At 72.7% G+C, this 57671-nt stretch carries 48 protein-coding genes and 1 pseudogene (1 of these 49 cut by a window edge); 35 read left to right on the forward strand and 14 right to left on the reverse strand.

Features of this window, described 5'->3' with window-relative positions; translation table 11 throughout:
- The 10 genes from hisH to ACIQM0_RS07915 form a co-directional block, all read left to right on the forward strand.
- Window positions 1-197: the end of an imidazole glycerol phosphate synthase subunit HisH gene (gene hisH / locus ACIQM0_RS07870; protein ID WP_401284464.1), read on the forward strand. The gene continues 445 nt to the left of window position 1, outside the view; only the last 197 of its 642 coding nucleotides appear in the window; the start codon falls outside the window, past its left edge; it ends in the stop codon at window positions 195-197.
- Window positions 197-922 carry a bifunctional 1-(5-phosphoribosyl)-5-((5-phosphoribosylamino)methylideneamino)imidazole-4-carboxamide isomerase/phosphoribosylanthranilate isomerase PriA gene (gene priA, locus ACIQM0_RS07875; protein ID WP_401284466.1) on the forward strand — a complete coding sequence of 242 codons (726 nt, stop codon included), beginning with the start codon at window positions 197-199 and terminating at the stop codon, window positions 920-922. Before hisH ends, priA begins: the two co-directional genes overlap by 1 nt.
- The gene (locus tag ACIQM0_RS07880; protein WP_401284468.1) at window positions 919-1317 is read left to right on the forward strand and encodes a RidA family protein; all 399 of its coding nucleotides are present in this window, start codon (window positions 919-921) and stop codon (window positions 1315-1317) included. The genes priA and ACIQM0_RS07880 overlap by 4 nt, the downstream gene beginning before the upstream one ends.
- Window positions 1314-2069 (forward strand): imidazole glycerol phosphate synthase subunit HisF, encoded by a 756-nt coding sequence (hisF, locus tag ACIQM0_RS07885; RefSeq protein ID WP_401284470.1) that lies wholly within the window; start codon window positions 1314-1316, stop codon window positions 2067-2069. The genes ACIQM0_RS07880 and hisF overlap by 4 nt, the downstream gene beginning before the upstream one ends.
- A 192-nt stretch (window positions 2070-2261) precedes the next feature.
- A complete protein-coding gene (locus tag ACIQM0_RS07890; RefSeq protein ID WP_401285083.1) occupies window positions 2262-3191 on the forward strand; it encodes a dienelactone hydrolase family protein in 930 nt (309 codons plus the stop codon).
- Between the two features lie 189 nt (window positions 3192-3380).
- Window positions 3381-6221, forward strand: a complete 2841-nt coding sequence (locus tag ACIQM0_RS07895) for a LuxR C-terminal-related transcriptional regulator (RefSeq protein ID WP_401285086.1) — start codon at window positions 3381-3383, stop codon at window positions 6219-6221.
- A 202-nt stretch (window positions 6222-6423) separates the two neighbouring features.
- A complete protein-coding gene (locus tag ACIQM0_RS07900) occupies window positions 6424-7794 on the forward strand; it encodes a PucR family transcriptional regulator (protein WP_401284472.1) in 1371 nt (456 codons plus the stop codon).
- 201 nt (window positions 7795-7995) lie between these two features.
- Window positions 7996-9585, forward strand: coding sequence for a cation acetate symporter (locus ACIQM0_RS07905; protein ID WP_401284474.1), 1590 nt, complete (start codon window positions 7996-7998; stop codon window positions 9583-9585).
- A 38-nt stretch (window positions 9586-9623) separates the two neighbouring features.
- Window positions 9624-10211 carry a helix-turn-helix domain-containing protein gene (locus tag ACIQM0_RS07910; RefSeq protein ID WP_401284476.1) on the forward strand — a complete coding sequence of 196 codons (588 nt, stop codon included), beginning with the start codon at window positions 9624-9626 and terminating at the stop codon, window positions 10209-10211.
- 26 nt (window positions 10212-10237) lie between these two features.
- Window positions 10238-11485, forward strand: a complete 1248-nt coding sequence (locus ACIQM0_RS07915; protein ID WP_401284478.1) for an MFS transporter — start codon at window positions 10238-10240, stop codon at window positions 11483-11485.
- A 34-nt stretch (window positions 11486-11519) separates the two neighbouring features.
- On the opposite strand, the gene ACIQM0_RS07920 is transcribed toward ACIQM0_RS07915, so the two are convergent.
- Entirely contained in the window at window positions 11520-12152 is a 633-nt protein-coding gene (locus ACIQM0_RS07920; RefSeq protein WP_401284480.1) for a TIGR03085 family metal-binding protein, read from the reverse strand.
- 84 nt (window positions 12153-12236) lie between these two features.
- Between ACIQM0_RS07920 and hisI the strand changes: the two are divergent.
- From hisI to lgt, 11 genes and pseudogenes are all read left to right on the forward strand, one after another.
- Window positions 12237-12587, forward strand: a pseudogene (hisI, locus tag ACIQM0_RS07925) (phosphoribosyl-AMP cyclohydrolase); the annotation flags it as partial.
- 210 nt (window positions 12588-12797) lie between these two features.
- The gene (locus ACIQM0_RS07930; protein WP_401285089.1) at window positions 12798-14285 is read left to right on the forward strand and encodes an anthranilate synthase component I; all 1488 of its coding nucleotides are present in this window, start codon (window positions 12798-12800) and stop codon (window positions 14283-14285) included.
- An 84-nt stretch (window positions 14286-14369) separates the two neighbouring features.
- Window positions 14370-15029 carry a TIGR02234 family membrane protein gene (locus tag ACIQM0_RS07935; RefSeq protein WP_401284482.1) on the forward strand — a complete coding sequence of 220 codons (660 nt, stop codon included), beginning with the start codon at window positions 14370-14372 and terminating at the stop codon, window positions 15027-15029.
- 139 nt (window positions 15030-15168) lie between these two features.
- Complete coding sequence (locus ACIQM0_RS07940; protein ID WP_401284484.1) at window positions 15169-15417, forward strand: HGxxPAAW family protein; 249 nt, start codon at window positions 15169-15171, stop codon at window positions 15415-15417.
- Between the two features lie 80 nt (window positions 15418-15497).
- A complete protein-coding gene (locus ACIQM0_RS07945; protein ID WP_401284486.1) occupies window positions 15498-16073 on the forward strand; it encodes a DUF2752 domain-containing protein in 576 nt (191 codons plus the stop codon).
- A gap of 115 nt (window positions 16074-16188) precedes the next feature.
- Window positions 16189-16998: an indole-3-glycerol phosphate synthase TrpC gene (gene trpC / locus ACIQM0_RS07950; protein WP_363021419.1), complete on the forward strand. Its 810-nt coding sequence runs from the start codon at window positions 16189-16191 to the stop codon at window positions 16996-16998.
- A gap of 8 nt (window positions 16999-17006) precedes the next feature.
- A complete protein-coding gene (gene trpM, locus ACIQM0_RS07955) occupies window positions 17007-17222 on the forward strand; it encodes a tryptophan biosynthesis modulator TrpM (RefSeq protein WP_385353210.1) in 216 nt (71 codons plus the stop codon).
- Window positions 17223-17367: 145 nt separating this feature from the next.
- Complete coding sequence (trpB, locus tag ACIQM0_RS07960; protein WP_401284489.1) at window positions 17368-18651, forward strand: tryptophan synthase subunit beta; 1284 nt, start codon at window positions 17368-17370, stop codon at window positions 18649-18651.
- A complete protein-coding gene (gene trpA, locus ACIQM0_RS07965; RefSeq protein WP_401284491.1) occupies window positions 18648-19460 on the forward strand; it encodes a tryptophan synthase subunit alpha in 813 nt (270 codons plus the stop codon). The genes trpB and trpA overlap by 4 nt, the downstream gene beginning before the upstream one ends.
- Before the next feature lie 75 nt (window positions 19461-19535).
- Window positions 19536-20363: a thioredoxin domain-containing protein gene (locus tag ACIQM0_RS07970; RefSeq protein ID WP_401284493.1), complete on the forward strand. Its 828-nt coding sequence runs from the start codon at window positions 19536-19538 to the stop codon at window positions 20361-20363.
- A gap of 98 nt (window positions 20364-20461) precedes the next feature.
- On the forward strand, window positions 20462-21451 hold the full coding sequence (gene lgt, locus ACIQM0_RS07975; RefSeq protein WP_401284495.1) for a prolipoprotein diacylglyceryl transferase: 990 nt from the start codon (window positions 20462-20464) through the stop codon (window positions 21449-21451).
- A gap of 150 nt (window positions 21452-21601) precedes the next feature.
- On the opposite strand, the gene ACIQM0_RS07980 is transcribed toward lgt, so the two are convergent.
- From ACIQM0_RS07980 to ACIQM0_RS08010, 7 genes are read right to left on the reverse strand one after another with little or no spacing between them, the layout of a single operon-like run.
- The gene (locus ACIQM0_RS07980) at window positions 21602-22462 is read right to left on the reverse strand and encodes an HpcH/HpaI aldolase/citrate lyase family protein (protein ID WP_401284497.1); all 861 of its coding nucleotides are present in this window, start codon (window positions 22460-22462) and stop codon (window positions 21602-21604) included.
- The gene (locus ACIQM0_RS07985; RefSeq protein ID WP_401284499.1) at window positions 22459-23658 is read right to left on the reverse strand and encodes a CaiB/BaiF CoA transferase family protein; all 1200 of its coding nucleotides are present in this window, start codon (window positions 23656-23658) and stop codon (window positions 22459-22461) included. The genes ACIQM0_RS07980 and ACIQM0_RS07985 overlap by 4 nt, the downstream gene beginning before the upstream one ends.
- On the reverse strand, window positions 23655-24539 hold the full coding sequence (rbsK, locus tag ACIQM0_RS07990) for a ribokinase (RefSeq protein WP_401284501.1): 885 nt from the start codon (window positions 24537-24539) through the stop codon (window positions 23655-23657). Before rbsK ends, ACIQM0_RS07985 begins: the two co-directional genes overlap by 4 nt.
- Window positions 24536-25918 carry an ADP-ribosylglycohydrolase family protein gene (locus ACIQM0_RS07995; protein WP_401284502.1) on the reverse strand — a complete coding sequence of 461 codons (1383 nt, stop codon included), beginning with the start codon at window positions 25916-25918 and terminating at the stop codon, window positions 24536-24538. Before ACIQM0_RS07995 ends, rbsK begins: the two co-directional genes overlap by 4 nt.
- Entirely contained in the window at window positions 25915-27117 is a 1203-nt protein-coding gene (locus ACIQM0_RS08000; protein ID WP_401284504.1) for an ADP-ribosylglycohydrolase family protein, read from the reverse strand. Before ACIQM0_RS08000 ends, ACIQM0_RS07995 begins: the two co-directional genes overlap by 4 nt.
- Entirely contained in the window at window positions 27047-28264 is a 1218-nt protein-coding gene (locus tag ACIQM0_RS08005; RefSeq protein ID WP_401284506.1) for an ADP-ribosylglycohydrolase family protein, read from the reverse strand. The genes ACIQM0_RS08000 and ACIQM0_RS08005 overlap by 71 nt, the downstream gene beginning before the upstream one ends.
- Window positions 28261-29436, reverse strand: coding sequence for an ADP-ribosylglycohydrolase family protein (locus tag ACIQM0_RS08010; RefSeq protein WP_401285092.1), 1176 nt, complete (start codon window positions 29434-29436; stop codon window positions 28261-28263). Before ACIQM0_RS08010 ends, ACIQM0_RS08005 begins: the two co-directional genes overlap by 4 nt.
- Before the next feature lie 265 nt (window positions 29437-29701).
- Here ACIQM0_RS08010 and ACIQM0_RS08015 point away from each other — a divergent pair, with 265 nt between their 5' ends.
- The 3 genes from ACIQM0_RS08015 (at window position 29702) to ACIQM0_RS08025 (ending at window position 36872) form a co-directional block, all read left to right on the forward strand.
- On the forward strand, window positions 29702-30436 hold the full coding sequence (locus ACIQM0_RS08015; RefSeq protein WP_401284508.1) for a VIT1/CCC1 transporter family protein: 735 nt from the start codon (window positions 29702-29704) through the stop codon (window positions 30434-30436).
- A gap of 423 nt (window positions 30437-30859) precedes the next feature.
- The gene (gltB, locus tag ACIQM0_RS08020) at window positions 30860-35419 is read left to right on the forward strand and encodes a glutamate synthase large subunit (RefSeq protein ID WP_401284509.1); all 4560 of its coding nucleotides are present in this window, start codon (window positions 30860-30862) and stop codon (window positions 35417-35419) included.
- Window positions 35412-36872 (forward strand): glutamate synthase subunit beta, encoded by a 1461-nt coding sequence (locus tag ACIQM0_RS08025; RefSeq protein ID WP_401284511.1) that lies wholly within the window; start codon window positions 35412-35414, stop codon window positions 36870-36872. Before gltB ends, ACIQM0_RS08025 begins: the two co-directional genes overlap by 8 nt.
- Before the next feature lie 116 nt (window positions 36873-36988).
- On the opposite strand, the gene ACIQM0_RS08030 is transcribed toward ACIQM0_RS08025, so the two are convergent.
- On the reverse strand, window positions 36989-37912 hold the full coding sequence (locus ACIQM0_RS08030; protein WP_401284513.1) for a rhomboid family intramembrane serine protease: 924 nt from the start codon (window positions 37910-37912) through the stop codon (window positions 36989-36991).
- 137 nt (window positions 37913-38049) lie between these two features.
- Here ACIQM0_RS08030 and ACIQM0_RS08035 point away from each other — a divergent pair, with 137 nt between their 5' ends.
- The 5 genes from ACIQM0_RS08035 (at window position 38050) to ACIQM0_RS08055 (ending at window position 42248) form a co-directional block, all read left to right on the forward strand.
- Complete coding sequence (locus ACIQM0_RS08035) at window positions 38050-38631, forward strand: HutD family protein (RefSeq protein ID WP_401284515.1); 582 nt, start codon at window positions 38050-38052, stop codon at window positions 38629-38631.
- A 93-nt stretch (window positions 38632-38724) separates the two neighbouring features.
- Window positions 38725-39231: a pyridoxamine 5'-phosphate oxidase family protein gene (locus ACIQM0_RS08040; RefSeq protein ID WP_401284517.1), complete on the forward strand. Its 507-nt coding sequence runs from the start codon at window positions 38725-38727 to the stop codon at window positions 39229-39231.
- Window positions 39232-39299: 68 nt separating this feature from the next.
- Window positions 39300-39911 carry a TetR/AcrR family transcriptional regulator gene (locus ACIQM0_RS08045; protein WP_363021436.1) on the forward strand — a complete coding sequence of 204 codons (612 nt, stop codon included), beginning with the start codon at window positions 39300-39302 and terminating at the stop codon, window positions 39909-39911.
- 298 nt (window positions 39912-40209) lie between these two features.
- Window positions 40210-40413 carry a cold-shock protein gene (locus ACIQM0_RS08050; protein ID WP_015607926.1) on the forward strand — a complete coding sequence of 68 codons (204 nt, stop codon included), beginning with the start codon at window positions 40210-40212 and terminating at the stop codon, window positions 40411-40413.
- Between the two features lie 242 nt (window positions 40414-40655).
- Complete coding sequence (locus tag ACIQM0_RS08055; RefSeq protein ID WP_401284519.1) at window positions 40656-42248, forward strand: DEAD/DEAH box helicase; 1593 nt, start codon at window positions 40656-40658, stop codon at window positions 42246-42248.
- Between the two features lie 135 nt (window positions 42249-42383).
- On the opposite strand, the gene ACIQM0_RS08060 is transcribed toward ACIQM0_RS08055, so the two are convergent.
- The 3 genes from ACIQM0_RS08060 to ACIQM0_RS08070 form a co-directional block, all read right to left on the reverse strand.
- Window positions 42384-43361 carry an ankyrin repeat domain-containing protein gene (locus tag ACIQM0_RS08060; RefSeq protein WP_401284521.1) on the reverse strand — a complete coding sequence of 326 codons (978 nt, stop codon included), beginning with the start codon at window positions 43359-43361 and terminating at the stop codon, window positions 42384-42386.
- A gap of 51 nt (window positions 43362-43412) precedes the next feature.
- Window positions 43413-44321 (reverse strand): hypothetical protein, encoded by a 909-nt coding sequence (locus ACIQM0_RS08065; protein ID WP_401284523.1) that lies wholly within the window; start codon window positions 44319-44321, stop codon window positions 43413-43415.
- Window positions 44322-44398: 77 nt separating this feature from the next.
- Window positions 44399-46213, reverse strand: coding sequence for a beta-galactosidase (locus tag ACIQM0_RS08070; protein ID WP_401284525.1), 1815 nt, complete (start codon window positions 46211-46213; stop codon window positions 44399-44401).
- A gap of 220 nt (window positions 46214-46433) precedes the next feature.
- Between ACIQM0_RS08070 and ACIQM0_RS08075 the strand changes: the two genes are divergently transcribed.
- The 3 genes from ACIQM0_RS08075 to pepN all read left to right on the forward strand — a co-directional run bounded on the left by ACIQM0_RS08075 (window position 46434) and on the right by pepN (window position 50525).
- Entirely contained in the window at window positions 46434-47312 is an 879-nt protein-coding gene (locus ACIQM0_RS08075) for a helix-turn-helix domain-containing protein (RefSeq protein ID WP_385041094.1), read from the forward strand.
- A 34-nt stretch (window positions 47313-47346) separates the two neighbouring features.
- Window positions 47347-47682, forward strand: a complete 336-nt coding sequence (locus ACIQM0_RS08080) for a chorismate mutase (protein ID WP_363021442.1) — start codon at window positions 47347-47349, stop codon at window positions 47680-47682.
- 299 nt (window positions 47683-47981) lie between these two features.
- Entirely contained in the window at window positions 47982-50525 is a 2544-nt protein-coding gene (gene pepN, locus ACIQM0_RS08085; protein WP_401284528.1) for an aminopeptidase N, read from the forward strand.
- Between the two features lie 94 nt (window positions 50526-50619).
- Here pepN and ACIQM0_RS08090 read toward each other — a convergent pair whose 3' ends face one another.
- Complete coding sequence (locus tag ACIQM0_RS08090) at window positions 50620-51279, reverse strand: TetR/AcrR family transcriptional regulator (protein ID WP_401284530.1); 660 nt, start codon at window positions 51277-51279, stop codon at window positions 50620-50622.
- A gap of 187 nt (window positions 51280-51466) precedes the next feature.
- Between ACIQM0_RS08090 and ACIQM0_RS08095 the strand changes: the two genes are divergently transcribed.
- From ACIQM0_RS08095 to ACIQM0_RS08105, 3 genes are all read left to right on the forward strand, one after another.
- Entirely contained in the window at window positions 51467-52585 is a 1119-nt protein-coding gene (locus ACIQM0_RS08095) for a serine hydrolase domain-containing protein (protein ID WP_401284532.1), read from the forward strand.
- 279 nt (window positions 52586-52864) lie between these two features.
- Window positions 52865-54262, forward strand: a complete 1398-nt coding sequence (locus ACIQM0_RS08100) for a pyridoxal phosphate-dependent decarboxylase family protein (protein ID WP_401284534.1) — start codon at window positions 52865-52867, stop codon at window positions 54260-54262.
- Entirely contained in the window at window positions 54259-55695 is a 1437-nt protein-coding gene (locus ACIQM0_RS08105) for a lysine N(6)-hydroxylase/L-ornithine N(5)-oxygenase family protein (RefSeq protein ID WP_401284536.1), read from the forward strand. The genes ACIQM0_RS08100 and ACIQM0_RS08105 overlap by 4 nt, the downstream gene beginning before the upstream one ends.
- A 78-nt stretch (window positions 55696-55773) precedes the next feature.
- Here ACIQM0_RS08105 and ACIQM0_RS08110 read toward each other — a convergent pair whose 3' ends face one another.
- Window positions 55774-57591 (reverse strand): bifunctional metallophosphatase/5'-nucleotidase, encoded by a 1818-nt coding sequence (locus ACIQM0_RS08110; protein ID WP_401285094.1) that lies wholly within the window; start codon window positions 57589-57591, stop codon window positions 55774-55776.
- Between the last annotated feature and the right edge of the window lie 80 nt (window positions 57592-57671).

Genomic DNA, 57671 nt, shown 5'->3' on the forward strand with positions numbered 1-57671 from the left:
ACTCGTACGCGGCGCACGACTGGTCCCTCGAAGTCACCAACGCGAAGATCCGTGCCCCCGGGGTCACCTGGGCCACGCACGGCGAGCGGTTCGTGGCGGCCGTGGAGAACGGCGCGCTGTGGGCCACCCAGTTCCACCCCGAGAAGTCCGGCGACGCCGGCGCCCAGCTGCTGACCAACTGGATCGAGACGCTGTAATGCCGAAGCTTGAACTGCTCCCCGCCGTAGACGTCCGCGACGGCCAGGCGGTCCGCCTGGTGCACGGCGAGTCCGGCTCCGAGACCTCCTACGGCTCCCCGCTGGAGGCCGCACTCGCCTGGCAGCGCTCCGGCGCCGAGTGGCTGCACCTCGTCGACCTGGACGCAGCCTTCGGCACCGGCGACAACCGCGCGCTCATCGCCGAGGTGGCCGGCGCCATGGACATCAAGGTCGAGCTCTCCGGCGGCATCCGCGACGACGCCTCGCTCGCCGCCGCCCTCGCCACCGGCTGCCGCCGGGTCAACCTCGGCACCGCCGCCCTGGAGACCCCCGAGTGGGTCGCCAAGGTCATCGCCGAGCACGGCGACCAGATCGCGGTCGGCCTCGACGTACGCGGCACCACGCTGCGCGGCCGCGGCTGGACCCGCGACGGCGGCGACCTCTACGAGACGCTCGCCCGCCTCGACTCCGAGGGCTGCGCCCGCTACGTCGTCACCGACATCGCCAAGGACGGCACGCTGCAGGGCCCCAACCTGGGCCTGCTGAGGGACGTCTGCGCGGCCACCGACCGTCCCGTCGTCGCCTCGGGCGGAGTCTCCTCCCTCGACGATCTGCGGGCGATCTCCCTGCTCGTCCCCGAAGGCGTCGAGGGTGCGATCGTCGGAAAGGCGCTGTACGCGGAGGCGTTCATGCTGGAAGAGGCCCTGAAGGCGGTCGCCGCATGACCGACTCCGTCAGCCGGATCTCCTCCGGCGCCCCCTGGGAGGAGAAGTTCGGCTACTCCCGCGCGGTCGAGCTGCCCAACGGCCTGGTGCTGGTGGCCGGGTGCACCTCGGTGGCGGGCGGGGAGATCTCCGCCGGAGGCCCTTACGAGCAGGCCATCACCTCCTTCGAGGTCGCCTTCGCGGCGCTCGGGCAGGTGGGCCTGGGCCGCGAGGACGTCGTCCGTACCCGGATGTACCTCACGCACGCCCGGGACGTCGACGACGTCGGCCGTGCCCACAAGGAGCTGTTCGACGACGTGCGCCCCGCCGCCTCCATGGTCATCGTGTCCGGCCTCGTCGACCCGAGCCTGGTCGTCGAGGTCGAGGTCGAGGCCTTCCGGGCAGGTGCCCGGTGACGCTCGCCGTACGTGTCATCCCCTGCCTCGACGTGGACAACGGCCGTGTCGTCAAGGGCGTCAACTTCCAGAACCTGCGCGACGCCGGTGACCCCGTGGAGATGGCGAAGCTGTACGACGCCGAGGGCGCCGACGAGCTGACCTTCCTCGACATCACCGCGTCCAGCGGCGACCGCGAGACGACCTACGACGTGGTGCGCCGCACCGCCGAGCAGGTCTTCATCCCGCTCACCGTCGGCGGCGGCGTCCGCACCACCGACGACGTCGACAAGCTGCTGCGGGCCGGCGCGGACAAGGTCGGCGTCAACACCGCGGCCATCGCCCGCCCGGAGCTGATCCGGGAGATCGCCGAACGCTTCGGTCGCCAGGTCCTGGTGCTCTCCGTGGACGCCCGGCGCACTCCCGCAGGCACCTTCGAGGTCACCACGCACGGCGGCCGCAAGGGCACCGGCATCGACGCCGTCGAATGGGCACACCGGGCCGCCGCCCTCGGCGCGGGCGAGATCCTGCTCAACTCGATGGACGCCGACGGCACGAAGGACGGCTACGACACCGAGATGATCGAGGCCGTCCGCAAGCACGTGACCGTCCCCGTCATCGCCTCCGGCGGCGCGGGGCGGCTCGCGGACTTCGCACCGGCTGTCGGCGCGGGAGCCGACGCGGTCCTCGCCGCGTCCGTCTTCCACTTCGGCGACCTGCGGATCTCCGAGGTCAAGGGCGCTCTCCGGGAGGCCGGCCACCCGGTCCGCTGAGCGCGGGCAGGCACCACCGGCCGCGAAGACCGGTGAAGTTGCCGATGTGTGCGACCGGGGTGCACCGCGAAAGTGGAGACCGCCAGAGAAACACGGCGGTCTCCACGCGGTGCACCCCGAAGGCCCCAGGTGACGACGGGCCCTCGGACGCTGCCCGGCGTGGCTCCCGCCACGACCGAGAGGACCCCCCTCGTGCAGCAGCACCTCCCCTCCGGCGACATCGCCCCGCGCCACCGGATCTCCAGGAGCCGCTCCCGCCTCGTCAAGGGCCTGCTGGCCGCCGCCGTCGCCACCGCGGGTCTGTGCACCGCGCTGGTGCCGGGCGCCCAGGCCGCCGACAACCCCTACGAGCGCGGCCCGGCGCCGAGCGATTCGAGTATCGAGGCGAGCCGCGGTTCGTACGCGGTCTCGCAGACCAGCGTCTCCTCGCTGAGCGTCAGCGGCTTCGGCGGCGGCACGGTCTACTACCCGACGTCGACCGCGGACGGCACCTTCGGCGCGGTCGCCATCGCGCCCGGCTACACCGCCTACCAGTCCAGCATCGCCTGGCTCGGACCGCGGCTCGCCTCACAGGGCTTCGTCGTCTTCACCATCGACACCAACACCACACTGGACCAGCCCGACAGCCGGGGACGCCAGCTCCTGGCCGCACTCGACTACCTGACGAAGACCAGCTCGGTGCGCAGCCGGATCGACATCACCCGGCTCGGCGTGATGGGCCACTCCATGGGCGGCGGCGGCACCCTGGAGGCCGCGAAGAGCCGCACCTCACTCAAGGCGGCGATCCCGCTGACCGGCTGGAACCTCGACACCACCTGGCCCGAGGTCCGCACCCCCACCCTGATCTTCGGCGCCGACGGCGACACGATCGCCCCCGTCGCCACCCACTCCGAGCCGTTCTACCAGTCGCTGCCGAGCAACCTGGACAAGGCGTACGTGGAGCTGCGCGGGGCCACGCACTTCACCCCGAACTCCTCCAACACCACGATCGCGAAGTACAGCATCTCGTGGCTGAAGCGCTTCATCGACAATGACACCCGGTACGAGCAGTTCCTGTGCCCGCTGCCGGCGGTGAGCCTGACGGTCGCCGAGTCCCGGGGCAACTGCCCGCACACCTCCTGAACCTGACGGTGTGTGAGGGGCCGGACCGCGAACCGCGGTCCGGCCCCTTCCCGCGCCCCGGCTGTGTGCGCGCACAGCCGATCGCGGTCCGCCTTGGGACGGTGCCCCGCAACCGGCCGGGGGCGGACGCACACCTTCCGGGCTTGTTTACGCGGAAGTAACGTGCCGGTGGTGACCCCCATGACGACCGTGCACAGTCCCCTCCGGCTGTACGGCCGCAGCGGTGAACTCGCCCTCCTGGAAACGCTGTCGGCCCGGCTGCGCGACGGCGACGGCGGTGCGCTGGTGCTGACCGCACTGCCCGGCATCGGCCGCACCGCCCTCCTGGACAGCGCCGTCGCCGCGCACCGCGAGCGCCATACCGGCCCCGTCCTGACCGCCACCGCGGCCCCCGCCGAACAGCGGCTGCCCCACAGCGGGCTGCACGCCCTGCTCTGCTCCGCGCCCGGCCCGCTCCCGCCCGACCAGGTGCTGCGCGACGGCATCGGGCCGGCGGCCCTGCTCGCCCTGCTGCGGCAACTCGGCCAGGAACGGCCGGTGCTGGTGTGCGTGGACGACGCGCACCTCTGGGACGCCGACTCACGCGCCGCCCTCGGCTTCGCGGCCCGCAGGCTCGGCGCGGGCAGCCGGGCCGCGGTGCTGCTCGGCGCCGGGGACGGCGCGGGATTCGCGGGGCTGCCCGCGCTCCGGCTCGGCCCGCTCGACGACGACGCGTCGGCCGCGCTCCTGGACCGGCTCACCGACGCCACGGGCGCCGCCGACCGGGTCGACCCGGTGGTCCGCGGCGAACTGCTGCGGGAAGCGGCCGGCAACCCGCGACTGCTCACCGGACTCGCCGGCCGGCTCACCCCCGACCAGCTCGCCGGACGGACCGCACTGCCCTCCCCGCTGCCCGGCGGCGAGGACGTCCTGGACGCCCACGCCGCACGCCTCGACGGGCTTCCCCCTGACACCCGCACCCTCCTGCTGCTCGCGGCCGCCGCGGAGGAGCACGAGCCGGAGGGCGCGGGCGCCGACGCCGCCCTGCTGCTGCGCGCCGCCGCCTCGGCCGGTCTCGGCCCCGCCGCGCTCGACCTCGCGCTGCATACCCCCGCCGGGACCGCGGGCGCGCTCCAACGGGCGGGAAACCGGGTCCACTTCAGCCACCCGCTGCTGCGCCGTGCGGTCCTGCACCGCGCCACCCCGCACCGCCGCCGCGCGGTGCACGGACTGCTCGCCACCCTCCTGACGACGGGCACCACCGGTCCGCGCGGCCGGGTCCGGTCCGGCGGAGCCCCCACGGCGCCCGGACCGCCCGCGCTCGCGGCGCTCGTCCAGCGGGCCGGTGCGGCCGACGGTCCCGATGCCGCGCTCGCCGACGCGCTGGAGGCCGCGGCCGTGCCACCGCGACCGCACGCCGAGCGGGCCGCCGCCCTCGCCCGCGCCGCGATGCTCTCCACCGACGAGGCGGCGCGGGCCGACCGGTTCGCCGCGGCCGCCGAGCACACCCGGCTCGCGGGCGACGCCGGGCGGGCCCGCGCACTGCTGGCCAGGGTCGGCGGACGGCCCCCGCACGGCCCCGCGCACCGCGTGCGCGGGCTGCTCGCCCTGCGGGACGGGCCGGCCGCCGACGCCCGCGAGGAACTGCTCACCGCCGCGTCGCTGCTCGCCCCGCACGCTCCGCGCCGCGCCCTCGACGCGCTCCTCGGCGCCGCGGAGGCCGCCTGGGCGACGGGCGACGCCCTCGGCTACCTCGACGCGATGACCCGGATCGCCGTCCCCGTGCCCGACCGGGCCCTCGCGCAGTACCGCGACGGCATGTGCGCGATGCTGAGCGGCCGGACCACCGAGGGCCACGCCCTGCTGCGCCACTGCGTCGACTCCGCAGGCCGGGCCCGGGACCCCGCCGGGATGCTGCGCGGCGCAGTGGCGGCGCTGGTGCTCGGCGACATCGACGCCGCGTGCCGGTCCGGGGCCAGGGCGCTGGCCGCCGTACGCGCGACCGGTCCGGAGTCCCTGCTGCCCCAGGCCCTGGAGCACCTGGCGTACGCCGAACTCCGCGCCGGGCGCCATGCGCGGGCCCGCGCCCACGCCCTGGACGGCCTGCACGCCGCCCGCCGTACCGGACAGCCCAACACCGCCGCCCATCTGCACGCCGTGCTCGCGCTTACCGCCTCCGTGGAAGGCGGTACGCGGTCCTGCGCCGCGCACGCGGACGCCGCCCTGGCGGGTGCCGGACCGCACGGCCTCGTTCAGGCCGCGACCCTCGCCACCTGGGCGCTCGCCCGTGCGGACCTGGCCGCCGGACGCTCCGGCGAGGCGGCGGCGCGGCTGGGCCCCCTGGTCGGGCCCGGTCCGCGGCACGGGCACTTCGCGGCCCGGATGCTCGCCGTGCCGTGCTTCGTCGAGGCGTCGGTCCTGGCCGGTCGGGCGGACCGGGGAGAGCGCGGACCGGCCGGGCGCGCGGTTCACCGTGCCGGCGGGGGAGCGGACCCGGTCGCGGACGCCGTCGAGGAGTTCGCCGTCTGGGTCACGTACACCACCGACCCCGCCGCCCCCGCCCAACTGGCCCGCTGCCGGGCCCTGCTGGCGCCGCCCGCGGAGGCGGCGGGACGGTACGAGGAAGCGCTCGTCCACCACGACCGCACGGGCGGCGACTTCGAACGCGCCCGCACCCAGCTGCTGTACGGGGCGTGGCTGCGCCGGCGCCGCCGTACCCGGGAGGCCAGGGGCCCGCTGCGGGACGCCCTGGTCGGCTTCGAACGGTGCGGCGCGCGGGTCTGGGCGGACCGGGCGGGCGGCGAACTGCGGGCCGCGGGCGAGGCGGTGGAGTGCTCCGCCGCCGGGGGAGCCGACCCGCTCTCCGCGCTGACCCCGCAGCAGCAGCGGATCGCCCGCTGCGTCGCCGAGGGCGCCACCAACCGCGAGGTGGCGCTGCGGCTCTCGGTGAGCACGCGGACCGTCGACCACCATCTGCGCAATGTGTTCGCCGCGCTGGGCGTGCGCTCCAGGACCGAGCTGGCCGGGATGCTCGGCCGCCGGAGGGGGTGACGGGGAGGGCCGGGCCGGGGGCCCCGGAGCCGGGAGGTTGCAGGACCGTGATGAGAAGTACGGCGCAGACCCCTAGGTACCGACTGGGCGGTATGCCATTCTGCGGGCGTCAGGATCATTCGGTGTGCTCATGCCCAACGCCGGGCTGGGCGACCCGAGCCGGCCGAATCCCGGAGCCGGCCGAATCCCGGTGGAGGCCGCCATGCCGCAGGTCGTACGTTCACGGGTCAGGGCGCTGCACGGGCCGCCACCCGTCGCGCCGGTACCGCGCCGCTTCCGGTCGCTGGCCGACCGCGAAGCCGTCGCCGTACTGCACCGGGCCGCCCGGGTGCTGATCGAGGCGCTGCCGGAGCTGACGGACCGGCTCGTCGAGGCGCTGCGGGAGCAGGAACCCGCCTACCGCTCGGCGATCGAGGCGGACGCGGCGGAGATCTGGCAGGAGGTGCACCACTCGCTGCGGCACAACGTCGGATCGCTCATCCAGCCGCGGGAGTTCCGGGACGCCGCCCACCGCACCTCCCGGCGGATCGGGGAGATCCGGGCCGAACAGGCCCTGCCGCTCGACGCGGTCCTGCACGCCTTCCGGATGGGCGGCGCGATGGTCTGGCAGGGCCTCGTGGACGAGACCGCGCGCCGGCACCCCGACGACGTCCGGCTGCTGGTCCATGTCGCGGCGGACGTCTGGAACTTTGTGGACGAGCACTGCGGCGTCGTCGCCGACGCCTACCGGCAGACGGAACGCCGGCTGGCATGGCGCAGGGAGAACCGCCAGCGCCTGATGACGGCGGCCCTGCTGGACGGCACCGCCCGGATCGCCGAACTGCCGGACGCCGCGGCGATGCTGGGGCTGCCGGAGCACGGCAGGTACGCGGTGCTCGCGGTCGCCACCGCCCGCCGCGCTCCGCACGGCGCCGCGCACCCGCCGATGGCGCTGCCCACGGGCACGGAGGCGCTCTGGCACCCGGGCCCGGACGCGGAGTTCGCGATCCTGCCGCTGAACCCGGGCGCGGCCGGTCCGGAGCCCCGCGCACCGCTCACCGACGCCTCCGGACCGGCCGAGGCCGCAACGCAGCCCGGCGCACCGGCCGGCCCGGTCGACGGCGACGCCGAACTCGCCGCCCTGGCAGCCGGGTTGTCCGTCCCGCCCGGTGCCCGGGTCGGTATCAGTTCTGTCGTCGGCGGGCTGGCGGCCGTCGGGGACGCCCGGCGGCTCGCCGAGACCGCCCTGCGGGCGTGCCCGGCCGGCGGCGGGGTCGTCCTGCTCGACGAACAGCTGCCCGCCGCCCTGGTCGTCTCGTCCCCCGGGCTCGGCGCGGCGCTCGCCGCCCGGGTGCTGGGACCGCTGGACCGGCTGGACCCCGCCGACCGCGACGTACTCATCGAGACCCTCACCGCATGGCTCGACTCCGACGGCTCCGCCCAGCGCGCGGGGGCCCGGCTCTACTGCCACCGCAACACCGTCCTGAACCGGCTGCGCCGCTTCGAGCAGCTGACCGGCCGCTGCCTGACCCGCCCGTCCGACGCGGTCGAGGTCTCGCTCGCCCTCGCCGCGCGCCGCCTGCTGGCAGGCTGACGGGAGCGCCCCTGGCTGTGCCCGCGCACAGTTCCGCGCGGCGCGGCCTGTACCCGCACACCGCACCCGCCCCACCCGGTGTACGCGGGCCCGGCCGGCTGATGCCGTGTCTGACATGCCTCCAGTGCCCCTGAGAACCCGTGCCCGCGCGCGTGCCCGCACGGCCGCCGCGACCTGTCTCCCGGCCGCCGGACCGCGCCGGTGAGCGGCGCCTTCGACGCCCGGTCGCTCGCCGTGGTCGTCTTCCTCGGATTCGTCGCCGTGTCCCTGCTGCTGTGCGGGCTGGCCGCGGCGGACCAGGACGACCCGGAACACTTCTACGCGGGCGGCAGCTCGGCCCTCGGCCCGGCCGGCGCCGGTCTGGCCATCGCGGGCGACTACATCTCGGCGGCCACCCTCCTCTCCACCACCGGTGCCGTCGCGCTCGCCGGTCTCGATGGGGTCCTGTTCGCCGCCGCCACCGTCGCCTCACTGGTGCTGGTCATGCGCGTCCTGGCCGAACCACTGCGCGGAAAGGGCGTGTTCACCCTCGGGGACTTCCTCGCGGACCGGCTGGGCGACCCGTCCGTACGCCGTGCCCTGGGCATCACCACCCTGGTCGTCCTGGCCCCGCTGCTGCTGGTGCAACTCGCCACCGCGGGACGGGTCATGGCCTCCGTGTTCGGCCTCCCGGACGGCGCGCTGACCGGCTGCACCGTCGCCAGCGGCGCGCTGATGGTCTGCTACTCCGCGGTCGGCGGGATGCGCGGCACGGGCTACATCCAGATCCTGAAGGTCGCGGTGGTGCTGGCCGCCGTGACCCTGCTCGCCGGACTGGTGCTCGCCCGCTACGGCTGGAACCCGTTCGCCCTGTTCGACGCGGCCCGGCACGGCAGCGGGGCGGGCGGCGCCTACGCGCGCCCCGGCTTGCAGTTCGGCCACTCCGTCGTCGGCACCCTGGATCTGCTCGGCTTCCAGCTCACCCTGGTGCTCGGGGCCGCCTGCATGCCGCACATCATGATGCGGCTGCACCCGATGCGGGACAGCTGGACCGTGCGCCGCGCCACCCTCTGGGCGTCGGCCCCGGTGGCCGTCCTGTGCCTCGGGGTCGTCGTGGTCGGACTCGGCGCGTCCGCCCTGCTGGGCCGCAAGGTCCTCCAGGCCGCGGACCCGGCGGGCGGTACGGCGCTGCTGCTGGTGACGGGCGCCCTGGACCCGGGCGCCGACGGGCCGCGCGAGAGCCTGCTGTTCGCGTTCGTGGCCTGCGCGGTGTTCGCCACGACGCTGGCCGCGGTGGCCGGCATCACCCTGGCCGCCGCCTCCTCGCTCGCCCGCGACTTCGCGGCGAGGGCCCGCCCGCGTACGGCCGCCCGGTCCGCCGGGCGCGAGATCCTCCGCGCCCGGCTGGCCGTCGTCCTGACCGGCGCGCTCGCCGCCTGGGTGACGGCCTTCACCCACGACCGCAATCCGCAGGTGCTCCTCTCGCTCTCGTTCGCGGCCTCCGCCTCCGTGCTGCCGCCGGTCCTGCTGTACGCGTTGTTCAGGCCGGGCTTCAACGCGCGGGGCGTGCGCTGGACGGTGTACGGCACGCTGCCGCTGATCGCCGCCCTGATGGTGTGCTCGCCCGCGGTCTCCGGCACGCCGGTCGCGCTCTTCCCGGACCGCGACTTCCACTGCTTCCCGCTCCAGACCCCGGGGCTCATCACGGTCCCGGCCGGATTCCTCCTGGGGTACCTGGGTTCCCGTACCGGCCGGGTGCGGCGGGCGCGGGAACCCGGTCGCGAGAACCGCGCAGCTTTTATTGCGCAATAGATATTGCGCAAGTTTCCTTTCCTATCTACCGTGGGGGCATGGCAAGCAACGACTCACGCCGGGTGTCCGACCTCGACACGCTCAAGGCGTTCGGGCACCCCCTGCGGATGAGGCTCTACCGGGCGCTCTACATCGCCCGGCGGGCCACCGCCTCCCAGCTCGCGGAGCAGGTGGACGAGCAGGTCTCACTGGTCAGCTACCACCTGCGCAAGCTCGCCGACCACGGCCTGATCGAGGCGGCCGAGGGGCAGGGCACGGACGGCCGCGAGCGCTGGTGGCAGCCCGCCTCGAAGGGGCTGAACTTCCACGACGAGGACTTCAGCGACGCCCCCGAGAAGGTCGCCACCCACGCCGCCGTCGGCCGGCTCTCGTTCGACCAGCACATCGAGCTGTACCGGCGCTTCCTCGACGCGCACCAGGCATGGCAGCCCGAGTGGCGCAGCGCCTCCTTCGCCTCCGAGTACCTGGCCCGGCTCACCGCGGAGGAACTCGCCGGGCTCGGCCGCGAGATGCACGAGCTGATCGACCGTTACGAGGCCGCGGGGCGCGCCCGCGAGGAGGCGGGCGACACGGAAGGCCGGGAGAACGTCGCGCTGCACCTGTACGGATTCCCGTTCCGTACCTGACCCGGCCACCCGAGAGGACACGCGCCGTGACCGTCACCCTCACCACCGAACAGGCTCCCGAACGCCCCGCCCACCGCGACGGCAACGTCCTGCGCTGGCTCAGCGCCTACACCGCGTCGACGATCGGCGACAGCGTCTACTACATGGCCCTCGCCTGGGCCGCCGCCCGCACCGGAAGCGCCTCCCAGACCGGCCTCGTGCTCGCGGCCGGCTCCATACCCAGGGCCCTGCTGCTGCTCGGCGGGGGAGTGCTCGCCGACCGGTTCGGGCCGCGCCGCGTCGTGGTCGTGAGCGACACCGTCCGCTGCCTCGTCATCCTGGGCCTGGCCGGGGCGCTGCTCATCACCTCGCCCACGGTGTGGATGCTGATCGCCGTCGCCCTGGTCTTCGGCGCGGCCGACGCCCTCTTCCTGCCCGCCGTCGGCGCGCTGCCGCCCCGGATCACCGCGGCCGGACAGCTCGCCCGGGTCCAGGGCCTGCGCGGCCTCGCCACCCGCACCGCCAACGTCGTCGGCGCCCCGCTCGGCGGCGTCGCCGTCGCCCTCGGCGGCCCGGTCCTCGCCTTCGCCGCGGCCGGTGTGCTCTTCGCCGTCTCGCTGCCGCTCCTGCTGGCCGTACGGATGAGCCCGCTGCCGGCACCGGAGCAGTCGGCCGGACCCACCGGCACGGCCTGGCGCGAACTCGTCGACGGGCTGCGCCACATCCGCCGCCACCCGCTGCTGGGCCCGCTGATGCTCGTCGTCGCCGTCAGCGAACTGGGCTTCGTGGGACCGCTCAACCTCGGCCTGATCCTGCTCAGCGGGGAACGCGGCTGGGGCGCCTCCGGAATGGGCTGGATCATCGCCGCCTTCGGCACCGGCGCGGGCGGCTCCGCCCTGCTGCTCGCGGTCCGGGGACGGCTGCCCAGGGCCGGGCTCGTCATGTGCGTCACCGTACTGACCGGAGCGTTCGCCGTCGCCGCCCTCGCGTACACGCCCTCCGTGCCGCTCGCCGCCGGTGTCGCGGCCCTCATCGGGCTCTTCGCCGGACTCGGCGGCGCCCTGTGCGGCGCGCTCGTCCAGACCGCCGCCGACCCGGTCTACCTGGGCCGGGTCACCTCGGTCTCGACGCTCTTCACCCACGCGCTCGCGCCGCTCAGCTACCCGGTCACCGGCGCGGCCGTCGCCCTCTGGGGCACCGGCCCGGTCTTCGTCGCCAGCGCCTCGCTGTGCGCGTCGGGGGCGGTGGCGGGCCTGCTGGTCTCCCCGCTGCGCCGCGCGGAACTCCCGCGCTGAGCACCGGTGCGGCGGCCCGCCACCGCCCCCGGACCTACATACCGAGCTTCGCCGTCGTCACCCGGGAGATCGCCTCCTGGTCGCCCTCCAGCTCCACCCGCGCCGCGTCCTGCCGCCCGAACGCGAACAGCAGCAGCTCGCCCGGCTCACCGGTCACCGTCACCACCGGGGTGCCCTTGTGCGCGACGGCGGTCTGCCCGTCGGGGCGGCGCAGCACCAGCCCCACCGGGGCCTTCCGCCCCAGCATCCGGGCCGCCTTCTCCGTACGCGACCACAGGACATCGGCGAAGACCGGGTCCAGCTCCCGCGCCGACCAGTCGGGCTGGGCCCGGCGCACGTCCTCCGCGTGGACGTAGAACTCGACGGTGTTGGCGGCCTCGTCCAGCTGCTTCACCCCGAACGGGGACATCCTCGGCGGCCCCGTACGGATGAGCTGGACCAGTTCCTCGTAAGGCTTCGAGGTGAATTCGTTCGTGATCCGTTCGCTCCGGTTCTTCAGCGGGCCGATCAGCAGTCCGGCAGCCGCGTCGGGCCTGCGCTCCCGCACCACCACATGGGCCGCCAGGTCCCGGGCCGTCCAGCCGTGGCAGAGGGTCGGGGCCTCCGGGCCCGCCGCCTCCAACAGATCGGCGAGCAGAAGTCGTTCGCGCTTCGCATGGGTCGACATGTGCGCCAGCGTACGACCGCTGTCCAGCGTCCGCCCAGTGGACGCACGCCCGGACGGCCCTCTCCGCCACGGCACAATGGGCACATGACCAGCACGCCCACGCCCGGCACCCCACCGCCCGCCAGCGGCCTCGACCCCGCCATCGCCGCCCGCCTCAAGCGCGGCGCCGACGGACTGGTCCCGGCCATCGCCCAGCAGTACGACACCGGCGAGGTGCTGATGCTCGGCTGGATGGACGACGAGGCCCTGCACCGCACCCTGACCACCGGCCGCTGCACCTACTGGTCGCGCAGCCGCCAGGAGTACTGGGTCAAGGGCGACACCTCCGGCCACGTCCAGCAGGTCAAGTCCGTCGCGCTGGACTGCGACGCCGACACCGTCCTCGTCCGGGTCGACCAGACGGGTGCCGCCTGCCACACCGGCGACCGCACCTGTTTCGACGCCGACGTCCTTCCTGCGGGGGGTGTCTCGCCGACCAGGGCCGGGTCCGCGGAGTCTGGCACGGCACCTCGCGGCGTTGCCGAAACGCCCAAATCGCTCCGCGATGAGGACGCCCCGGCGCCTTGCGATGCACCGCACCAGACTCCGCGGCCTGATCCGGCCCTGGTCGACGAGACACCCCCTCGGACAGTAGGGGCTGCCGCCATGGATCTCGACACCTTCCGCAAGCTGGCCGTCGACCGGCGCGTCATCCCCGTCACCCGCCGGCTCCTCGCGGACGGCGACACCCCGGTCGGGCTCTACCGCAAGCTCGCGGGCGAACGCAGCGGCACCTTCCTCCTCGAATCCGCGGAGAACGGCCGCACCTGGGCGCGCTACTCCTTCATCGGGGTACGCAGCGCCGCCACGCTCACCTCGAAGGACGGCCAGGCCCACTGGACCGGCACCCCGCCGGTCGGCGTCCCCGTCGACGGCGACCCGCTCCAGGCCCTGCGCGCCACCATCGAGACCCTGCACACCCCGCACGAACCGGACTCCGGACTGCCGCCCTTCACCGGCGGCATGGTCGGCTACCTCGGCTACGACATCGTGCGGCGGCTGGAGCGGATCGGCGAGAGCGGCGGCGACGACCTGAAGCTCCCCGAGCTGACCATGCTGCTCACCTCCGACCTCGCCGTCCTCGACCACTGGGCCGGCAGCGTCCTGCTCATCGCCAACGCGATCAACCACAACGACCTGTCCACCGGCGTCGACGAGGCGTACGCCGACGCCGTGGCCCGCCTCGACGCCATGGAGCAGGACCTGCGCCGCCCCGTCGAGAACACCCCCGCCGTCCTGCCGCCCTCCGAACTCCCGCCGTACACCGCGCTGTGGGGCGGCAAGGCCTACCAGGACGCCGTCGAGGACGTGAAGGAGCGCATCAGGGCCGGCGAGGCCTTCCAGGTCGTCCCCTCCCAGCGCTTCGAGACCCCGTGCACCGCGAGCGCGCTGGACGTCTACCGGGTGCTGCGCGCCACCAACCCCTCGCCGTACATGTACCTCTTCCGGTTCGACGGCTTCGACGTCGCCGGCTCCAGCCCCGAGGCACTCGTCAAGGTCGAGGACGGCCGCGCGATGGTCCACCCGATCGCCGGGACCCGGCACCGCGGCGCCACCCCGCAGGAGGACCAGGCCCTCGCCGAGGAACTCCTCGCCGACCCGAAGGAACGCGCCGAGCACCTGATGCTCGTCGACCTCGGCCGCAACGACCTGGGGCGGGTCTGCGAACCCGGCAGCGTCGAGGTCGTCGACTTCATGTCGGTCGAGCGGTACTCCCACGTGATGCACATCGTGTCCACCGTCACCGGCCGCGTCGCCGAGGGCCGCACCGCCTTCGACGTCCTCACCGCCTGCTTCCCGGCGGGCACCCTCTCCGGCGCGCCGAAGCCCCGCGCCATGCAGATCATCGAGGAACTCGAACCCACCCGCCGCGGCCTGTACGGCGGCTGCGTCGGCTACCTCGACTTCGCCGGGGACTCCGACACCGCCATCGCCATCCGCACCGCCCTGCTGCGCGACGGAACGGCATACGTCCAGGCCGGGGCGGGCGTCGTCGCCGACTCCGACCCGGTCGCCGAGGACACCGAGTGCCGCAACAAGGCCGCGGCGGTGCTGCGCGCCGTGCACACGGCCAACCGCCTCGGCGGCGCCTGAGCGCCCGCCGGTCGACCGGGGGTGCGACCGGGGCTCCAATCTCACACCCCCCGTGTGCCGGTCACCCCGGGGCGGTAGGGGATAGTGGGACACGTGAGCGCTGTCCCCGTACCCCAGCCCCGTGCCGAAGCCGTCCCCGCGCCCGACAGCGCGGGAAGCCGCCGAAGCCTGGCCGCCGGCCTGCTCCTCGGGGCGGCCGGTGCCACCGTCGTTCTGCTCGCCTCCGGGCAGACGTGGGCCGAGGGCCGGGCCGCCGTCGGCGGCGGCACCCTGCCGCTGAGCGCCGACGGACAGGACGTCACCGGTCTTCCGGCCGCCCTCGCCATCGTCGGCCTTGCCGCCCTCGTCGCTGTCTTCGCCGTCCGCAGCAGCGGCCGGCTGCTCGTCGCGGGACTGCTGGCCCTCAGCGGCCTCGGCGCCGCGCTGAGTGCCTTCCTCGGCGCCTCCGACAGCTCCGCCCTCGACGAGCAGGCCGCCCGGACCACCGGCGACAGCTCCGCCACCATCGGCGCCCTCAGCCACACCGCCTGGCCCTACGTGACCGCGGCCGGCGGCCTGCTCATCCTGCTCGCCGGGCTGCTCGCCCTGCGCTACGGCAAGTGCTGGCCCACGATGTCCGGCCGGTACGAGCGCGACGGCACCCCGCGCCCCCGCAAGGCCCCTCGCAAGGCCATGGATCCCGACCGGCCGGAGGACCTGTGGAAGGCTCTGGACCGCGGCGAGGACCCGACGCGCGAGGCATGACCCCCCAGCTCATGTCCTGTCCGCACGTACGGGACAATGGCTCGGAGCTCACAGCACAGCGGCACCCACAGCGGCACCGGCTCTGCGCACAGTGACACCGAGCAACACCAACAGCGCAACACCAACGAGGAGCAAACTCATGGCGGGCAGCAGCCACGGACACACCCCGGCCGCCTGGACCGGTGTCATCATCTCCTTCATCGGCTTCTGCATCGCAGGCGTCTTCATGGTCGCGGCCAACCCGCTCGGCTTCTGGGCCGGTATCGCCGTCACCCTCATCGGCGGGATCGTCGGCCTCGCGATGAAGGCCGCCGGTCTCGGAATGCCCAAGGAGTCCGCGGAGCTGGCCCAGGCCAGGGCCCGCGCCGGGCAGGCGCAGACCTCCTGACCCCGTCCGCGGGACGTACGCACGCGAGGCGCAGCCCGGACCGGGCTGCGCCTTTCCGCGTCAGAGGCGACAATCACCGGGTGGACGCTTCGCCCTCACCCTCCGCCGCCCCGCCGACACCGGGCCGTCCGGCCGCGCCCGGCGCCTCCGCGGCCCCCGGCCCGCAGCCCGCCCCCGACGGCCACCCGCCCGCGCCGGGCCCGCCCGCCGGGCACCCGGGGCCGTTCCCGCCGGTCTTCCCCCCGGCCCCCGTCCCCGCCTCACGGCTGCGGCGGATCGCCGTCCCGGCCGGTGTCATGGCCGCCGTCATCGGGGCCTTCGCCTTCGTCGGCTCCGTCGACCCCAACGAGCCGGGCCACTACCCGGCCTGCCCGCTCCTCCGCTTCACCGGCATCTACTGCCCCGGCTGCGGCGGGCTGCGCAGCGCCCACGCCGTCGCCCACGGCGACCTCGCGGTGGCCCTCGGCTCCAACGCCCTGGCCGTCGCCGGCTACGGGATCTTCGCCGTCCTCTGGGTCCTGTGGATGCTCCGCGCCGCCGCCGGGAAACCGGTACGGATCGCGCTGAGGCCCGTCCACTGGTGGGGCGTCGGAGCCGTTCTCATGCTCTTCACCCTCGTCCGGAATCTGCCGTTCGGATCGGCGCTGGTGCCGTGAATGCCCAGGTAGTGGGACATCTGTCGGCCGGATGCGGGCCCATCGGCCTCCTGCGGATACCATCGGTATGGCTGATCCTGTTCCCTTGTCACCGTCCCGGAAGGGGGCCGCTCGCGTGAGTGTGCTCGACGAGATCATCAACGGCGTACGCGCCGACCTCGCAGAGCGGCAGGCGCGCGTCAGCCTCGATGAGCTGAAGGAACGCGCGGCGCGCGCTCCCCAGGCGAAGGACGGAGTCGCCGCCCTGCGCGGCGAGGGCGTCACCGTCATCTGCGAGGTAAAGCGCTCCAGCCCCTCCAAGGGGGCCCTTGCCGCCATCGCCGACCCCGCCGCACTCGCCGCGGACTACGAGGCCGGCGGCGCGTCCGTCATCTCGGTCCTCACCGAGGAGCGCCGCTTCGGCGGTTCGCTGGCCGACCTGGAGGCCGTCCGCGCCAAGGTCGACATCCCGGTCCTGCGCAAGGACTTCATCGTCACCTCGTACCAGCTGTGGGAGGCACGGGCGTACGGCGCCGACCTCGCGCTGCTGATCGTCGCCGCCCTCGACCAGGAGGCCCTCGTCTCCCTGATCGAGCGCGCCGAGTCCATCGGCCTGACGCCGCTGGTCGAGGCGCACGACGAGGAGGAGGCGGAGCGGGCGGTGGACGCCGGCGCGCGGATCATCGGCGTCAACGCCCGCAACCTGAAGGACCTCAAGGTCGACCGCTCCACCTTCGAGCGCGTCGCCCCCGAGATCCCCGACCACATCGTCAAGGTCGCCGAGTCCGGCGTCCGCGGCCCGCACGACCTCATCGCCTACGCCAACGCCGGCGCGGACGCCGTGCTGGTCGGCGAGTCCCTGGTCACCGGCCGCGACCCGCGCGGCGCCGTCGCCGACCTGGTCGCCGCGGGCGCCCACCCGGCGCTCCGGCACGGACGGAGCTGACCGCACCCGTGTCCGCCGACCGTCCCGCTTCCCGTGTCCGGCCGGGCCTGCGCCCCGCCGCGGCCACCGGCCGGGACCCGCACGCGCCGCTGGCGCGCGGCTGCCGCCCCCGCGGCTGCCGCGCCCCCGCGCGCCGCGTGCACGGCCGGCGGGTGCGGTACGTGATCGGTGACGAGCCCGGCCAGGTCAACGGCATGCGATGGCGCACGGGGTCCGCGCAGTAAGCGAGCCCCGGCCGTCGCACCCACCGCCGCACCCGGCGCAACCGCACGACCGCACCGCCCGGCCACGGCCGCGGCGGGGCTCGCTCACGGCGCGACACGGTGAATCCACGCATCCACCCCTGTCATGTCGAGGAGCACACGTCGGATGTCATCTGACTTCTTCATTCCGGACCCGGAGGGTCTGATCCCCAGCGCCGAGGGCTACTTCGGTGCGTACGGCGGAAAGTTCATCCCGGAGGCGCTCGTCGCCGCCGTGGACGAGGTCGCCGTCGAGTACGACAAGGCGAAGGCCGACCCGGCCTTCGCCGCCGAGCTCAACGAGCTCATGGTCGACTACACCGGCCGGCCCAGCGCGCTGACCGAGGTGCCGCGCTTCGCCGAGCACGCCGGCGGCGCCCGGATCTTCCTCAAGCGCGAGGACCTCAACCACACCGGTTCGCACAAGATCAACAACGTGCTGGGCCAGGCGCTGCTCACCCGGCGCATGGGCAAGACCCGGGTCATCGCCGAGACCGGGGCCGGCCAGCACGGCGTCGCCACCGCGACCGCCTGCGCCCTCTTCGGCCTCGAATGCACCATCTACATGGGCGAGATCGACACCGAACGGCAGGCGCTGAACGTGGCGCGGATGCGGATGCTCGGCGCCGAGGTCATCGCCGTGAAGTCCGGCTCCCGCACGCTCAAGGACGCCATCAACGAGGCGTTCCGCGACTGGGTCGCCAACGTGGACCGCACGCACTACCTCTTCGGTACGGTCGCGGGCCCGCACCCCTTCCCCGCCATGGTCCGTGACTTCCACCGCGTCATCGGCGTCGAGGCCAGGCGGCAGATCCTGGAGCGGGCCGGCCGGCTGCCGGACGCCGCGGTCGCCTGTGTCGGCGGCGGCTCCAACGCCATCGGCCTCTTCCACGCCTTCATCCCGGACGCGGACGTCCGCCTCATCGGCTGCGAGCCCGCCGGACACGGTGTGGAGACCGGCGAGCACGCGGCGACCCTGACCGCGGGCGAGCCCGGCATCCTGCACGGCTCGCGCAGCTACGTCCTCCAGGACGAGGAGGGCCAGATCACCGAGCCGTACTCCATCTCGGCGGGTCTGGACTACCCGGGCATCGGCCCGGAGCACGCGTACCTGAAGGACATCGGCCGCGGCGAGTACCGCGCGGTCACCGACGACGCGGCCATGCAGTCGCTGCGGCTGCTCTCGCGCACCGAGGGGATCATCCCGGCCATCGAGAGCGCGCACGCGCTGGCCGGCGCCCTGGAGGTCGGCAGGGAGCTCGGCAAGGACGGCCTGATCCTGGTCAACCTGTCCGGCCGCGGCGACAAGGACATGGACACGGCGGCCCGGTACTTCGGGCTGTACGAGGCCGACGCGACCGTCGAGGCGGACGCGGCCGGCAGCGCCGAGATCGAGGGGGACGCCAAGTGAGCGGCAACATCGAGCTGCTGAACTCCACCCTCGCCGCGGCGAGGGCCGAGGACCGGGCGGCGCTGATCGCGTACCTGCCCGCGGGCTTCCCGACCGTCGACGGCGGCATCGCGGCCGTCAAGGCCGTGGTGGCCGGCGGCGCCGACGTCGTCGAGGTGGGCCTGCCGCACAGCGACCCGGTCCTCGACGGCCCCGTCATCCAGACCGCCGACGACATCGCGCTGCGCGGCGGCGTGAAGATCGCCGACGTCATGCGCACGGTTCGCGAGGCGTACGAGGCGACCGGGATCCCGATCCTGATCATGACGTACTGGAACCCCATCGACCGGTACGGCGTCGAGCGCTTCACCGCCGAGCTCGCCGAGGCGGGCGGCGCCGGGTGCATCCTGCCCGACCTGCCGGTCCAGGAGTCCGCGCTGTGGCGCGAGCACGCCGAGAAGCACGGTCTGGCGACCGTCTTCGTCGTCGCGCCCAGCAGCAAGGACGAGCGCCTCGCCACCATCACGGCGGCCGGTTCCGGCTTCGTCTACGCCGCTTCGCTGATGGGCGTCACCGGCACCCGCGTCTCGGTCGGCGAACAGGCCGAGGACCTGGTGCGGCGCACCCGCGCCACCACCTCCCTCCCGGTCTGCGTCGGCCTCGGCGTCTCGAACGCCGACCAGGCGGCCGAGGTCGCCGGGTTCGCGGACGGGGTCATCGTCGGTACCGCCTTCGTCAAGTGCATGCTGGACGCTCCCGACGAGGCGGCCGGCCTGGCGGCCGTCCGCTCGCTGGCGGCCGATCTGGCCGAAGGTGTTCGAAAGCGCTGACACCCGGCGTAACCCGAATGGGTGGACCTGGGACCGGGGAGGCACGCGAGTGCCTCCCCGGGTCGTTGCTGCGGTGTGAGCGAGAAGAACCAAGAGGGAAAAAGGGCCGCGCGAGACCGGCTGATCCAGCAGCGTGAGCAGACGAAGGCGCGAGAGCGCCGCCGCCGCACGCTGATCGTCTCCACCGCGGTGGTGGGTGTCCTTGCGCTGGCCGCCGTCGTCGGCGTGATCGCCGCGAACAGCGGCGGCAAGGGCAGCAAGAACAAGGCATCGGGTCCCGCCGTCGCGCCCTCGGGCGCCACCGGCAAGGACAGCCTGGCCATCCAGGTGGGAGCGGACGACGCCCCGTCCACGCTCACGATCTGGGAGGACTTCCGCTGCCCGGTCTGCGCCCAGTTCGAGAACGCGTTCCGGGACACGATCCACCAGTTGGAGCAGAGCGGGCAGCTCAAGGTCGAATACCACCTCGCCACGCTGATCGACGGCAATCTCGGCGGCAGCGGCTCCCTCAAGGCCGCCAACGCGGCGGCCTGTGCCCAGGACGCGGGCAAGTTCTCCGCGTACCACGACGTCCTGTACCGCAATCAGCCGCAGGAGACCGACGACGCCTTCGGTGACAACAGCAAGCTGATCGACCTGTCCAAGAAGGTCGACGGGCTCGACACGCCCGCCTTCCGCAGCTGTGTCGAGGACGGCACGCACGACAGCTGGGTCCAGAAGTCCAACACCGCGTTCCAGAAGGGCGGCTTCCAGGGCACGCCGACGGCACTGCTCAACGGTGAGTCGATCTTCCCCAAGAAGGGGAACGAACCCATCACCGTGGCCAACCTGAAGAAGTGGGTCGCCGAGGCCGACAAGGGCAAGCGGAGGGGCACCGTCACCCCCGCCCCGTCGGGGTCCTGAACGGCGGAAACCTGGGGAATCGATGACCGGCTCGTTACCCAGACGTTGTCGGGCGGGTTGCCGCACCTCCCGCCCGGCAAGGTAGCGTCGACACTGTCATGGACCTTGCCTACATTCCCAGCCCGTCGACCGGCGTGATCGATCTCGGCCCGATCCCGCTTCGCGGCTACGCGTTCTGCATCATCATCGGTGTCTTCGTCGCCGTATGGCTCGGCAACAGGCGCTGGATCGCCCGAGGGGGCAGAGCCGGCACCGTTGCCGACATCGCCGTCTGGGCCGTCCCCTTCGGCCTGGTCGGCGGGAGGCTCTACCACGTCATCACCGACTACCAGCTGTACTTCAGCGACGGTGAGGACTGGGTCGACGCCTTCAAGATCTGGCAGGGCGGCCTCGGGATCTGGGGTGCCATCGCGTTCGGCGCGGTCGGTGCCTGGATCGGCTGTCGCCGCCGCGGGATCCCGCTGCCCGCCTGGGCCGACGCGCTCGCCCCCGGTATCGCCGTGGCCCAGGCCTGTGGCCGCTGGGGCAACTGGTTCAACCAGGAGCTGTACGGCCGGGCGACCGACGTCCCGTGGGCGCTGAAGATCAGCGAGGGCCCCAACCGGATGGCGGGCACGTACCACCCGACGTTCCTGTACGAGTCGCTGTGGTGCATCGGCGTGGCCCTCCTCGTGATCTGGGCGGACCGCCGGTTCAAGCTCGGCCACGGGCGGGCGTTCGCGCTGTACGTCGCGTCCTACTGCGCCGGTCGCGCGTGGATCGAGTACATGCGCGTCGACGAGGCCCACCACATCCTGGGCCTGCGCCTGAACGTATGGACCGCGCTGATCGTGTTCGTGCTCGCGGTGGTCTACTTCGTGATCTCGGCGAAGGTACGGCCGGGGCGCGAGGAGATCGTCGAGCCGGGGGAGCCGGAGGCTCCTGACGCGGTGGACGCCGGAGGCGTCGAGGACGCGGAGTCGGGTGACGCGGAGTCCGGTGACGCCGAGTCCGGTGACGCCGAGTCGGGTGATGCCGAGTCCGGCGACGTCGCGGCCGAGTCCGACGCGTCGAAGACGAAGGATGCGGCGGAGACGGCCAAGGGCTGACGCCGACCTAACGACGACGAGGGGCCGCCGAGCGATTCGGCGGCCCCTCGTCACGTTGTGTGCGCCGCGACCACCGTCGCCGGGTGTCCTCAATCGCCGGACGGCTTGTTCCTGCCGTCTGTGACCGGTGCTCCGCGGACCGTGGCGTCCTCAATCGCCGGACGGGCTTGGACGCGTGCCACCTGGGCGGGGCGCGGCCACCACCGTCCGGCCGGCCAGGGCGAGCGTGCGGTGGGCCGAGGCCACCACCGCCGCGTCCACGAAACGGCCGTCCGGCAGGGCCAGCGCGCCCGCCTCCGTCCTGGCCGCCTCGACGATCTCCTGCGCCGCCTCGATCTCCTGCGGCGTCGGCCGGAACGCCCGCTCGATCACCGGCAGCTGCCGGGGGTGGATCGCCGCCCGGCCGAGGAACCCCAGCGCCCGCCCATGGGCGCAGGATGCCCACAGGCCGTCCAGGTCCCTGACGTCCGGGAACACCGACTGGGTGGGCGGGGCCAGCCCGGCCGCACGGGCCGCGACCACCGTCCGGCTGCGCGACCAGTCGAGCCCCGTATCGTCCCGGACCCCCAGATCGGCCCGGAGATCCGCCTCGCCCAGGGCGATGGACCGCACCTGGGGGTGGGCGGCGGCCACCGAGTAGGCGTGTTCGATGCCGAGTGCCGACTCCAGCAGCGGACAGAGCGCGACCCCGGGGGCCAGCGCCGCGATGTGATGGACGGACGCCGCGTGCGTGATCTTCGGCAGCCGCAGTTCGGCGAGGCCCGGCAGCCCGGCCAGGGCCAGGACGTCGGCCTCGGTGTGGACCCGGACATGGACCGGCACCGCATCGGCGTCCACGGGTGCGGAGAGGAGCTCCGTGGTGGCGGCCCGCGCGTACTCCTTGCGGTCCGGGGCGACGGCGTCCTCCAGGTCCACGATCACCACGTCCGCCCCCGACGCACGCGCCTTGCGCACCACGTCCGGCCGGTCCCCGGGGACGTACAGCCAGGTGAGGGGGATCGCCGGGGTCACAGGACCCGCTCCGCCCGCAGCGCCGAGATCTCCGGGCCGGTCAGCCCGAGCCCGGTGAGGATCTCCTCGGTGTCCGCCCCGTGCGGCCGGCCCGCCCAGCGGATCGCGCCCGGGGTGCCGGAGAGCCTGAACAGGACGTTCTGCATCCGCAGCGGGCCCAGCTCGGGGTCGTCGACCTCCGTGATGGAGTCCAGCGCGCGGTACTGCGGGTCCTCCATCACGTCGCGGATGTCGTGGACGGGCGCGATGGCCGCCTCCGCCTTCTCGAACGCGGAGACCGCGTCGTCCCGGGTGTGCCGGACGATCCAGTTGCCGACCGCCTCGTCGAGCTCCTCGCAGTGGTCGGCGCGGGTGGTGCCGGAGCCGAACCACGGCTCGTCGATCAGCTCCGCCCGTCCCACCAGGCGCATCACCCGCTCGGCGACGGACTGCGCGGAGGTGGATACGGCCACCCACTGGCCGTCCGAGGTGCGGTAGGTGTTGCGCGGGGCGTTGTTGCGCGAACGGTTGCCGGTGCGCGGCTGGACGTAACCGAGCTGGTCGTACCAGAGCGGCTGCGGGCCGAGCACCGTGAGGATCGGCTCGATGATCGCGAGGTCGACGACCTGCCCCTCACCGGTCCGCTCCCGCCCGGCCAGCGCGGTCATCACCGCGAACGCCGTGGCGATGGCCGCAATCGAGTCGGCGAGACCGAACGGCGGCAGCGTCGGCGGCCCGTCCGGCTCCCCGGTGATCGCCGCGAATCCGCTCATCGCCTCCGCGAGCGTGCCGAAGCCGGGCCGGTGCGCGTACGGGCCGAACTGGCCGAAGCCGGTGACCCGGGCCAGGACCAGCCGGGGATTGACGGCGTGCAGCTCCTCCCAGCCGAGGCCCCACCGCTCCAGCGTGCCCGGCCGGAAGTTCTCGATGATCACATCGGTGTCCGCGGCGAGCCGCAGCAGGAGGTCGCGGCCGCCGGGCCCGGACAGATCGAGGGTCATGGTGCGTTTGTTGCGGCCGAGCAGTTTCCACCACAGCCCGATGCCGTCCTTCGTGGGGCCGTGTCCCCGGGACGGGTCGGGCCGCCCCGGATGCTCGACCTTGATCACGTCGGCGCCGTAGTCACCGAGCATGGTGGCGCACAGGGGGCCCGCGAAGAGCGTGGCGAGATCGATGACCCGGAGTCCGGTGAGCGGCGCGGCCGCGGGCCCGGTCATGCGGCGTCGATTTCGCTGCGGTACGGCATGGACGTAGAGGCGCCGGGTTTCTGTACGCAGAGCGCGGCGGCCGACGAGGCCCAGGCGATGGCCTGCGGCACCGGCCGCCCCTCGCCGATCGCCACCGCGAGCGCCCCGGCGAAGGTGTCGCCGGCGCCGGTGGTGTCGACTGCGGTGACGTCGGGGGCGGGGAAGTGCATGGCCGTGCGGCCCCGTGCCGCGTACAGGCAGCCCTTCGAGCCGAGTGTGATGACGACCGCGGGCACCTGGCCGAGCAGTACCTCGGCCGCCGCGTGCGGTTCGGAGTGCCCGGACAGCTCGGCCGCCTCGTGCTCATTGGGGATCAGCAGGTCGACGCAGTCCAGCAGTTCGTCGGGCAGCTGCCGCACGGGGGAGGGGGTGAGGAGAATCCGTACCCCCTGGGCATGGCCGGCCCGCGCCCCCTCGATCACGGCGGACATCGGCAGCTCCAGCTGGAGCAGCAGCAGATCGGCCTCCGCGATGGCGGCGATCTCGCCCGGACCGAGCGCGGTGACGGCGCCGTTGGCGCCGGGGATGACCACGATCGCGTTGGAGCCCTTGGAGTCCACCACGATGTGCGCCGTTCCGCTGGGCCCCTCCGCGGTGTGCAGCAGATCGGTGTCGACGCCCGAGTGCTCCAGGTTCTCCCGCAGCCGGACGCCGTACTCGTCGTTGCCGACCGCGCCGATCATCATCACGTCGCCGCCCGCACGGGCGGCCGCGACGGCCTGGTTGGCCCCCTTGCCGCCGGGCACGGTGCGGAACTCGCGTCCGGTGACGGTCTGTCCGCGTTCCGGAGCCCGGTCGACGTAGGCCACAAGATCCATATTGGTGCTGCCGAGCACCGCGATACCGGTCATGGGCGGAGTGCCTCCTGATGGGTGAGCCGGTGGGTCAGGTCGGCCAGCGTGTCGAAGCCGACCGAGTCGAACCCGGGGACGGACGTGGCGAGACGGTTCTTCAGCGGGGTGGTCCACCGGTCGGGCAGCGCCTCGGGCCGCCCGGCCAGCAGTCCGGCGAGCGAACCGGCGGTCGCCCCGTTGGAGTCGGTGTCCCAGCCGCCGGACACCGCGCGGCAGATCGAGCCGGTGAAATCGCCGTCGGCGTGCGTGAGCGCGGCGGTGAGCAGCGCCGCGTTGGGCAGCACATGCACCCAGTGGTACCTGCCGTACGTGTCGTGGAGCCGGTCGACGACCGCGTCGAAGCCGGACGTGCCGCGGGCCGCCGCGACACCGTCCCGTACCGCCCGTGCGAACCGCGAGCGCGGTGGCACGACCCTGAGCCCGGCGGCCAGGCAGCCGTGCACGTCGGCCTCGCCGCCGGCCGCCTCCGCGAGCGCCGCCGCGGTGAACATCGCGCCGTACACCCCGTTCCCACTGTGCGTGAGGACCGCGTCCCGGTGGGCCTGCTCCGCCGCCGCGGCCGGGTCGCCGGGATGCGTCCAGCCGTGCACATCGGCCCGGATCTGGGCGCCGATCCACTCCCGGAACGGATTGCGGTGCAGTGCGGTGTCCGGCGGCTCGACGCCGTCGAGCAGATTGCGGTAAGCGACCCGCTCCGCGGTGAACGTCCGGCCCGCCGGAAGCTCGTCCAGCCAGAGGTGGGCGAGGTCGGCGGTGGTGAACGACCGGCCGTACCGCTGGAGCAGCACGACGGTCAGCAGCGGGTAGTTGAGGTCGTCGTCCTCCGGCATCCCGTCGATGTTCTCGGCGAGCGAGGTGCTCGCGGAGCGCCGGTTCCAGGGGTACGTGGCCGACAGGCCCGGGGGCAGCCCCTTGGCGGTGAACCAGGTGGAGAGCGGCCAGTTCCCGGTGGCGCGGGCGAGCGCGCGGATGCCCTCCAGCGGCAGTTTCTCGACCGGCTTGCCCAGCAGACAGCCGGCGGCGCGTCCCAGCCAGGCCGCGTGCAGCCGGTCGCGGCCCACGCCGGCCGGGTCCGTGCGGGGGCGCGGCCAGTGCGGGCAGGCGGCCCGGATCGCGTCCAGGCCGGTCGGCTCGTCCTCGGCCAACGGCGATTCCAGCAGGGCGAGTTCGTCGAGCAGGTGCTCGGCGACCGCGCGCAGTTCCGGCGGTGCGGGCGGTTCGGAGGCGCCCGCGCGGTCCGGGGCGGGCGAGCCGCCGGCCTCGTACCACCGGCGCTCGATGTCCCGGGCGTCGCGCCCGTCCTCCGCGGCCTGCCGCAGCTCGTGCCCGACCAGGTCCTCGGGCTGCACCCAGGTGGCCCGCACCCTGGTGTTCACGCGGTGCCCGCCAGCGCGGCGAAGGCGGCCTCGTGGGCGCGGCGGCGGGCCGTGTCGTGTGCGAACACCTCGCGGGCGACCTCGGTCAGGGTCCGGGCCGGGGCGTGCAGATCGAGGCGGCTGGCCCCGGCGACCGTGCTCACCCAGTCGGCGGGGATCGCCCCTTCGCCGTGCAGCGCGCCCGCGACGGCGCCGCTCATGGTGGCGATCGAGTCGCAGTCCCGCCCGTAGTTGACCGATCCGAGGACCGTGCGCCGGTAGTCCCCGTCCCCGACGAGCAACATGCCGAGCGCGACGGGGAGTTCCTCGATGGCGTGGAGCCGGGAGGGGCGGCGGGCGCCGAGCGAGGGGGCGCGGTAGTCGGGGCCGACGGTGTCGAAGGGGGCGACGGCCTCCCGGATCGGGGCCAGGGCGGATTCGAAGTCCCGGTACCCGGCGGCCGTTTCGCACACCGCCTCGATGGCGGCCCGGGTGCCGTCCTTGGCGAGCGACAGACAGGTCTCCACGACCGACGCGGGCGTCGCCCCGGGCGTGCAGGCCGCGGCGACGGCGGCGGCGAAGACTCCGGCCGCCTCCCTTCCGTACGACGACTGGTGGGCGCCCGCGACGTCCAGGGCCTCGGCGTAGGCGGCCTGCGGATGGGCCGCGTTCACCAGGCCGACCGGCGCCATGTACATCGCCGCACCGCAGTTGACGATGTTGCCCGAGCCCGCCTCGCGCGGGTCGACATGGCCGTAGTGCAGCCGGGCGACGATCCACTTCTCCGCGAGGAAGATCCGCTGGAGCGGCAGCGCCTCGGCCTCCAGCTCCGGAATCCAGCGGGGGTTCGAGATCAGCTCCGGCACGAGGTGGTCGGCGACGGAGTACGCGTCGAGGTGGCCGCGTACCTTCCCGTACACCCGGACCAGCGCATGGGTCATCAAGGTGTCGTCGGTGACGTGCCCGTCGCCCTTGTGGTACGGGGCGATGGGGCGGGCGGTGCGCCAGTCGTCGCCGTCCCAGGGGCCGACGACGCCGGTGATCCGCCCGCCGTGCCGGGCCGCGATCTGCTCGGGGGGCCGGCCCTCGACCGGACCGCCGAGCGCGTCACCGACCGCGGCGCCGACGAGCGCGCCCGCGATCCGTTCATCAAGGGTGAGCGCTGTGGGCGTCGTGGACGGTGCGGACCTCGTGGGCGCCAGGGGCACTGTGGATGTCATGTCCGAATTGTCCACCCGGGAGTGCTGGTTCCGTGTCTGCCAGCAGCCCGGCGAGTTCCATCAGATCCGTGCCCGCGAAACGGGGCAGCGCGCACCCCGCCAGGGTGCGGCAGGCCTCGCGCCAGCCGTCGGGCACGGTGGCGATGCCGCCGAGCGCACCGGTCAGCGCGCCGGCCAGGGCGGGCGCCGAATCGGCGACCCGGGACAGGCAGGCCGCGGACGGTACGGCCTGCGCGATCTCGCCCCGGGCCGCGGTGGCGAGGGCGAGGGCCACCGGGACGGTCTCGGCCGCGGCGATCCCGTAGCTGTAGACGTGGTCGACGATCTGGTGCTCCAGCACCGGTACGAGGGCGAAGGCGCCGGCCGTCTCACCGGCGAAGTCGCGGGCGATCCGGACCGCGTGGGCGGCGTTGCGGGCGATCTCGGTGCCTTCGGGGAGCTGTGCGAGCGCGGCGTTCACCGCCGTGTCCACGTCCGCCCCGCCGAGTGCCGCGGCGATGGCGGCGGCCATCGCCCGCGCACCGTGCACCCCGTCGCCGTCCTGGGTGTAGCGCGCGTCGAACTCGGCGAGGTCGGCGGCCGCCGCGGGGTCGCCGGGGTGGACGACGGCCAGTACGGCGGCCCGCACACACGCCGCGTCGTCGAAGTAGTGCGGGTTGTCGTGGCCGGTGGCGGGCGGGCGCAGCCCGGCGGCCAGGTTGCCGAGCCCGGCCCGGACCGAGATCCGGGCCCGCAGCGGCAGGACCGCCGACTCGACCTCGGGTGCCCGTGCGGCGGCCGCGGCGACCTCGGCGGCCAGCGCGTTCCAGGCGACGTCCACCGCGGCCCGCATCCGGCGGCCGGGGGAGAGGCCGTGCAGCGGGCCCGCCGCCGAGGTCAGGACGGTCCCGGCCGCGAACGCCGCCCATTCGGCGTCGTCGGACGGGCCGAGCCGCAGGGGTTCGGGCGGCTGGTTGAGGGCGATGGGGACGGGCAGTGTGGTGGTCGCGTTCTGCTCGGCGAAGGTGTCCAGCTCGCGGGTGAGGCGCCGGGTCCACTCCGGCATCCGGGCCGCCCGGTGCCGCGCGGCCGGCCACCCCGCGGCGTCCCCGGCGGCCAGCCCGAGCAGCAGCCCCTCGATCCGGGCGCGGCGGCCGGTGCCGGTCATGGGCGCACCGTCGGTGCGTCGGCGCGGATGTCCCGGCGGCCGGCGGCTTCACCGGGTGGGGGCGCCCCGCCGCCCGGTCCGGGAGCGGGGCGTTCCATCCGTTCGTCCGCCTCCGCCGGGGTGAGCAGCTCCGCGATGTCCAGGACGTGGTAGCCGCGCATCGACGGGAGGCAGCTGCCCCGGACCGGGCCGATCGCCTCCGCCCAGGGGCGCGGAATGGCCGAGGCCCCGTGCAGCGCCCCGGCCAGGGCGCCCGCCACCGCCGCCGTGGTGTCGGCGTCGCGGCCCATGTTGACCGCGGTCAGCACCGCCGTACGGAAGTCGCCGCGCGCCGCGGCGAACGCCCCGAAGGCCAGCCCCACCGCCTCCGGCGCCAGGTCCGTCCACGGGTAGCCGCCGATGACCACGGCCGAGCGCACCGCGCGCTCCATCGTGAGCCGGTCTGGGTAGGGGCGCTGGGCGGCCGTCACCGCGCGGCGCAGCGAACGCGCGGTCCAGGAGTCCATGGGCACGACGGAGAGCGCGGCGGCGATCACGGAGGTGACCCCGGCCCCCGTCATCGCGGCCGCCACCCCGGCCGCCACCGCCTGGCCGCCGTAGATGCCCTCGCCCTCGTGACTGACCCGGCCGTCCACCGCGACGAGCCGGGCCGCCTCCGCGGGGCGGCCCGCCGCGAAGACGCCGAACGGTGCCGCCCGCATCGCCAGACCGTCGCTCCAGGCGTGCCGGTGCTGGGCGGAGATCGGGGCGGCCAGGCCCCGGCGCAGGTTCTCCAGGGTGCCGCGCTCACTGAACCCGGCGCCGCGGAACGGCCCCTCGTCCACGTCCGCGATCCACAGCCGCCAGGCCCGCTCGACATGGCTGACGGTCAGCGCGGAACCGTGCCGGGCCAGCAGCAGACCCGAGAAGATCGCGTACTCCGTGTCGTCGGTGCCCGCCGGGTCGTCGCTCACGAAGCCCTCGATCCGGCCCCAGCGGCGGCGGATCTCGGAGGGCCGCATGTTCTCCGCGGGGGCGCCCAGCGCGTCGCCGACCGCGAGGCCCAGCAACGAACCCCTGGCCCGGTCACCCGGACCGCCCCGGGCCGTTTCGCCCGGGGCCGGTGCCCCGTGTGCCGCCGCCCGCGTGCCGTCCGTCCGCGGCGCTGCCGGATTTCCTGCGATCAGCTCCATCGCGTCGACCCTTCGCTCGTACCGAGCCAGTTCCCGTACCTGTGGGATCTGTCCCACGCGGAGCCATGACAGAGGCCGACAATCACAACAAAAGGGCCACTCGGATGACGGCCTTCCGACAGCAAGGCAAGCCGTACCTATCTGGTCACGGACAGTGGTAAGTACGGCCTGCCTTGCTGGCGGGGGCCATTTTTCGTGCGTATTTTCGATGGTGTCGAGCGGGGCCGGAGCGGGTGGGACCCGCTGCCGGAGTAAGGGGAGAGCTGTGTCCATCATCGAGACCGACGCCGTACTGCACGAGGCGCACCGGGACAACCACACCCACCGCGATGTGAACGGTGGCTGGCTGCGGCCGGCGGTGTTCGGTGCCATGGACGGTCTCGTCTCGAACCTGGCCCTGATGACCGGTGTCGCGGGCGGTGCGGTCTCGCACCGGACGATCGTGATCACCGGGCTGGCCGGTCTGGCCGCGGGCGCCTTCTCCATGGCAGCCGGCGAGTACACCTCCGTCGCCTCGCAGCGCGAGCTGGTGGAAGCCGAACTCGACGTGGAACGCCGGGAGTTGCGCAAGCACCCGCTGGACGAGGAGCGGGAGCTCGCCGAGCTCTACGAGTCCCGCGGGGTCGAGGCCGGCCTCGCCCGCGAGGTCGCCCGGCAGCTGTCGCGCGACCCGGAGCAGGCCCTGGAGATCCACGCCCGCGAGGAGCTCGGCATCGACCCGGGCGATCTGCCCTCGCCGCTCGTCGCCGCGGTGTCCTCGTTCGGCGCCTTCGCGCTCGGTGCCCTGCTGCCCCTGCTGCCGTACCTGTTCGGCGCGAACGCCCTGTGGCCGGCCGTGCTGCTCGCCCTGATCGGCCTCTTCGGCTGCGGCGCGGTGGTGGCCCGGGTCACGGCCCGCAGCTGGTGGTTCAGCGGACTGCGTCAGCTGGTGCTCGGCGGGACGGCCGCCGCGCTCACCTACGGTCTCGGCATGCTGTTCGGCGTCGCCGTCGGAGGCTGAGCCGCTCCGGGGGTACGCCCCGCGTCACGGGCCGGGATCGGAACCTCGATCCCGGCCCGTAACGTGTGCGCCATCCGTGTGACGTACGTCTTGGCACCCGCCACTGGGCGGAACGGCCCGGCGCGACGTAAAATGAGACTCTATGCAGGGCTACACATAAGTAGTCGTTACCCGGCGGTTTCGTTTCCGCTGCCGCCGGGCATGAGCCGTAGACACCGCAGGCAACGACGCCTGCCCTCTGTGGTCTCCCCGGGCGCCGATCCTCCGACTGCGACCCACTCCACCGCCCTCGCGGTGTCCGTATGTTGGAACAAGCTATCCGCTTCTTGAGAAGCGTCCCATCATGTAATCTGCACGAAATTTCGCAGAGGGCCAACGTCGTCCCTCGGCTGTTCATATGCCACGACGACGACGGGAGAGCCGATGCGCACCGACGCCTGGTCGCCCATGGACGGTCGCCCCGCCCAGCAGGGGATGTACGACCCCCGCAACGAGCACGACGCCTGTGGCGTCGGGTTCGTGGCCACTCTGACCGGTGTGGCCGGCCACGAGCTGGTAGAGCAGGCGCTGACCGTACTGCGCAATCTCGAACACCGCGGCGCCACCGGATCCGAGCCCGACTCCGGTGACGGCGCCGGAATCCTGCTCCAGGTACCGGACGCCTTCCTCCGCGCCGAGGTCCCCTTCGACCTCCCCGAGGCCGGTGCCTACGCCGTCGGCATCGCGTTCCTGCCCGCGGACGACTCCACGGCCGCCGTCCGCGGCCTGGAGAAGATCGCCGCCGAGGAGGGCCTGAAGGTCCTCGGCTGGCGCGACGTCCCGGTCACCCCCGACATCCTCGGCAAGGGCGCCCGCGCCACCATGCCCGAGTTCCGTCAGCTCTTCGTCGCGGACGGCGAGAGCACCGGGATCGTCCTGGACCGCAAGGCCTTCGTGCTGCGCAAGCGCGCCGAGCGTGAGACCGGGGTCTACTTCCCGTCGCTCTCCGCCCGCACGATCGTCTACAAGGGAATGCTCACCACCGGGCAGCTGGAGCCGTTCTTCCCGGACCTCTCCGACGACCGGTTCGCCACCACGGTCGCGCTGGTCCACTCGCGCTTCTCCACCAACACCTTCCCGAGCTGGCCGCTCGCCCACCCGTACCGCTTCGTCGCGCACAACGGCGAGATCAACACGGTCAAGGGCAACCGCAACTGGATGAAGGCCCGCGAGTCCCAGCTCGCCTCCAGCCTCTTCGGCAAGGAGCGGCTGGACCGGATCTTCCCCGTCTGCACCCCGGACGCCTCCGACTCCGCCTCCTTCGACGAGGTCCTGGAACTGCTCCACCTCGGCGGCCGCTCGCTGCCGCACTCGGTGCTGATGATGGTCCCCGAGGCGTGGGAGAACCACGACTCCATGGACCCGGCCCGGCGCGCCTTCTACCAGTACCACGCCACGATGATGGAGCCCTGGGACGGCCCGGCCTGCGTCACCTTCACCGACGGCGTCCAGGTCGGCGCGGTCCTCGACCGCAACGGTCTGCGCCCCGGCCGCTACTGGGTCACCGACGACGGCCTCGTCGTGCTCTCCTCCGAGGTCGGCGTCCTGGACATCGACCCCGCCAAGGTCGTCCGCAAGGGCCGCCTGCAGCCCGGCAAGATGTTCCTCGTCGACACCGCGGAGCACCGCATCATCGAGGACGACGAGATCAAGGCGTCCCTCGCCGCCGAGCAGCCCTACCAGGAGTGGCTGGAGACCGGCGAGATCGAGCTGGAGGACCTCCCCGAGCGGGAGCACATCGTGCACACGCACGCCTCCGTCACCCGCCGCCAGCAGACCTTCGGCTACACCGAGGAAGAGCTCCGCGTCATCCTCGCCCCGATGGCCCGCACCGCCGGCGAGCCGCTCGGCTCCATGGGCACGGACTCGCCGATCGCCGCGCTGTCCGCCCGGCCCCGGCTGCTCTTCGACTACTTCACCCAGCTGTTCGCGCAGGTCACCAACCCGCCGCTGGACGCCATCCGCGAGGAGCTCGTCACCTCGCTGCGCTCCACGCTCGGCCCGGCCGGCAACATCCTGGAGCCGACCGCCGCCGCCTGCCGCAGCGTCACGCTGCCGTTCCCGGTGATCGACAACGACGAGCTGGCCAAGCTCATACACATCAACGCCGACGGCGACATGCCGGGCATGAAGGCCGCCACGCTCTCCGGCCTCTACCGGGTCGGCGGCGGCGGCGAGGCGCTGGCCGCGCGGATCGAGGAGATCTGCGGCGAGGTCGACGCCGCCATCGAGGACGGCGCCCGCCTGGTCGTCCTGTCCGACCGGCACTCCGACGCCGAGCACGCGCCGATCCCGTCGCTGCTGCTCACCTCGGCCGTCCACCACCACCTCATCCGTACCAAGCAGCGCACCCAGGTGGGTCTGCTGGTCGAGGCCGGTGACGTCCGCGAGGTCCACCACGTCGCGCTGCTGATCGGCTTCGGCGCCGCCGCGGTCAACCCGTACCTGGCCATGGAGTCCGTCGAGGACCTGGTCAGGGCCGGCACCTTCATCGAGGGCATCGAGGCCGAGCAGGCCATCCGCAACCTCATCTACGCGCTGGGCAAGGGCGTCCTGAAGGTGATGTCCAAGATGGGCATCTCCACCGTCGCCTCCTACCGCGGCGCCCAGGTCTTCGAGGCCGTCGGCCTGAACGAGGACTTCGTCGCCCAGTACTTCAACGGCACCGCCACCAAGATCGGCGGCGCCGGGCTCGACGTCGTCGCCAAGGAGGTCGCCGCCCGGCACGCCAAGGGCTACCCCGCCACCGGCATCTCCGCCTCGCACCGCGCGCTGGAGATCGGCGGCGAGTACCAGTGGCGCCGCGAGGGCGAACCGCACCTGTTCGACCCGGACACGGTCTTCCGCCTCCAGCACGCCACCCGCAACCGCCGCTACGACATCTTCAAGCAGTACACGGGCCGGGTGAACGAGCAGTCCGAGCGGCTGATGACGCTCCGCGGCCTGTTCGGCTTCACCTCGGACCGCGAGGCCATCGACATCGAAGAGGTCGAGCCCGTCTCCGACCTCGTCAAGCGCTTCTCCACCGGCGCCATGTCCTACGGCTCGATCTCCCGCGAGGCGCACGAGACCCTCGCCATCGCCATGAACCAGCTGGGCGGCAAGTCCAACACCGGTGAGGGCGGCGAGGACGCCGACCGGCTCTACGACCCGGCACGCCGCTCCTCCATCAAGCAGGTCGCCTCCGGCCGCTTCGGTGTCACCAGCGAGTACCTGGTCAACGCGGACGACATCCAGATCAAGATGGCGCAGGGCGCCAAGCCCGGCGAGGGCGGCCAGCTGCCCGGCCACAAGGTCTACCCGTGGGTCGCCAAGACCCGGCACTCCACCCCGGGCGTCGGCCTGATCTCCCCGCCGCCGCACCACGACATCTACTCCATCGAGGACCTGGCTCAGCTGATCCACGACCTCAAGAACGCCAACCCGGCGGCCCGCATCCATGTGAAGCTGGTCTCCGAGGTCGGCGTCGGCACGGTCGCCGCCGGTGTCTCCAAGGCACACGCGGACGTCGTCCTCATCTCCGGCCACGACGGCGGAACGGGCGCCTCCCCGCTCACCTCGCTGAAGCACGCGGGCGGACCCTGGGAGCTCGGCCTCGCCGAGACCCAGCAGACGCTGCTGCTCAACGGACTGCGCGACCGCATCGTCGTGCAGACCGACGGCCAGCTCAAGACCGGCCGCGACGTCGTCATCGCCGCGCTGCTGGGCGCGGAGGAGTTCGGTTTCGCGACCGCGCCGCTCGTCGTCTCCGGCTGCGTCATGATGCGCGTCTGCCACCTGGACACCTGTCCGGTCGGCATCGCCACGCAGAACCCGGTCCTGCGGGACCGGTTCTCCGGCAAGGCCGAGTACATCGTCAACTTCTTCGAGTTCATCGCCCAGGAAGTCCGCGAGATCCTCGCCGAGCTCGGCTTCCGAACGATCGAAGAGGCCGTCGGCCACGCCGAGCTGCTCGACACCGACCGCGCGATCACGCACTGGAAGGCCCAGGGCCTCGACCTCGCCCCGCTGTTCCACGTCCCCGAGCTCGCCGAGGGCGCCGTCCGCCACCAGATCGCCGAGCAGGACCACGGCCTGGCCAAGGCCCTCGACAACGAGCTGATCAAGCTCGCCGCCGACGCCCTGAAGGCCGGCAGCGCCGAGACCGCCCAGCCGGTCCGCGCGCAGATCGCGATCCGCAACATCAACCGGACCGTCGGCACCATGCTCGGCCACGAGGTCACGAAGAAGTTCGGCGGTGCGGGCCTGCCCGAGGACACCATCGACATCACCTTCACCGGCTCGGCCGGCCAGTCCTTCGGCGCCTTCCTCCCCAGCGGTGTGACGCTGCGCCTGGAGGGCGACGCCAACGACTACGTCGGCAAGGGCCTCTCCGGCGGCCGCGTCGTCGTCCGCCCGGACCGCGGCGCCGACCACCTCGCCGAGTACTCCACCATCGCGGGCAACACCATCGCCTACGGCGCCACCGGCGGCGAGCTGTTCCTGCGCGGCCGCACCGGCGAGCGGTTCTGCGTCCGCAACTCCGGCGCCACGGTCGTCTCCGAAGGCGTGGGCGACCACGGCTGCGAGTACATGACCGGCGGACACGCCGTCGTCCTCGGCGAGACCGGACGCAACTTCGCGGCCGGCATGTCGGGCGGCGTCGCGTACGTCATCGACCTCAAGCGCGACCACGTCAACGCCGGGAACCTCGGCGCGGTCGAGGAGCTCTCCGACACCGACCGGCAGTGGCTGCACGACGCCGTGCGCCGCCACCAGGAGGAGACCGGATCCACGGTCGCCGAGAAGCTCCTCGCCGAGTGGGACACCGCGGTGGCCCGCTTCAGCAAGATCATCCCGTCCACCTACAAGGCAGTGCTCGCCGCCAAGGACGCCGCTGAGCTCGCCGGTCTCTCCGAGCAGGAGACCACCGAGAAGATGATGGAGGCGGCGACCAATGGCTGACCCCAAGGGCTTCCTGACCACCGGCCGCGAGGTCGCCCAGACCCGCCCCGTCGACGAGCGCGTCAAGGACTGGAACGAGGTCTACGTTCCCGGCTCGCTGCTCCCGATCATCAGCAAGCAGGCCGGCCGCTGCATGGACTGCGGCATCCCGTTCTGCCACCAGGGCTGCCCGCTCGGAAACCTCATCCCCGAGTGGAACGACTACGCCTACCGCGAGGACTGGACGGCCGCGTCCGAGCGGCTGCACGCCACGAACAACTTCCCGGAGTTCACCGGGCGGCTCTGCCCCGCCCCGTGCGAGTCGGCGTGTGTGCTCGGCATCAACCAGCCGGCCGTCACCATCAAGAACGTCGAAGTCTCCATCATCGACCAGGCGTGGGACCGCGGCGACGTCACCCCGCAGCCGCCCGAGCGCCTCTCCGGCAAGACCGTGGCCGTCATCGGCTCCGGCCCCGCCGGACTCGCCGCCGCCCAGCAGCTGACCCGGGCCGGCCACACGGTCGCCGTCTACGAGCGCGCGGACCGCATCGGGGGCCTCCTCCGGTACGGCATCCCCGAGTTCAAGATGGAGAAGTCGCACATCAACCGCCGCATCGAGCAGATGCGCGCCGAGGGCACCAAGTTCCGCACCGAGGTGGAGGTCGGCACGGACGTCGACGCCGCCAAGCTGCGCCGCCGCTACGACGCCGTCGTCATCGCCGCCGGTGCCACCGTCTCCCGCGACCTTCCGGTCCCGGGACGCGAGCTCAACGGTGTGCACTTCGCGATGGAGTACCTGCCGCTCGCCAACAAGGTGCAGGAGGGCGACCTGACGGTCTCCCCGATCACCGCCGAGGGCAAGCACGTCGTCGTCATCGGCGGCGGCGACACCGGCGCGGACTGCGTCGGCACCGCCCACCGGCAGGGCGCGCTCTCCGTCACCCAGCTGGAGATCATGCCCAGGCCGGGCGAGGACCGGAACGCCGGCCAGCCCTGGCCGACCTTCCCGATGCTCTACAAGGTCACCTCCGCGCACGAGGAGGGCGGCGAGCGGATCTACTCCGTCTCCACCACCCACTTCGAGGGCGACGAGGACGGCAACGTCCAGTCGCTCCACCTCATCGAGGTGGAGTTCAAGGACGGCAAGCCGGCGCAGAAGCCCGGCACCGAGCGGACGATCCCCGCCCAGCTGGTCACCCTCGCCATGGGCTTCACCGGCACCGACCAGGCCAACGGTCTCGTTCAGCAGTTCGGCGTGGAACTCGACGCCCGTGGCAACGTCGCCCGCGACGACCAGTACGCTACGAATGTCGATGGCGTCTTCGTCGCCGGCGACGCCGGCCGGGGCCAGTCCCTCATCGTGTGGGCCATCGCCGAGGGCCGCTCCGCGGCACGCGGCGTGGACCGCTTCCTCACCGGGGCCAGCGCACTGCCGGCCCCGATCCGCCCGACGGACCGTTCCATGATGGTCTGATCACGGCACACAGACGTCCCGTACAACGGCGTACGGAACTGAACGCGGCGCCTGCCCGTCCCCGACCGGACGATTCGGCAGGCGCCGTGGCGCGTCCCGGGGCGGGCATGCCTGGCTCAGCCCGTCAGCGCCGACGTCTTGAGGACCACCAGCAGCATCAGCACGGCGAACAGCACCACGCACCCGGCGGCCTGGACCGCCGTACGGCGCTCCGCCGGGGCGTACGCGTAGACGACCGTCACCGACGCACCGGTCAGCAGCCCGCCCAGATGCCCCTGCCACGAGGTGAAGCCCGCCGAGATCACCATCCAGACCAGGAACCCGGCCAGGAACCTGTTCACCGCGTGCGCGTCCCGGCCCAGCCGCCGGTTGATGACGTAGAAGGCCGCCGCGAGCCCGAAGACCGCACCGGAGGCGCCCACCGCGGTGTCCAGCGGCGCGATCAGGTACACCAGCACCGAACCGCCCAGCGCGGACAGCAGGTACAGCGCGAGATAGCGGACCCGCCCCAGCTGCTCCTCGACGACCCGGCCCAGGTTCCACAGCGCGTACATGTTGAAGGCGATGTGCAGCACCCCGAACGGCACCGAGCCGAGGGAGGAATCGCCGGGCGGCAGGTGCAGGAAGGCGCTGGTCAGCAGCCGGTACCACTCGCCGTCCACCACCCCGATCACCTGGAGGCCGGGGAAGCCGCCGGTCACGTAGACGTACTGGCTGCCGTCCGGACCGGCCAGCCCCGCACCCGTCATCCCGAACCGGTCGACGATCCCCGGGCGCACCAGCTCGACCAGGTACACCAGGATGTTCAGGCCCATCAGCACATAGGTGACGAGCGGCACCGCGCTCCGGGCCACCGCCCCGCCGAAGACCGTCCGCGCCTGCCGGACCGAGCGCCGCCCCTCCTTCACGCACTCCACGCAGTGGTGGCCGACCGCGGCCTCGCGCATGCAGTCCGGGCAGATGAAGCGCTCACAGCGGGTACAGCTCACATACGTCTCGTACGAGGGATGGCGAAAGCACGTGGTGATGGCGGCCTCCATGGCCGGCTCCTTCATCGGTGAACGGGCGAGAGCGGCCGGTGGGGGGCGGCGGCGATCAAGATAGCGAACCCCGGGGAGCACGGACCGGCCGGGCTTAGGCTCGGGGTCCCCGACCCCGTCGAGACTGGAGCATCCGCATGACCTCCGAGGCGTTCAGGATCCTGCGCGCGGCCGCCCGGGTGGCCGCGCCCTGGAAGAACGGCGGGGGAGTCACCCGCGAGATCGCCGCGTCCGGCGCGGCATCCGGCGCCTTCGACTGGCGGGTCAGCCTGGCCGACGTGACCGGGGACGGACCCTTCTCCGTGTTCCCCGGCGTCGACCGCACCCTGACCGTGGTGGAGGGCACCGGGATGGACCTCATGGTGGACGGCGAGCACCACATCGTCGACGAGCCGTACTGGCCGCACGACTTCCCGGGCGACGTGGAGACCGACGGACGGCTGCTGGCGGGCCCGGTCGTCAACCTCAACGTGATGTACCGCAGGGACCGTACGCGGGCCGAGGTGGCGGTCGTGCGCGGCACCCTGCGGCTGATGGCGCCCGAGGGCGGGACGGCGCTGGCCGTCGCGCTGGAGGACGGAGCCGTCATCGACGGTACGGACACCGTGCTCGGCCGCCACGACGCGGTGCTGCTGCACGGCCGGGCGTCGTGCGTGCTGCGGACGCACGGATACGCGGCGCTGATCACGCTCACGGGACACGGGCCGGGCAGCCGGTAGCGGCGGCACCGGACGGGATCCGAACGGGTGGTCCGCGACAGCCCCGGAGGAAACCGGACAGGAGATGTCGGGATTACGGAGTTCGATGAACGCATGACATCGAACTCCTGGGCAGATTTCCGGACCGCGGAGCCCGACTTCGCCGACACCGTGCGGCAGCGCTTCCAGCAGTACAAGCACCACGTACTGGCGACCCTCCGCCAGGACGGCTCGCCCCGGGTGACCGGCATCGAGGTGGAGTTCCGGCTGGGCGAGCCGTTCCTCGGCATGATGCCGAACTCCCGCAAGGCCCTGGACCTGCGCCGCGACCCCCGCTTCGCCGTGCAGGCCAACCCCGGCCCCGACGCCGAGATGGCCGACGGGGACGTCCGGATCTCCGGACGGGCGGTGGAGGTGACCGACCCCGCCGTGCTGGCCCGCTTCATCGACGAGGTGAAGCCGCCGGAACCCTTCCACCTGTTCCGGATCGAGCTGACCGAAGTGGTGCGCACCGGCATCGAGGGCGGCGACACCCTGGTCATCCAGGTCTGGCGCCCCGGCCGCCCGCTGCGCTCCTTCCGCAGGGGCAACGACGACGGCTCGCTGGCCGAGACCTCCTGACGGCCCCGGCAGGGCGTCCCCGCGGCCCGCAGGGCGGCGGGGGAGGCGGCCGGGCGGAGAATGGGCGGGTGCCTACCAAGAAGAAGCCACAGGCGACGCCTTCCCCCGAGCGGCGCGGCGAACTGCTCGCCACCGCCGCCGAGGTGTTCGCCGCGCAGGGATACAACGCCACGACCGTCCGCCGGATCGCGGACGCGGCCGGAATGCTCGCGGGCAGCCTCTACTACCACTTCGACTCCAAGGAGTCGATGGTCGACGAGATCCTCTCCACCTTCCTGAACGAGCTCTGGGAGGGGTACGACGCCGTGCTCGACGCCGGGCTCGGCCCCAGGGAGACCATCGGGGCCCTCGTCACCGAGTCCTTCCGTGAGATCGACCGGCACCGTGCCGCCGTCGCCATCTACCAGAAGGAGTCCCAGCACCTGGCGGCCCAGCCGAGGTTCCAGTACCTCGTCGACTCCCAGCAGAAGTTCGAGAAGGCCTGGCTCGGCACCCTGGAGCGCGGCGTCGCCGACCGGGTCTTCCGCGCCGACCTCGACATCCGCCTCACCTACCGGTTCGTCCGCGACACGGTCTGGGTCGCCGCCTCCTGGTACCGGCCGGGCGGCCAGCACAGCCCCGAGGAGATCGCCCGCCAGTACCTGTCGATGGTCCTGGACGGGATCGCCCTGCGCGACTGAGACAGACCCGTCCCGGACCGGTCTCGGACGATCTTCGAACGGCTCCGGCCCTTACGCCCCAAGGGTTCACTCGGACAACAGCCGGCCGGCGGCGTGGCGTGTCCCACCGCCGGTCGCCAGATCGTGCTACGGTGGTCCGGTTGCAGTTTTGGTACCCATGAACTTTATGTGCGCCTGACGGGAATGCTTCCTCAGGCGCTTTATTGTTTTCCGGCTTTCTCCGGGTGGGGCTCAATGCGGCGACTTGGAATTCGTAAAGTGCGGATTTCCGGCACTGCACCTGTTTTAGGAGAATGACATGGCTACTGGAACCGTGAAGTGGTTCAACTCGGAAAAGGGCTTCGGCTTCATCGAGCAGGACGGCGGCGGCGCTGACGTCTTCGCTCACTACTCGAACATCGCCACCCAGGGCTTCCGTGAGCTCCAGGAGGGCCAGAAGGTCTCCTTCGACGTCACGCAGGGCCAGAAGGGCCCGCAGGCGGAGAACATCGTCCCGGCCTAATTGCCGGACGCGTACCTCGCAGCCGGGGCCCGCACCGTGAAGGTGCGGGCCCCGGCTTGTGCTGTCCCTGGGAAGTACGGAAGTTCCGGGCGCCTCCGAGCGCCCCGCACCGGGTGCTACGAAGCACCCCGGGCGTTCCGGGCCCTCGCGCACCGCGTGCCGCAGTCCGCATTCCGCGCAGGCCCCGGCAAGTCCCAGCATTCCCACGTAGTTCCCAGGAATCCCCAGGAGGGCAATTCCGTATGACCCGCTCCGAACGTCAGGACCGTCCCGCCCGCAATCGCCCGTCGAGGGGGCGTGGCACGGCCCAGGCAAAGGCAACCGCACAGGGTTCCGGCAAGGGATCCGGCAAGGCGTCGCCGCGTCGCAAGGCAACGCCGCCGCAGGGTGAGTTCGCCCTGCCCGAAACCATGACCCCCGCACTGCCCGCCGTCGAGGCGTTCGCCGAGCTGGACATGCCCGCCGCCCTGCTGAAAACCCTTGCCGCGCAGGGCGTCACCGACCCCTTCCCGATCCAGGGCGCCACCCTGCCGAACTCGCTCGCCGGCCGGGACATCCTCGGCCGCGGCCGCACCGGCTCCGGCAAGACCCTCGCCTTCGGCCTCGCGCTGCTGGCGCGTACCGCCGGACGCCGCTCCGAGCCGAAGGCACCGCTCGTCCTCGTCCTCGTCCCGACCCGCGAGCTCGCCCAGCAGGTCACCGACGCACTGACGCCGTACGCGACGTCCGTCAACCTGCGGATGGCGACCGTCGTCGGCGGGATGTCGATCAGCAAGCAGTCCGGCACCCTGCGCCGCGGCGCCGAGGTGCTCGTCGCCACGCCGGGCCGGCTCAAGGACCTCATCGAGCGCGGCGACTGCCGCCTCGACCAGGTCGCCATCACCGTCCTCGACGAGGCCGACCAGATGGCCGACATGGGCTTCATGCCGCAGGTCGTCGCCCTGCTCAAGCAGGTCGAGCCGGACGGGCAGCGGATGCTCTTCTCCGCGACCCTGGACAAGAACATCGACCGGCTGGTCAAGATGTTCCTGACCGACCCCGTCGTGCACTCGGTCGACCCGTCCGCCGGCGCCGTCACCACCATGGAGCACCACGTGCTCCACGTGCTCGACGAGACCGACAAGAAGGCCGTCGCCACGAAGATCGCCGCCCGCGAAGGCCGGGTGATCATGTTCGTCGACACCAAGCGTGCCGCCGACCGCTTCGCCAAGCGGCTGCTCGCCAGCGGCGTACGAGCTGCCGCCCTGCACGGCGGCCGCTCGCAGCCGCAGCGCAACCGGACCCTGGACCAGTTCAAGAACGGCCAGGTCACCGCACTCGTCGCGACGAACGTGGCGGCGCGCGGCATCCACGTCGACGACCTCGACCTGGTCGTCAACGTGGACCCGCCCACCGACCACAAGGACTACCTCCACCGCGGCGGGCGCACGGCGCGCGCCGGGGAGTCCGGAAGCGTCGTCACGCTGGTGCTGCCCGAGGAGAAGCGGGAGATGACCCGGCTGATGCAGGACGCGGGCATCGCGCCGCACACCACCCGGATCAAGTCCAGCGACGAGGAGCTCACCCGGATCACCGGGGCGCGCGAGCCGTCGGGCGTCGCCATCGTCGTCGAGGTCCCGCAGCCGACCCAGCCGAAGCCGCGCACGCGGCCCGGCGGCACGGGGTCCGGTGCGGGCTCCGGTGGCGGTTTCCGCGCGGGCACGCGTGGGCGCGGCCGACGCGGCGGCGGTGCGGGGGGTGCCGGCGGCGCCGGCGCGCAGGGCGCGGGTCGCTCCGGCGGTTCCGGTGGCTCCGGCCGCGGTGGCGCGCCCGCGCGGGGGCGTCGCGCCGCGTAACCGTTGACCTGAGCCCGTCCGGAGCTTCCGGACGGTGCACGCAGGCCACTCCAGCCCGTCCGGCGATCGAGGACGGAGCGTCAGCCGGGTTCGCCCGAGCGCCGCTTCCGTCCTCGCACGCCGGACGGGCTTCTTTCACGCCCCGGGATGCCCGAGCCGCGCCAGGACATCCGCGCCGAACGCCCGACGCAGGGGATCACTTGCCGCGCACCACGCGGCGGCCGCCTGCCGGGTCTCCTCGTCGCCGCGCTCGCGCAGCGCCTCCGCCGACGCGTGCCAGTTGTCCAGGTCCGGGCTCCCGGACCGCAGCGCCCGCCGCGCCAGCTCCTCGAACGAGGCCAGGAGCCCCAGCTCGGTCTCCAGGAGCGTGGCGATCGCGCCGTGCCCCGTCTGCTGGTCCCGGCCCGCGAACGGCTCCCCGTTCCGCACCAGTTCGACGGTCAGCGTCTCCCCGCCGTCGACCACGGCACGGTGCACGGAGACCTGGTGCTCCTCCGACTCCCCGTAGGCGTCCAGCAGCCCGTCGCGCAGCTCCCGCTCCAGATCCACGTCCGCCATGCGCCGCGCCTCCGCGAGCGCCTCCTCCAGCGCCCCGTCCGGTGCTCCCGCGCCGTGGCGCAGCAGCGCCCGTACCGTCTCCAGGGAGCCCCGACGGGCGGCCAGGAGGAGGGGCGCCTCGCCTTCCGGGCCCGGCAGGCAGGGGTCGGCGCCGTGGGCGAGCAGCGTCCGCGCGGTCCGCGCGTGGCCGAGCCCCACCGCCCAGCGCAGCGCCGTGAACCCGAACTGCTCACGCAGATCCGGTCGGGCCCCGGCGGACAGCAGGGACTCGACCACCTCGGTGTGACCACCGCACGCCGCCCCGCAGATCGGCAGATCGCCCGACTCCGGTCCGCAGGCCCGGTCCGGATCGGCGCCCGCGGCGAGGAGCAGCCGCACCACGCCCGGCCGGTCGGAGACCGCCGCCAGGTAGAGCGGACTCGCACCGTCCTCGTCCGACGACTCGACGGGCGCACCGGCGCGGAGCAGCCGTACGACGGCGTCCTCGCCCTCGTACAGCGCGTCGAACAGGCTCAGCCCGTCCGCCGCCGCCTCCGCCATCGGGTCTTCTGTCACATTTCGACTGTAATACCTTTCACGCCAGGGCCTGTTGCGGGCGGCGGCGCCTCACGTCGTGCAGTCCAGCACCGTGCGGCACAGCGCGCACCGGGCCCGCACCCGGCCGCGCACCGGAACCCTGTTGCGCTGATGGCAGGTCGGGCACGGGAAGGCGACCCGGAGTCCGTCCCGGCCGGTCTCGAAGGTGTACGGGGGCTCGGGGCCGGGGGCCGCGCCCGCACCGGGATGCTCCTGGGCGTACCGCCGGTCCTTGGCGTACCGGCGCCGGCCCGCCCAGCCGGCCGCCGTCAGCGGCGGCTGCAGGCCCTCGCGCAGGGCCTGCGCCCGGCCCTTCGTGTACGCCGTGTAGGCCTGCGGGCTGGTGAACCACGGCGAGGGGTCCTCGTCGAAGGCGAGCGCCCGCTTGGCCAGTACGTACCCGAACTCCTCCGGGGTGAGGTAGCCGAGCTTCTGGCTGGAGGTGGCGTCCTCCCGGAACGCGTCCAGCAGCAGCCAGCCCGCCCCCAGATAGGCGGCCGCGGTGTCGGTGAGGATCTCGTTGTCGCGGGTCCCGGGGAACTGCAGGTCGAGCCGGTGCAGCAGCACATGCATGACCTCGTGCGACAGCGCGGCCCCGATGTCCCTTCGGTGGGTGCGGAACCGGTCGTTGAGCTCGATGAAGTACTCCGGCCCGGCCGCGAGTTCGACACTCCCCGCGTGTTCCATCGCACGGAACGCGACGACCATCCGGGCGTCCGGCAGACGCAGGTGCTGCACCATCGCCCGCGCCACGCGCTGCGCGCCGAGGTGCAGATCGTCCGCGTCGGCGAAGGCCGCGTCTGCGGGGAGGAGGCTCGGTGCGAACCGGTGGACACCGTCGTACGACAGCCGCCGGTACAGCGCGGTGATCGCCGACCGGACGGTGGCCAGGTGCGGGAAGCCGTGCACCACCGGGCTGCCGTGGGGGCCGTCGCTCACGCCCTCACCCCCGTCCGTGCCGCTCGGCTCCGCCCACTGTAGCCGGGGCGGCACCGAGCGGCCCGGAAAGCCGGACGTCAGCCCCGGGCGTCCTCCTGGGCAGCGGTGTACGTGCGGACGGGCAGCCCCGGCCCCAGCTCCGCGTACGGCGCGCCCGCGTCCTCCACCTCCAGCACCCACACCTCGTTGACACCGTCCCGCAGCACCGGACCCGGTACGTACAGCGTCCGCTGCGGGCCCGCTGACCAGTACCGCCCGAGGCAGAACCCGTTCACCCAGACGAATCCGCGCGTCCAGCCCGGCAGTTCGAGCCCCGCGTGCCCGGTGCCGCCCGCGTCCGCGAGCTCGAAGGAGCCCCGGTACAGGCCGCTGCGCCCGGACCCGTCGAGCGGGGCGAACGGGACGCCGGCCACCGCCGCCGCGTCCTCGAACGCGTCGAGCCGCAGCGCCCGCGCCCGTACGCCGTGCAGGAACTGGCGCTCGTGCAGCACGCCCCCGGTGATCCCCTTGGCCTCGCCCAGCCGCGGCCCGTAGTTGACCCGGCCCAGCGACTCCACCCACAGCTCGACCTCCGCGGGTCCGGCCACCGGCTCCGCCAGGGTGCTGTCCTCCTCGCTCAGGACGCCCTTGCGGACACCGTCCACGTACACCACCGCCCGGTCCCGGAGACCCGACACCCCCAGGGCGTACGGCTGTCGGGGACCCGGGACCCCGACCCGGTAGCGCACCAGGCCGCGGTCGACGCCCAGCTCCTCGAACGTGGGCGGAACGCCGGACTCCGGCTGCTCCTCGTCGCCGAGTGCCTCCATGACGTCCTGGAGCGGTGCCCAGCCGGTCAGCGCGGCCCGCAGCGGTGCGGCGAGCGCGGCGGGCGCGGCCGGCAGCTCGGGCAGCGGCCCGTCCGCGTACTCGGCGAGGACCTTCCGGAACAGCCAGAACTTCTCCGTGGGCCGCCCGTACTCGTCGACCGGCGCGTCGTAGTCGTACGACGTCACCGTCGGCTGGAACTCCTGGTCCTGGAGCGGGCCCGCGCGGTTGGCGCCCGCCCAGCCGCCGAAGTTCGTCCCGCCGTGCGCCATGTAGATGTTGACCGACGCCCCGCACTCCAGGATTTCCCGCAGCGCCTCTGCGGCCTGCGCCGGATCGCGTACGACCGGCGGGGCGCCCCAGTGCTCGAACCAGCCGCACCAGAACTCCATGCACATCAGCGGCCCCGCGTCCTGGTGACGCCGGAGCACCCGGAACGCCTCGCGCGCCCCCGAACCGAAGTTCGCCGTGGCGAGCAGACCGGGCACGGAGCCGCCCGTGAGCATGTGGTCCTCAGGACCGTCGGAGGTGAACAGCGGGACGCTCACGCCGTACTCGCCGAGCATCGCGGCCACCTGCCGCAGATAGGCCTGATCGGTGCCGTAACTGCCGTACTCGTTCTCCGCCTGCACCATGATCACCGGGCCGCCGCGGTCGATCTGCCGCTCCACGACCTGGGGCAGCAGTTCGGCGAACCACCGCCGTACCGCGTCCAGATAAGCGGCGTCGCGGGTCCGCACCCGCCGCCCGAACCGCCCGGTCACCCAGACCGGCAGCCCGCCGTTCTCCCACTCCGCACAGATGTACGGCCCGGGGCGGACGATCGCCCACAGGCCGGCCCGCCGCACCGCGTCCAGGAAGCGGCCGAGCGCCGCCACGTCCCGGAACCGGCCCGGCCGCGGCTCGTGGAGGTTCCACGGCACGTACGTCTCGACACAGTTCAGGCCCATCGCCCGCAGCATCGACAGCCGGTGATCCCACTGCGCCTCGTGCACCCGGAAGTAGTGCAGGGCGCCCGACAGCAGCCGTACGGGCCGCCCGTCGAGCCTGAAGTGGTCGTCGTCGCCCACCGTGAAGTCAGCCATCGTGCTCGTTCTCTCCTGTGCGGGCGGTCCCGGCCGCCGCGCCCCGTGAACCGGTACCGGCGGAATGCGGCACCGTGCGACGGAGCGGGCGAACTCGGGAGGAATGTCGCGACCCAGCCTCACCCCTGGCGTGCGGCCGGTCCATGGACAAAGATCATTGCTGTTTGGACGCAGCACATCGCTGTCGGCACACGACGCGAGAACCGGGGAGCGAAAGCCGATGTACCACACCTGGATGCGCTTCTTCACCCCGAGCCCGCTCCACCACCGCCTCGGCCTGGTCTGCCTCGGGGTGGGGCTCCAGCACGGCGCGCTGCCCACCGTCGGCCCCCGCACCCTGGACCACCACGTCGCCGTGGTCATCAACTCGGGCAGCGGATGGTTCGCCGGGCCCGACGGGCGGCGGGTGCCGGTCACCGGGCCCAGCCTGATCTGGCTGACCCCGGGCACCCCGCACCACTACGGAGCCGATCCGGCCACCGGCTGGGACGAGAGCTTCGTCGACTTCACCGGCCCCGCCACCACCACGTACACCGAACTCGGCTACATCGAGCCGGACCGCCCCCTCGTCCCGCTCTCCGACACGGCGGCACCGCGGGCCGCCATCGGCCGGATGGTACGGGCGGCGCGGCGCGGGAACCCGCTGCTGGAAGTGGAGACCGGTGCGGCCGTCCACGAACTGCTCGTCGCCCTGCGCCGGGCCCGCGCCGATGTCAGCCCCGACGGCGACCCGGTGCTCCAGGCCATGACCCGGGACGCGTTCCAGCCGCTCTCCGTCGCCGAGCACGCCGCCCGGCACGGCATGACCCCCGCCGAACTGCGCACGGCCGTCCGGCGCGGTGCGGGCTGCAGCCCGAAGGACTACCTCCTCGGCATCCGGCTCGGCCGCGCCAAGGAGCTCCTCGCCACCAGCGACCTGCCGGTCGCGGCCGTCGCCCGCCGCGTCGGGTACGACGATCCGGCGTACTTCTCCCGGCTGTTCGCCCGCCGGGTCGGCATCGCCCCGGTCCGCTTCCGCGAACAGCAGGGACGCAGCGTGCCGGGCGGCTGGAGCGACCGGGTGCCGGACCCGGACCACCCGCCGACGATCAGCCCGTAGTCCGCCGCGCCGAGAGGACTTAAGCTCGATGACCATGACCACGAGCGACATCGACGAGTCCGTAGGCGCCGAGCTGAACCGGCTGCGCGAGAGCATCGACAACATCGACGCGGCGGTTGTCCACATGCTCGCCGAGCGCTTCAAGTGCACGCAGCAGGTGGGCCACCTCAAGGCCGCCCACCAGCTCCCCCCGGCCGATCCGGCGCGCGAGGGCCGCCAGATCGCCCGGCTGCGCCAGCTGGCGGAGAGCGCCCACCTGGACCCGGCGTTCGCCGAGAAGCTGCTGAACTTCATCGTGGCGGAGGTCATCCGCCACCACGAGCGCATCGCGGACGAATCGGCGAACGGGACGGGCGGCGCACAGGCCTGACCCGGGGCGCCGGCTGCAGCAGCCGCCCGCCGGCCGCCGCCCGGCCGTCAGGGCGAGATCTCCTCCAGCGGGCGGTTCGCCGTCCCCTCCGCCAGGGTTCCCGCCACCCCCGCGACGCTGTCTCCCGCCCGCGCAGACCACGCGACCGATCACGCCCAGGCGGCTGACCGCACCGCCGACGCTGCAGCCCGGGGCGCGCATCCGGGCCGGGTACCGCTCGGGCGTGTACGGGCACAGGCAGATCGCGAAGATCCGGCGGCGGCCCAGGGCGTCCACACCGCATACGGCAGCATGGGCCCATGTCCGTACTGATGCGCGACGAAGCGCAGACCCGAGCCCAGTTCCTCAACGTACAGCGGTACACGATCGACCTCGATCTGACCGCGGGGGAGGAGACCTTCGACTCCCGTACCCTCATCCGGTTCACCGCCCTCGCGGACGGCGACACCTTCGTCGAGATCAAGCCCGCCACCCTGCGCTCGATCAGCCTCGACGGGCACCCACTCGACCCCGCGGACCTCGACGGCAACCGCTTCCCGCTGACCTCCCTGACCAGCGGCGAACACGAACTCCGCGTCGACGCCGCCATGAGCTACTCCCGTACCGGCGAAGGCATGCACCGCTTCACCGACCCCACCGACAACGAGACCTACGTCTACACCCAGCTCTTCCTGGAGGACGTCCAGCGCGTCTTCGCCGCGTTCGACCAGCCCGACCTCAAGTCCGTCTTCGCCCTCACCGTCACCGCCCCCGAGGGCTGGACCGTCCTCGGCAACGGCACCGCCCGGCACACCGGAGACGGCCGCTGGACCCTCGCCCCCACGCCGCCGATCTCCACCTACCTCGTCGCCGTCGCCGCGGGCCCCTGGCACTCCGTGACCACCGAACACGCCGGACTGCCCTTCGGCATCCACTGCCGCGCCTCCCTCGCCCCCCACCTCGACGCCGACGCCGACGAGATCCTCGACATCACCCGGGCCTGCTTCGACCGGTTCCAGGAGAAGTTCGACGAGCCCTACCCGTTCGACTCCTACGACCAGGCCTTCGTCCCCGAGTTCAACGCGGGCGCCATGGAGAACCCCGGCCTCGTCACCTTCCGCGACGAATTCGTCTACCGCTCCGCCGTCACCCACACCGAGCGCCAGACCCGCGGCATGGTCATCGCCCACGAGATGGCCCACATGTGGTTCGGCGACCTCGTCACCCTCGCCTGGTGGGACGACATCTGGCTGAACGAGTCCTTCGCCGAGTACATGGGCTACCAGACCCTCGCCGAGGCCACCTTTCCCCGGGCCCTCAACTCCGTTCGAGCAGGGGAGAGCCCGTTCCCCGACACCTGGGTCGACTTCGGCGTCGCCCGCAAGGGCTGGGGCTACGACGCCGACCAGCGCCCCTCCACCCACCCCGTCGCACCCGACCCGGCCGCCGTCCCCGACACCGCCTCCGCGATGCTCAACTTCGACGGCATCTCCTACGCCAAGGGCGCGTCCGCCCTGCGCCAGCTCGTCGCCTGGCTCGGCGAGAAGGACTTCCTGGCCGGCATCAACATCCACTTCGCCCGCCACCGGTTCGGCAACGCCACTCTCGCCGACTTCATCGACAACCTCGCGTCCGCCACCGACCGCGACGTCCACGCCTGGGCCGCCCAGTGGCTGCGCACCTCTGGGGTCGACACCCTCACCGCGCACGTCACCGAGGCCGACACCACCTGGTCCCTCGCCGTCGACCACCGCGGCTCCCGCCCCCACCGCATCGCCGTCGGCACCTACGACCACGCCATCGACACCCAGTCCGGCCCCGACCGGCTCGTCCTGCGCGACCGCTTCGACATCGGCATCCCCCAGGACGGCACACCCGTCACCCGCCCCGGCCGCCGGCCCGCCCTCGTCGTCCTCAACGACGGCGACCTCACCTACGCCAAGGTCCGCCTCGACCCGGACTCCTGGAACACCGTCCTGCGCTGCCTCTCCGGCATCCCCGACGCGCTCACCCGCGCCGTCATCTGGAACACCGCCCGGGACATGGTCCGCGACGGCGAACTCGCCCCCGCCACCTACATCGAGGCCGCCCGCACCCACCTCCCGCACGAGACCGACCTCGCACTCCACCAGGGTGTCCTCACCTTCGCCTGCGCCCAGATCGCCGGCCGCTACCTCACCCCAGAGGACCGGCCCGCCGCGCTCACCGCGCTCACGGCCCTGTGCCGCGACCTCATCCGCCGCACCGAGGACGGCAGCAGCCCCGGCCTCCGCCTCATCGCCGTACGCCGCATCGTCGACACCGCCACCCAGCCCGACGCCATCCAGGGCTGGCTCACCGAGGGCACCGTCCCCGGCGGGCCCGAACTCGACGCCGAACTGCGCTGGCGCATCCTCACCCGGCTCGCCGTCCTCGGCGCCACCGACGAAGCCGCCATCGCCGCCGAACTCGACCAGGACCCCAGCGCCACCGGCCAGGAAGGCGCCGCCCGCTGCCGCGCCGCCCTGCCCACCCCCGAGGCCAAGGCCGCCGCCTGGCAGGCCATGTTCACCGACGACAGCCTCTCCAACTACCTCTTCACCGCCGTCGCGCAGGGCTTCTGGCAGCCCGAACAGGCCGACCTCGTCAGCGCGTACGTGCCCCGCTACTACCCCGAGGCGGCCCAGCTCGCCGTCCGCCGCGGCCCGGCCATCGCCGAGGCCGTCGGCAGCTACGCGTTCCCCGCGTACGCCATCGACGCCGACAGCCTCCACCTCGGCGAACAGGCACTCACCGACCGGACACTCGTCCCCGCCCTGCGCCGCAAACTCGCCGACCAGGTCGACGACCTGCGCCGCGCCCTCGCCGTCCGCGACGCCCACTGACCCGGACACGAGCGGCCCGCACCACCCGTGCCCGGCCCGCCCTCATCACCGAGGGCGGGCCGGGCACGTCTGTGCGCGATACCGGGACGGCCTTTCAGGCGGCGCGGGCCGCGGCCTCGACGTGGGCGAGCTGGGCGTCGAGGAGCTCCACGAACGCGGCGCGACGGTCCGCTCCCAGGGGGCGGACGTCGCGGGCGAAGTGGGACAGGGCCGGGAAGCGCTCGGGGTCGGCGCCGAGGACCGCGACGCGGAACAGCTCCATGCCCTGGTCGTACTCCTGGGGGGTGATGGTGCTGACCCCGGCCTCCGAGGCGATCAACGCGGAGATGAGGACCGCGATCCGGTGGTAGTGCGCCGGGATCCTCTCGTCGGGCAGTCCTGACGCCCGCAGGGCCTGCAGCACCTCTTCCATCACCAGCCGGGAGCCGGTGCCGCTCGACGCGTGGCGCCCCCAGACCGCGGCGAGCTGGGGCTGCCGGCCGAAGGCCTCCCGCACGCGCAGGCCCAGGGCGGTGATGCGCTGCTTCCAGTCGCCCTCGGGGCGGTAGCCGTCCATGGCGGCCAGCAGAATCCGGTCGGCGACCGCGCGCAGCAGTTCGGTCTTGCTGCGGAAGTGCCGGTAGAGGCTGGAGGAATCCGTCCCGAGGGCCGCGGCCAGTCTGCGCACGCTGAACGACTCGGCGTCGCCCGTGCGCAGCAGGTCCGCCGCCGCGTCCAGGATCTCCTCGGTCGACCAGCGCCTTCGCCCTGTCATCCCGCTCCTCTCGTCGGATCCCAGCCTAACGTATGCACTTGGCGTTGCACGCACCGCGTGCATAATGAGGACATGGGTGTGCCGGGCAGCCGTCAGCGAGCCGGCCGACACCCCACTCGTGCCCCGTCACCCGGGGGCGGCCGACCGATGCGGAGCTCACCCCCGGGACTACGAAAGGACGCAAGCCGTGAGGAACGCACTGGATCCCGCGGAGCTGGACACCGCCCTCGACAACGTCCACCGCGCGGGAATGCCCGGCCTGTTCGCCGAAGTACGTGACGGCGACCAGGTCTGGCGCGGCGCCGCCGGGACCGCCGACACCGCCACCGGCCGCCCCGTCACCGCCGACATGCGCCACCGCGTCGGCAGCATCACCAAGACCTTCACCGCCGCCGCCGTGCTGCAACAGGCCGAGAGCGGCCGGATCGGCCTCGACGCACCGATCAGCCGCTACCTCCCGGAACTGGTCCCGGGAGACCGCGGTGACGCGATCACCGTCCGGATGCTGATCAACCACACCAGCGGCCTCGCCGAGTACCTCCCCTACGCCTACCCCTCCCTCAAGGGATTCCCCGACGTCGCGGACACCGGGCCCCAGAGCCTGGACGACAACCGGTTCACCCGCTTCCACCCCACCGAACTCATCGAGATGGGCGTCACCGCGCCCCCGAGCGGCGCCCCGGGCAGCACTCCGGGGGTGTACTCCAACACCAACTACCTGCTCCTCGGCCGGCTCCTGGAACACGTCACCGGCACCACGGCCGAGCAGTGCATCACCCGGGACGTCATCGAGCGCGCCGGGCTCCGGGACACCGGATTCCCCACCGGAACCCATGTCGAGGGACCGCACTCGCAGATCTACGAGGCGTGGTTCGGCATGATCGACCCGCCGCGCGACTACAGCGTCTACGACATGTCATGGGTGGGACCGGCGGCCGCACTGATAACGACCGTCACCGACCTCAACCGCTTCTTCGGCAAGCTGCTGGCCGGCGAGATCGTCAGCCCGGCGTCGCTGGCACACATGCAACGCACCGTCCCGGTCGTCTCCCAGGAGGGAAAGACGATCGAGTACGGCCTCGGCCTGTACCCGGCAAAGGCCCCCGGCCAGGCCACCTTCTGGGGCCACGGCGGCACGGTCTGGGGCGCCGGAGCACTGGCCATGACCCGTGCCGACGGCAACCGGCAGCTCTCCGTCGCGCTGAACCTGCAGAGGTGGAACACGCTCGACGCCGCCGGCCGCCCCCAGCCCCACCCCATCGACGACGCGCTCGCGGCCCTCTGCCGCGTGGCGATGTACGGCTGACCGAACCGGAGGAACGACCCGCCCCGCGGACGCGATCGGGCGCCCGATCACGTCCGCGTTCCGGCGACACAGCCCACCGCGGCCTCCCGGACCGCCTCCCGACCGCCCACAGACACACGGGCCCAAGCCGCGCCCATACCACCCGAACCCCCACCGCCCCGCCCTCACCGCACGCCCGTCCCCCTTTCGAGTTCAGATCACCGGGCTCACCGGCCGCGCCACCCGAAACCCGGACAAGCTGGGATGTCCACCCATGCGCTCCGAAGGGCCACCACCGCCATGCCCACCCCGCCCCTCGCCGGAGGCACCACCGGCCCCGCCGCTCTGCGCCCCCTCCTCGACACCGTGCTCACCGCACTTCACGAGGGCGCCCACCGACGCGACGGCCCCCTCCCCGCCGGCGGCCCCGACACCGTCACCCCCCACCTGCGCACCGCCCTCCACCCCGTCATCCCCGACCACGGCACCGGCGCCCACCACGCCCTCAGCACCCTCGTCACCGCACTCGCCCAAGGCGCCGCGGACCCGGCCGACCCCCTCTGCGCCGCCCACCTCCACACCCCGCCCCTCGCCCTCGCCGCGGCAGCCGACCTCGCCGCCTCCGCCCTCAACCCCTCCATGGACTCCTGGGACCAGGCACCCGCCGCCTCCGCCCTCGAAGCCGACCTCACCACCGCGCTCGCCGCCGAGATCTACCCCCACCGCACCGCACCCGACGCCCTCGTCACCACCGGCGGCACGGAAGCCAACCAACTCGCGCTTCTCCTCGCCCGCGAACGCCACGGCCCCGTCCAGACCATCCGCGGCGCCAACGCCCACCACAGCATCACCCGCGCCGCCTGGCTCCTCGGCCTCCCCGAACCCATCACCGTCCCCGCCCCCACCGGCGTCATCGACCTCACCGCCCTCGACGACACCCTCGCCCGACTCCGCGGGCCCGTCCTCGTCACCGCCACCGCGGGGACCACCGACACCGGCCAGATCGACCCCCTCGCCGAGATCGCGGACCTCTGCACCACCCACGGCGCCGAACTTCACATCGACGCCGCCTACGGCGGGCCCCTCCTCTTCAGCCCCACCCACCGCAACAAGGTCCACGGCCTCGACCGCGCCCACAGCGTCACCCTCGACCTGCACAAACTCGGCTGGCAGCCCGCGTCAGCAGGCATCCTCGCCGTCCCCGAACACCACCACCTCGACGCACTCCACCACCACGCCCCCTACCTCAACGCCGACGACGACACCGAAGCCGGCCTCCCCGACCTCCTCGGCCGCTCCCTGCGCACCACCCGCCGCCCCGACGCACTCAAGATCGCCGTCACCCTCCAAGCGCTCGGCCGCACCGGCCTCGCCGACCTCATCGACCGCACCTGCGCCGCCGCCCACCACCTCGCCGACCTCATCACCAAAACCCCCACCCTCGACCTCTACGACCGCCCCACCATCACCACCGTCCTCTTCCGCCCCACCCACACCGACGACCACACCGTCGCCACCATCCGCCGCACCCTCCTCACCCGAGGCCACGCCGTACTCGGCCGCACCCACGCCAACGGCCGCCTCTGGTTCAAAGCCACCCTCCTCAACCCTCACACCACCCCCCACGACCTGCAGAAACTCCTCGACCTCGTCACCCACCTCGCCGCAGCACTCCCGGAAGGCAGCACCCACCGATGACAGCCCGGTCAGCCCGGCCAGCCCGGCCCACGCCCGACGCCGACCAGCCACACGACCTCGTCGGCATCGGCATCGGCCCCTTCAACCTCTCCCTCGCCGCCCTCGCCCACGGCATCCCCGGCACCCCCCACCCCCTCGCCGCCACCTTCTACGAACAACGCCCCGCCTTCCACTGGCACCCCGGCCTCCTCATCGACGGCGCCAGCCTCCAAGTCCCCTTCCTCGCCGACCTCGTCACCCTCGCCGACCCCAGCAGCCCCTGGACCTTCCTCAACTACCTACGCACCCGCGACCGGCTCTTCCCCTTCTACTTCGCCGAGCGCTTCCACATCCAACGCGCCGAATACGACGCCTATTGCCGCTGGGTCACCGAACAACTCCCGGGCCTCCACTTCGGCCACCAGGTCGACGCCATCCGCTGGAACGCCGAACGCGCCCTCTTCGAAGTCGATTTCACCCAACTCGACACCCACGGCGAAGCCGAAGCGCTCGGCCGCGCCCACACCCGCCACATCGCGCTCGGCGTCGGAACCGAACCCCATATCCCCGAACCCCTCAAACCCCTGGCCGAAGCCGGATCAGTCCCCGTCATCCACTCCGCCGACTACCTCCACCACCGCGAACGACTCCTCGACGCCGAACACATCACCGTCATCGGATCAGGACAGTCCGGCGCCGAGATCTTCCTCGACCTCCTCCGCGCCCGCCCCGCCGGCCGCGAGAAACTCCACTGGCTCGCCCGCACCCCCGCCTTCGCGCCCATGGAGTACTCCAAGCTCGGCCTCGAACACTTCACTCCCGACTACACCCGCTACTTCCACGCCCTCCCCGAAGCCGTGCGCGACGAACTCGTCCCCGACCAATGGCAACTCCACAAGGGCATCGACCACGACACCATCACCGCCATCCACGAAGAGCTCTACCGCCGCACCCTCCACGGCGGCTGGCCCGACGCCACCCTCACCCCCGGCGTCTGCGTACGCACCGCGGGCCGCGTCGCCAACTCCCGCGTCGAACTCCACCTCGAACACACCCAGCAGAGCACCCGCTCACGCCTCACCACCGACGCCGTCGTCCTCGCCACCGGCTACCGCGAACGCCCCCTCGACCAGATGCTCGACGGCCTCCACACCCACCTGCGCCGCGACAGTTCCGGCCGCCCCCGCATCGACGACCAGTTCCGCCTCGACCTCGACCCCGCCATCACCGGCAACATCTACGTACAGAACGCCGAACGCCACACCCACGGCGTCGGCGCCCCCGACCTCGGCCTCGCCGCCTGGCGCAGCGCCACCATCCTCAACAACCTCACCGGCACCACCGCCTACCACCTCCCGCAACGCACCGCCTTCACCACCTTCGGCCTCACCCCCCACGCCCCGAAGATCCCCGCCCAGGGCCCCGTCCTCACCCCCCTGGTCCAGAGCAACTGACACCCCCGCCCCACCGGGCACGCAGAAAAGCGGCCGCCCCCTCCCAAAAGGAAAGGAGACGGCCGCCCCACCACAGACCTAGAACACCGGCGTACCGTCCCGCGTCAGCCGCCAGTCCACCGAGGCGAACTGCGCACCGTCCACCGAACCCTTCGCCTGCACCCACCCGATGATGGTGTTCCGGATCTCCTCCGAATTCGCCCAGAGCTGCTTGGCACCCGGCACATGCGGGAAGTTACCCCCACCGCTCGCCCGGTAATTGTTCACCGCCAGCACGAACTGCGCCGCCGGATCAATCGCCTTGCCCTCGAACGAAAGACCAACAATCCGCGAGCCATTCGGCTTCGCGATGTCGATGTCATACGTCAGACCCGACACCGCGTCATAATTGTAATCCGGAGTCTTGTCCGCGTTCGTCAGCTTCGCCGGATCCACCGGAGCACCCGCCGCCGTCTGCACGTAGTACCGCGCCGAGAACTCCAGATAATCCTTGATCTGCGCACCCGTCAGCAACCGCGCCTCAAGCGTGTTCTCGAACGGATACAGACCCGCCGCATCCTTGATCGTCACGTCCCCGGCCGGGATCTGCGCCGTACGCGAGAAACACGACGCCTGCGACAGCACCGGCAGCGCCGCGTACTCGCCACCCGCCAGTGCCGCCTTCACCGTCTCCGCCTGGACGACATTGATCAGATCGATGATCGGCTCGTCCTTCCACGCCGCCTCGGCCGTCGTCATCGCCGCCGTCGACGTACCGATCACCTGATTGACGTATGCCACGACCTTCTTGTGCTCATCCGCCAGCAACTTCGTGATCTTCCGGTCCTCCGCCGCCGTGTTGGAGTTCAACACCTGCGACCCCGCCTTCTCGACCACCCAGCGGCCCTTCTCCCACACCAGATCGAAGTCGAACAGCGTCAGCCGCTGCCCCCACTTCAACGGCTCGGAAAGCACGACCTTCTTTCCGGTCTTCTTGTTCTCCACGAAGTACTCGGGAATCTCCAGATGCGCATGACCCACCAGAATCGCATCGATCCCCGGCACCTGCTCCGCCACCAGACCCGCGGCATTCTCCACATACGGAATCTGATCACCGTACGACGACGTCCCGCTGTTCCCCGAGTGCGCCGACACGATCACCACATCCGCACCCATCGAGCGCAGCCGCGGCACGAACTTCGCCGCCTGCTCCTCCAGGCCCGGGAACACCATCTTGCCGCTGACGTTCGCCTTGTCCCAGATCGCGATACCCGGATTCGTCAGCCCCAGGATCGCCACCTTCACATCCCGGCCGTGCGGCGTCCGCAGCTTCTTGATCACATACGGCGCGAACGCCGGCTTCAGCGTCTTCGCGTCCAGCGCGTTCGCACCCAGCAGCGGGAAATCACACTGCTCCTCGAACTTGCGCAGCACCGGAATGCCGTAGTTGAACTCGTGGTTGCCGAGCGCCGCCGCGTCATAGCCGATCGCGTTCATCGCCTGCGCCATCGGATGCACCGGACCGCGCTTCGCCGTGATCGGGTCGATCTTCGCGTAGTAGTACGACAGTTGCGTGCCCTGGATTGTGTCACCCGCATCGATCATCAGGGTGTTGTGGCGGCCCTTCTCCCGACGCACCTGATCCACCAGCGTCGAGATCTTCGCCAGACCGACGTCGTTGTGGTCGCCGTCGTCGAACTCCTTGTCCGTGAAGTAGTCCCAGTTGAAGACATTTCCATGCAGATCGGTCGTGCCCATCACGGTGAACGAGTACCGCTTCTGCGGACGCCCATGACCGTTCCCGTGCCCATGCCCGTGGCCGTGCGCCTCGGCGGGAACCGCGGCACCGCCCGCGATCGCGACACCCGCACCGGCCGCGGCCGATGTGCCCAGGAACGTCCTTCGATTCAGCGGCATCTCGTCTCCCACATCTCGGTTCTCTCCGTACACAACGCGCGTAGACCCCGCGCACGCGTGGACAACGCGCGTAGATAATC

The sequence above is a fragment of the Streptomyces sp. NPDC091387 genome (assembly GCF_044756945.1).
Lineage (GTDB): Bacteria > Actinomycetota > Actinomycetes > Streptomycetales > Streptomycetaceae > Streptomyces.

Bases quoted from the DNA above. Each gene is read 5' to 3' on its own strand.
- priA (WP_401284466.1), top strand. From the start codon at position 197: ATGCCGAAGCTTGAACTGCTCCCCGCCGTAGACGTCCGCGACGGCCAG.
- ACIQM0_RS07880 (WP_401284468.1), top strand. From the start codon at position 919: ATGACCGACTCCGTCAGCCGGATCTCCTCCGGCGCCCCCTGGGAGGAG.
- ACIQM0_RS07900 (WP_401284472.1), top strand. From the start codon at position 6,424: ATGCCGCAGGTCGTACGTTCACGGGTCAGGGCGCTGCACGGGCCGCCA.
- ACIQM0_RS07910 (WP_401284476.1), top strand. From the start codon at position 9,624: ATGGCAAGCAACGACTCACGCCGGGTGTCCGACCTCGACACGCTCAAG.
- ACIQM0_RS07920 (WP_401284480.1), bottom strand. From the start codon at position 12,152: ATGTCGACCCATGCGAAGCGCGAACGACTTCTGCTCGCCGATCTGTTG.
- ACIQM0_RS07930 (WP_401285089.1), top strand. From the start codon at position 12,798: ATGGATCTCGACACCTTCCGCAAGCTGGCCGTCGACCGGCGCGTCATC.
- ACIQM0_RS07940 (WP_401284484.1), top strand. From the start codon at position 15,169: ATGGCGGGCAGCAGCCACGGACACACCCCGGCCGCCTGGACCGGTGTC.
- trpB (WP_401284489.1), top strand. From the start codon at position 17,368: ATGTCATCTGACTTCTTCATTCCGGACCCGGAGGGTCTGATCCCCAGC.
- lgt (WP_401284495.1), top strand. From the start codon at position 20,462: ATGGACCTTGCCTACATTCCCAGCCCGTCGACCGGCGTGATCGATCTC.
- ACIQM0_RS07985 (WP_401284499.1), bottom strand. From the start codon at position 23,658: ATGACCGGGCCCGCGGCCGCGCCGCTCACCGGACTCCGGGTCATCGAT.
- rbsK (WP_401284501.1), bottom strand. From the start codon at position 24,539: ATGACCGGTATCGCGGTGCTCGGCAGCACCAATATGGATCTTGTGGCC.
- ACIQM0_RS08000 (WP_401284504.1), bottom strand. From the start codon at position 27,117: ATGACATCCACAGTGCCCCTGGCGCCCACGAGGTCCGCACCGTCCACG.
- ACIQM0_RS08005 (WP_401284506.1), bottom strand. From the start codon at position 28,264: ATGACCGGCACCGGCCGCCGCGCCCGGATCGAGGGGCTGCTGCTCGGG.
- ACIQM0_RS08010 (WP_401285092.1), bottom strand. From the start codon at position 29,436: ATGGAGCTGATCGCAGGAAATCCGGCAGCGCCGCGGACGGACGGCACG.
- gltB (WP_401284509.1), top strand. From the start codon at position 30,860: ATGCGCACCGACGCCTGGTCGCCCATGGACGGTCGCCCCGCCCAGCAG.
- ACIQM0_RS08025 (WP_401284511.1), top strand. From the start codon at position 35,412: ATGGCTGACCCCAAGGGCTTCCTGACCACCGGCCGCGAGGTCGCCCAG.
- ACIQM0_RS08030 (WP_401284513.1), bottom strand. From the start codon at position 37,912: ATGGAGGCCGCCATCACCACGTGCTTTCGCCATCCCTCGTACGAGACG.
- ACIQM0_RS08035 (WP_401284515.1), top strand. From the start codon at position 38,050: ATGACCTCCGAGGCGTTCAGGATCCTGCGCGCGGCCGCCCGGGTGGCC.
- ACIQM0_RS08040 (WP_401284517.1), top strand. From the start codon at position 38,725: ATGACATCGAACTCCTGGGCAGATTTCCGGACCGCGGAGCCCGACTTC.
- ACIQM0_RS08050 (WP_015607926.1), top strand. From the start codon at position 40,210: ATGGCTACTGGAACCGTGAAGTGGTTCAACTCGGAAAAGGGCTTCGGC.
- ACIQM0_RS08055 (WP_401284519.1), top strand. From the start codon at position 40,656: ATGACCCGCTCCGAACGTCAGGACCGTCCCGCCCGCAATCGCCCGTCG.
- ACIQM0_RS08070 (WP_401284525.1), bottom strand. From the start codon at position 46,213: ATGGCTGACTTCACGGTGGGCGACGACGACCACTTCAGGCTCGACGGG.
- ACIQM0_RS08075 (WP_385041094.1), top strand. From the start codon at position 46,434: ATGTACCACACCTGGATGCGCTTCTTCACCCCGAGCCCGCTCCACCAC.
- ACIQM0_RS08080 (WP_363021442.1), top strand. From the start codon at position 47,347: ATGACCACGAGCGACATCGACGAGTCCGTAGGCGCCGAGCTGAACCGG.
- pepN (WP_401284528.1), top strand. From the start codon at position 47,982: ATGTCCGTACTGATGCGCGACGAAGCGCAGACCCGAGCCCAGTTCCTC.
- ACIQM0_RS08090 (WP_401284530.1), bottom strand. From the start codon at position 51,279: ATGACAGGGCGAAGGCGCTGGTCGACCGAGGAGATCCTGGACGCGGCG.
- ACIQM0_RS08100 (WP_401284534.1), top strand. From the start codon at position 52,865: ATGCCCACCCCGCCCCTCGCCGGAGGCACCACCGGCCCCGCCGCTCTG.
- ACIQM0_RS08105 (WP_401284536.1), top strand. From the start codon at position 54,259: ATGACAGCCCGGTCAGCCCGGCCAGCCCGGCCCACGCCCGACGCCGAC.
- ACIQM0_RS08110 (WP_401285094.1), bottom strand. From the start codon at position 57,591: ATGCCGCTGAATCGAAGGACGTTCCTGGGCACATCGGCCGCGGCCGGT.